The organism is Novosphingobium sp. BL-S-32, assembly GCF_056857055.1.
On record NZ_CM166476.1, the window covers coordinates 1,696,789 to 1,752,385 of the forward strand.

55 protein-coding genes and 1 tRNA gene (2 of these 56 running past the window's edge) are annotated in these 55,597 nt (G+C 64.9%); 32 read left to right on the forward strand and 24 right to left on the reverse strand.

Features of this window, described 5'->3' with window-relative positions; genetic code table 11:
- The 4 genes from AC1VVK_RS07830 to AC1VVK_RS07845 form a co-directional block, all read left to right on the forward strand.
- Nucleotides 1-1,682, forward strand: the 3' portion of a protein-coding gene (locus tag AC1VVK_RS07830) for a flavin-containing monooxygenase (protein WP_482905018.1). The gene continues 154 nt to the left of window position 1, outside the view; the window shows 1,682 of its 1,836 coding nt (coding positions 155-1,836); the start codon falls outside the window, past its left edge; the stop codon is at nt 1,680-1,682.
- A gap of 79 nt (nt 1,683-1,761) precedes the next feature.
- The gene (locus AC1VVK_RS07835; protein ID WP_482905019.1) at nt 1,762-2,334 is read left to right on the forward strand and encodes a DoxX family protein; all 573 of its coding nucleotides are present in this window, start codon (nt 1,762-1,764) and stop codon (nt 2,332-2,334) included.
- A gap of 68 nt (nt 2,335-2,402) precedes the next feature.
- A complete protein-coding gene (locus AC1VVK_RS07840) occupies nt 2,403-2,894 on the forward strand; it encodes a nuclear transport factor 2 family protein (protein WP_482905020.1) in 492 nt (163 codons plus the stop codon).
- Between the two features lie 41 nt (nt 2,895-2,935).
- A complete protein-coding gene (locus tag AC1VVK_RS07845; RefSeq protein ID WP_482905021.1) occupies nt 2,936-3,514 on the forward strand; it encodes a DNA-3-methyladenine glycosylase I in 579 nt (192 codons plus the stop codon).
- A gap of 12 nt (nt 3,515-3,526) precedes the next feature.
- On the opposite strand, the gene AC1VVK_RS07850 is transcribed toward AC1VVK_RS07845, so the two are convergent.
- Nucleotides 3,527-5,653 carry a transglycosylase domain-containing protein gene (locus tag AC1VVK_RS07850; RefSeq protein WP_482905134.1) on the reverse strand — a complete coding sequence of 709 codons (2,127 nt, stop codon included), beginning with the start codon at nt 5,651-5,653 and terminating at the stop codon, nt 3,527-3,529.
- Between the two features lie 207 nt (nt 5,654-5,860).
- Between AC1VVK_RS07850 and AC1VVK_RS07855 the strand changes: the two genes are divergently transcribed.
- Nucleotides 5,861-6,019, forward strand: coding sequence for a hypothetical protein (locus AC1VVK_RS07855; RefSeq protein ID WP_482905022.1), 159 nt, complete (start codon nt 5,861-5,863; stop codon nt 6,017-6,019).
- Here AC1VVK_RS07855 and AC1VVK_RS07860 read toward each other — a convergent pair.
- The gene (locus AC1VVK_RS07860) at nt 6,013-6,351 is read right to left on the reverse strand and encodes a hypothetical protein (RefSeq protein WP_482905023.1); all 339 of its coding nucleotides are present in this window, start codon (nt 6,349-6,351) and stop codon (nt 6,013-6,015) included. The genes AC1VVK_RS07855 and AC1VVK_RS07860 overlap by 7 nt on opposite strands.
- A 172-nt stretch (nt 6,352-6,523) precedes the next feature.
- Here AC1VVK_RS07860 and AC1VVK_RS07865 point away from each other — a divergent pair.
- Together AC1VVK_RS07865 and AC1VVK_RS07870 are read left to right on the forward strand one after the other, a co-directional pair.
- Nucleotides 6,524-6,599, forward strand: a tRNA-Val gene (locus AC1VVK_RS07865).
- 212 nt (nt 6,600-6,811) lie between these two features.
- Complete coding sequence (locus tag AC1VVK_RS07870) at nt 6,812-7,087, forward strand: hypothetical protein (RefSeq protein ID WP_132390184.1); 276 nt, start codon at nt 6,812-6,814, stop codon at nt 7,085-7,087.
- A gap of 51 nt (nt 7,088-7,138) precedes the next feature.
- Here AC1VVK_RS07870 and AC1VVK_RS07875 read toward each other — a convergent pair whose 3' ends face one another.
- The 3 genes from AC1VVK_RS07875 to AC1VVK_RS07885 form a co-directional block, all read right to left on the reverse strand.
- On the reverse strand, nt 7,139-8,560 hold the full coding sequence (locus AC1VVK_RS07875) for an aldehyde dehydrogenase family protein (protein ID WP_132390181.1): 1,422 nt from the start codon (nt 8,558-8,560) through the stop codon (nt 7,139-7,141).
- 94 nt (nt 8,561-8,654) lie between these two features.
- Nucleotides 8,655-10,430, reverse strand: a complete 1,776-nt coding sequence (locus AC1VVK_RS07880) for a thiamine pyrophosphate-binding protein (RefSeq protein ID WP_482905024.1) — start codon at nt 10,428-10,430, stop codon at nt 8,655-8,657.
- A gap of 133 nt (nt 10,431-10,563) precedes the next feature.
- Nucleotides 10,564-11,751: a CaiB/BaiF CoA transferase family protein gene (locus tag AC1VVK_RS07885; RefSeq protein ID WP_482905025.1), complete on the reverse strand. Its 1,188-nt coding sequence runs from the start codon at nt 11,749-11,751 to the stop codon at nt 10,564-10,566.
- A 151-nt stretch (nt 11,752-11,902) separates the two neighbouring features.
- Here AC1VVK_RS07885 and AC1VVK_RS07890 point away from each other — a divergent pair, with 151 nt between their 5' ends.
- From AC1VVK_RS07890 to AC1VVK_RS07905, 4 genes are all read left to right on the forward strand, one after another.
- Complete coding sequence (locus tag AC1VVK_RS07890) at nt 11,903-13,069, forward strand: acyl-CoA dehydrogenase family protein (protein WP_132390610.1); 1,167 nt, start codon at nt 11,903-11,905, stop codon at nt 13,067-13,069.
- A 216-nt stretch (nt 13,070-13,285) separates the two neighbouring features.
- Nucleotides 13,286-14,107 (forward strand): HpcH/HpaI aldolase/citrate lyase family protein, encoded by an 822-nt coding sequence (locus AC1VVK_RS07895; protein WP_482905135.1) that lies wholly within the window; start codon nt 13,286-13,288, stop codon nt 14,105-14,107.
- A gap of 126 nt (nt 14,108-14,233) precedes the next feature.
- Entirely contained in the window at nt 14,234-15,505 is a 1,272-nt protein-coding gene (locus AC1VVK_RS07900; RefSeq protein WP_482905026.1) for an acetyl-CoA hydrolase/transferase family protein, read from the forward strand.
- Between the two features lie 208 nt (nt 15,506-15,713).
- Nucleotides 15,714-16,481, forward strand: a complete 768-nt coding sequence (locus AC1VVK_RS07905) for an enoyl-CoA hydratase/isomerase family protein (RefSeq protein WP_482905027.1) — start codon at nt 15,714-15,716, stop codon at nt 16,479-16,481.
- Nucleotides 16,482-16,663: 182 nt separating this feature from the next.
- Here AC1VVK_RS07905 and dcd read toward each other — a convergent pair whose 3' ends face one another.
- Nucleotides 16,664-17,218, reverse strand: a complete 555-nt coding sequence (dcd, locus tag AC1VVK_RS07910; protein ID WP_132390167.1) for a dCTP deaminase — start codon at nt 17,216-17,218, stop codon at nt 16,664-16,666.
- A gap of 177 nt (nt 17,219-17,395) precedes the next feature.
- Between dcd and AC1VVK_RS07915 the strand changes: the two genes are divergently transcribed.
- The 3 genes from AC1VVK_RS07915 to wecC are packed head-to-tail and all read left to right on the forward strand — an operon-like array spanning nt 17,396 to nt 20,340.
- The gene (locus AC1VVK_RS07915) at nt 17,396-17,863 is read left to right on the forward strand and encodes a hypothetical protein (protein WP_482905028.1); all 468 of its coding nucleotides are present in this window, start codon (nt 17,396-17,398) and stop codon (nt 17,861-17,863) included.
- A 43-nt stretch (nt 17,864-17,906) separates the two neighbouring features.
- On the forward strand, nt 17,907-19,061 hold the full coding sequence (gene wecB, locus AC1VVK_RS07920; protein WP_482905029.1) for a non-hydrolyzing UDP-N-acetylglucosamine 2-epimerase: 1,155 nt from the start codon (nt 17,907-17,909) through the stop codon (nt 19,059-19,061).
- Nucleotides 19,039-20,340, forward strand: coding sequence for a UDP-N-acetyl-D-mannosamine dehydrogenase (wecC, locus tag AC1VVK_RS07925; RefSeq protein WP_482905030.1), 1,302 nt, complete (start codon nt 19,039-19,041; stop codon nt 20,338-20,340). The genes wecB and wecC overlap by 23 nt, the downstream gene beginning before the upstream one ends.
- Nucleotides 20,341-20,578: 238 nt before the next feature.
- Here the strand turns inward: wecC and AC1VVK_RS07930 are convergent, their stop codons facing one another.
- The 7 genes from AC1VVK_RS07930 to AC1VVK_RS07960 all read right to left on the reverse strand — a co-directional run bounded on the left by AC1VVK_RS07930 (nt 20,579) and on the right by AC1VVK_RS07960 (nt 25,548).
- Entirely contained in the window at nt 20,579-21,211 is a 633-nt protein-coding gene (locus AC1VVK_RS07930; protein ID WP_132390155.1) for a MarC family protein, read from the reverse strand.
- Between the two features lie 5 nt (nt 21,212-21,216).
- A complete protein-coding gene (locus AC1VVK_RS07935) occupies nt 21,217-21,918 on the reverse strand; it encodes a hypothetical protein (RefSeq protein WP_482905031.1) in 702 nt (233 codons plus the stop codon).
- Nucleotides 21,915-22,811, reverse strand: a complete 897-nt coding sequence (gene folD / locus AC1VVK_RS07940; RefSeq protein ID WP_482905032.1) for a bifunctional methylenetetrahydrofolate dehydrogenase/methenyltetrahydrofolate cyclohydrolase FolD — start codon at nt 22,809-22,811, stop codon at nt 21,915-21,917. The genes AC1VVK_RS07935 and folD overlap by 4 nt, the downstream gene beginning before the upstream one ends.
- Nucleotides 22,811-23,104: a YggT family protein gene (locus AC1VVK_RS07945; protein WP_132390148.1), complete on the reverse strand. Its 294-nt coding sequence runs from the start codon at nt 23,102-23,104 to the stop codon at nt 22,811-22,813. The genes folD and AC1VVK_RS07945 overlap by 1 nt, the downstream gene beginning before the upstream one ends.
- A gap of 193 nt (nt 23,105-23,297) precedes the next feature.
- A complete protein-coding gene (locus AC1VVK_RS07950; RefSeq protein WP_132390146.1) occupies nt 23,298-23,846 on the reverse strand; it encodes a hypothetical protein in 549 nt (182 codons plus the stop codon).
- A 49-nt stretch (nt 23,847-23,895) separates the two neighbouring features.
- A complete protein-coding gene (gene argB, locus AC1VVK_RS07955; RefSeq protein WP_482905033.1) occupies nt 23,896-24,795 on the reverse strand; it encodes an acetylglutamate kinase in 900 nt (299 codons plus the stop codon).
- 75 nt (nt 24,796-24,870) lie between these two features.
- Complete coding sequence (locus tag AC1VVK_RS07960) at nt 24,871-25,548, reverse strand: queuosine precursor transporter (protein WP_482905034.1); 678 nt, start codon at nt 25,546-25,548, stop codon at nt 24,871-24,873.
- Nucleotides 25,549-25,650: 102 nt separating this feature from the next.
- On the opposite strand from AC1VVK_RS07960, the gene AC1VVK_RS07965 reads away from it, so the two are divergent.
- The gene (locus AC1VVK_RS07965) at nt 25,651-26,973 is read left to right on the forward strand and encodes a NupC/NupG family nucleoside CNT transporter (RefSeq protein ID WP_482905035.1); all 1,323 of its coding nucleotides are present in this window, start codon (nt 25,651-25,653) and stop codon (nt 26,971-26,973) included.
- Between the two features lie 163 nt (nt 26,974-27,136).
- Here the strand turns inward: AC1VVK_RS07965 and AC1VVK_RS07970 are convergent, their stop codons facing one another.
- Nucleotides 27,137-28,612 carry a carboxylesterase/lipase family protein gene (locus AC1VVK_RS07970; protein WP_482905036.1) on the reverse strand — a complete coding sequence of 492 codons (1,476 nt, stop codon included), beginning with the start codon at nt 28,610-28,612 and terminating at the stop codon, nt 27,137-27,139.
- A 233-nt stretch (nt 28,613-28,845) separates the two neighbouring features.
- Here AC1VVK_RS07970 and AC1VVK_RS07975 point away from each other — a divergent pair, with 233 nt between their 5' ends.
- From AC1VVK_RS07975 to AC1VVK_RS07990, 4 genes are all read left to right on the forward strand, one after another.
- Nucleotides 28,846-29,214 carry a DUF4870 family protein gene (locus AC1VVK_RS07975; protein ID WP_482905037.1) on the forward strand — a complete coding sequence of 123 codons (369 nt, stop codon included), beginning with the start codon at nt 28,846-28,848 and terminating at the stop codon, nt 29,212-29,214.
- Nucleotides 29,215-29,242: 28 nt separating this feature from the next.
- A complete protein-coding gene (locus tag AC1VVK_RS07980; RefSeq protein WP_482905038.1) occupies nt 29,243-29,833 on the forward strand; it encodes a hypothetical protein in 591 nt (196 codons plus the stop codon).
- A gap of 122 nt (nt 29,834-29,955) precedes the next feature.
- On the forward strand, nt 29,956-30,312 hold the full coding sequence (locus tag AC1VVK_RS07985; RefSeq protein ID WP_482905039.1) for a PilZ domain-containing protein: 357 nt from the start codon (nt 29,956-29,958) through the stop codon (nt 30,310-30,312).
- A gap of 22 nt (nt 30,313-30,334) precedes the next feature.
- Nucleotides 30,335-30,901 carry a thermonuclease family protein gene (locus tag AC1VVK_RS07990; RefSeq protein WP_482905040.1) on the forward strand — a complete coding sequence of 189 codons (567 nt, stop codon included), beginning with the start codon at nt 30,335-30,337 and terminating at the stop codon, nt 30,899-30,901.
- A gap of 348 nt (nt 30,902-31,249) precedes the next feature.
- Here AC1VVK_RS07990 and AC1VVK_RS07995 read toward each other — a convergent pair whose 3' ends face one another.
- Nucleotides 31,250-32,302 (reverse strand): ribonucleotide-diphosphate reductase subunit beta, encoded by a 1,053-nt coding sequence (locus tag AC1VVK_RS07995; RefSeq protein WP_132390125.1) that lies wholly within the window; start codon nt 32,300-32,302, stop codon nt 31,250-31,252.
- A gap of 318 nt (nt 32,303-32,620) precedes the next feature.
- On the opposite strand from AC1VVK_RS07995, the gene AC1VVK_RS08000 reads away from it, so the two are divergent.
- Nucleotides 32,621-32,863, forward strand: coding sequence for a DUF2171 domain-containing protein (locus tag AC1VVK_RS08000; RefSeq protein ID WP_243652682.1), 243 nt, complete (start codon nt 32,621-32,623; stop codon nt 32,861-32,863).
- A 56-nt stretch (nt 32,864-32,919) separates the two neighbouring features.
- Here the strand turns inward: AC1VVK_RS08000 and AC1VVK_RS08005 are convergent, their stop codons facing one another.
- A complete protein-coding gene (locus AC1VVK_RS08005; protein WP_132390121.1) occupies nt 32,920-33,309 on the reverse strand; it encodes a PepSY domain-containing protein in 390 nt (129 codons plus the stop codon).
- Nucleotides 33,310-33,683: 374 nt separating this feature from the next.
- On the opposite strand from AC1VVK_RS08005, the gene AC1VVK_RS08010 reads away from it, so the two are divergent.
- The 5 genes from AC1VVK_RS08010 to AC1VVK_RS08030 all read left to right on the forward strand — a co-directional run bounded on the left by AC1VVK_RS08010 (nt 33,684) and on the right by AC1VVK_RS08030 (nt 40,230).
- Entirely contained in the window at nt 33,684-33,911 is a 228-nt protein-coding gene (locus tag AC1VVK_RS08010) for a DUF2171 domain-containing protein (RefSeq protein WP_132390119.1), read from the forward strand.
- Nucleotides 33,912-34,101: 190 nt separating this feature from the next.
- The gene (locus AC1VVK_RS08015) at nt 34,102-36,528 is read left to right on the forward strand and encodes a PQQ-dependent dehydrogenase, methanol/ethanol family (RefSeq protein WP_482905041.1); all 2,427 of its coding nucleotides are present in this window, start codon (nt 34,102-34,104) and stop codon (nt 36,526-36,528) included.
- A gap of 331 nt (nt 36,529-36,859) precedes the next feature.
- A complete protein-coding gene (locus tag AC1VVK_RS08020; RefSeq protein ID WP_482905042.1) occupies nt 36,860-37,246 on the forward strand; it encodes a hypothetical protein in 387 nt (128 codons plus the stop codon).
- A 73-nt stretch (nt 37,247-37,319) separates the two neighbouring features.
- Complete coding sequence (locus AC1VVK_RS08025) at nt 37,320-38,627, forward strand: MFS transporter (RefSeq protein ID WP_482905043.1); 1,308 nt, start codon at nt 37,320-37,322, stop codon at nt 38,625-38,627.
- A 91-nt stretch (nt 38,628-38,718) separates the two neighbouring features.
- Nucleotides 38,719-40,230: an alginate export family protein gene (locus AC1VVK_RS08030; RefSeq protein WP_482905044.1), complete on the forward strand. Its 1,512-nt coding sequence runs from the start codon at nt 38,719-38,721 to the stop codon at nt 40,228-40,230.
- A 157-nt stretch (nt 40,231-40,387) separates the two neighbouring features.
- On the opposite strand, the gene AC1VVK_RS08035 is transcribed toward AC1VVK_RS08030, so the two are convergent.
- The 3 genes from AC1VVK_RS08035 to AC1VVK_RS08045 all read right to left on the reverse strand — a co-directional run bounded on the left by AC1VVK_RS08035 (nt 40,388) and on the right by AC1VVK_RS08045 (nt 44,349).
- Nucleotides 40,388-40,825 (reverse strand): hypothetical protein, encoded by a 438-nt coding sequence (locus AC1VVK_RS08035; RefSeq protein WP_482905045.1) that lies wholly within the window; start codon nt 40,823-40,825, stop codon nt 40,388-40,390.
- 125 nt (nt 40,826-40,950) lie between these two features.
- Nucleotides 40,951-42,081, reverse strand: coding sequence for a glycerophosphodiester phosphodiesterase (locus AC1VVK_RS08040; protein ID WP_482905046.1), 1,131 nt, complete (start codon nt 42,079-42,081; stop codon nt 40,951-40,953).
- A gap of 357 nt (nt 42,082-42,438) precedes the next feature.
- Nucleotides 42,439-44,349, reverse strand: coding sequence for a ribonucleoside-diphosphate reductase subunit alpha (locus AC1VVK_RS08045; RefSeq protein ID WP_243652706.1), 1,911 nt, complete (start codon nt 44,347-44,349; stop codon nt 42,439-42,441).
- 941 nt (nt 44,350-45,290) lie between these two features.
- Here AC1VVK_RS08045 and AC1VVK_RS08050 point away from each other — a divergent pair.
- A complete protein-coding gene (locus AC1VVK_RS08050; RefSeq protein WP_482905047.1) occupies nt 45,291-45,536 on the forward strand; it encodes a GlsB/YeaQ/YmgE family stress response membrane protein in 246 nt (81 codons plus the stop codon).
- 164 nt (nt 45,537-45,700) lie between these two features.
- On the opposite strand, the gene nadB is transcribed toward AC1VVK_RS08050, so the two are convergent.
- Together nadB and AC1VVK_RS08060 are read right to left on the reverse strand one after the other, a co-directional pair.
- Nucleotides 45,701-47,302 carry an L-aspartate oxidase gene (nadB, locus tag AC1VVK_RS08055; protein ID WP_482905048.1) on the reverse strand — a complete coding sequence of 534 codons (1,602 nt, stop codon included), beginning with the start codon at nt 47,300-47,302 and terminating at the stop codon, nt 45,701-45,703.
- A 98-nt stretch (nt 47,303-47,400) separates the two neighbouring features.
- Nucleotides 47,401-48,351 (reverse strand): ABC transporter ATP-binding protein, encoded by a 951-nt coding sequence (locus AC1VVK_RS08060; protein WP_482905136.1) that lies wholly within the window; start codon nt 48,349-48,351, stop codon nt 47,401-47,403.
- A 169-nt stretch (nt 48,352-48,520) separates the two neighbouring features.
- Between AC1VVK_RS08060 and AC1VVK_RS08065 the strand changes: the two genes are divergently transcribed.
- Nucleotides 48,521-49,786 carry a cytochrome P450 gene (locus tag AC1VVK_RS08065; RefSeq protein WP_482905049.1) on the forward strand — a complete coding sequence of 422 codons (1,266 nt, stop codon included), beginning with the start codon at nt 48,521-48,523 and terminating at the stop codon, nt 49,784-49,786.
- Nucleotides 49,787-50,081: 295 nt separating this feature from the next.
- On the opposite strand, the gene AC1VVK_RS08070 is transcribed toward AC1VVK_RS08065, so the two are convergent.
- Nucleotides 50,082-50,495, reverse strand: coding sequence for a winged helix-turn-helix transcriptional regulator (locus AC1VVK_RS08070; protein WP_482905050.1), 414 nt, complete (start codon nt 50,493-50,495; stop codon nt 50,082-50,084).
- A 111-nt stretch (nt 50,496-50,606) separates the two neighbouring features.
- On the opposite strand from AC1VVK_RS08070, the gene AC1VVK_RS08075 reads away from it, so the two are divergent.
- The 4 genes from AC1VVK_RS08075 to AC1VVK_RS08090 all read left to right on the forward strand — a co-directional run bounded on the left by AC1VVK_RS08075 (nt 50,607) and on the right by AC1VVK_RS08090 (nt 53,557).
- Entirely contained in the window at nt 50,607-51,176 is a 570-nt protein-coding gene (locus tag AC1VVK_RS08075; RefSeq protein WP_482905051.1) for an FMN-dependent NADH-azoreductase, read from the forward strand.
- A 98-nt stretch (nt 51,177-51,274) separates the two neighbouring features.
- Nucleotides 51,275-51,487, forward strand: coding sequence for a zinc-finger domain-containing protein (locus AC1VVK_RS08080; protein WP_132390095.1), 213 nt, complete (start codon nt 51,275-51,277; stop codon nt 51,485-51,487).
- 117 nt (nt 51,488-51,604) lie between these two features.
- Nucleotides 51,605-53,023, forward strand: coding sequence for a metalloprotease TldD (gene tldD, locus AC1VVK_RS08085; RefSeq protein WP_482905052.1), 1,419 nt, complete (start codon nt 51,605-51,607; stop codon nt 53,021-53,023).
- Between the two features lie 93 nt (nt 53,024-53,116).
- Nucleotides 53,117-53,557 carry a hypothetical protein gene (locus AC1VVK_RS08090; protein ID WP_482905053.1) on the forward strand — a complete coding sequence of 147 codons (441 nt, stop codon included), beginning with the start codon at nt 53,117-53,119 and terminating at the stop codon, nt 53,555-53,557.
- 78 nt (nt 53,558-53,635) lie between these two features.
- On the opposite strand, the gene AC1VVK_RS08095 is transcribed toward AC1VVK_RS08090, so the two are convergent.
- Nucleotides 53,636-54,061 carry a GNAT family acetyltransferase gene (locus AC1VVK_RS08095; protein WP_482905054.1) on the reverse strand — a complete coding sequence of 142 codons (426 nt, stop codon included), beginning with the start codon at nt 54,059-54,061 and terminating at the stop codon, nt 53,636-53,638.
- 147 nt (nt 54,062-54,208) lie between these two features.
- Between AC1VVK_RS08095 and AC1VVK_RS08100 the strand changes: the two genes are divergently transcribed.
- Nucleotides 54,209-54,700, forward strand: coding sequence for a methylated-DNA--[protein]-cysteine S-methyltransferase (locus tag AC1VVK_RS08100; protein ID WP_482905055.1), 492 nt, complete (start codon nt 54,209-54,211; stop codon nt 54,698-54,700).
- A gap of 27 nt (nt 54,701-54,727) precedes the next feature.
- Here the strand turns inward: AC1VVK_RS08100 and AC1VVK_RS08105 are convergent, their stop codons facing one another.
- Nucleotides 54,728-55,597 carry the 3' portion of a DUF1254 domain-containing protein gene (locus AC1VVK_RS08105; protein WP_482905056.1) on the reverse strand. The gene runs 636 nt beyond the window's last position, so the window shows 870 of its 1,506 coding nt (coding positions 637-1,506); its start codon lies off the right edge, out of view; its stop codon occupies nt 54,728-54,730.

Sequence of the window (55,597 nt, forward strand, 5' to 3'; positions counted from 1 at the left end):
ACGCCCACGATCCGTTCACCCCGGTCGCCGAGCGTGAACCGCTGGTGGAGGATATCGACGTCGCCATCCTCGGCGCCGGGTTTTCGGGCATTCTGGCCGGTTATCACCTGCACAAGCAGGGTGTTTCCAACGTGCGCAACATCGATCACGCCGGCGGCTTCGGCGGCGTGTGGTACTGGAACCGCTATCCCGGCGTGCAGTGCGACAACGATGCCTACTGCTATCTGCCGCTGCTGGAAGAAACGGGCTTCATGCCCAGCAAGAAGTTCTCGGACGGCTGGGAAATCCAGCAGTACTGCCAGGATATGGCCGAGCGCTTCGACCTTGCCGACAAGGCGCTGTTCCACACGCTGGTCAGCGGCATCCGCTGGGACGAAAGCATCAAGCGCTGGCATGTAACCACCAATCGCGGCGACGACATCCGCGCGCGCTTCGTGGTGATGGCGGGCGGCGTGATGAACATGCCCAAGCTGCCCGGCATTCCCGGCATTCACGACTTCAAGGGCAAGATGTTCCACACCAGCCGGTGGGAGCATGACTATACCGGCGGTTCGTGGACCGCGCCGGAGCTGGAAAAGCTGCGCGACAAGCGCGTCGCCATCGTCGGCACCGGGGCAACCTCGGTCCAGGCGGTGCCTCATCTCGCCAAGTATGCGAAGCACCTCTACGTGCTGCAGCGCACGCCTTCGAACATCGACGAGCGGCCCAATCCGCCGACGAATCCCGAGTGGGCGGCCTCGCTCCAGCCCGGTTGGCAGCAGGAGCGCATGGCGAACTTCCACCGCGCCGCGCAGCAGTTCTTCATCCCCGGCGAGCCCGACCTGATCTGCGATATCTGGACCGAGATCAGCCGCAACCTTGCCATCGAACTGGGTGAGGAAGGCTGGCCCGCGCTCGATCCGCTGGAATTCATGGACCGCCGCGAAGTGGTGGACTTCCAAGTGATGGAACGCCTGCGCCGCCGCGTGGACTCAATCGTCGAGGACAAGGACACGGCGGAGAAGCTGAAGCCCTACTTCCGCTTCATGTGCAAGCGGCCGCTGTCCAACAACGACTACTACCCCGCGTTCAACCAGCCCAACGTCACCCTGATCGACGTCTCCGGCACGCAGGGCGTGGAGCGGATGACCGAGAAGGGCTTCATCGCCGATGGCGTGGAGCACGAAGTCGACCTGATGATCTTCGCCTCCGGCTTCGAAGTGACCAGCGACCTGAAGCGCCGCTGGGGCATCGATACGGTGGAAGGTCGCGGCGGCAAGTCGATCTACGACCACTGGACCAACGGCGCGAGCACGTTCCACGGCGTCATCACCGACGAGTTCCCGGCGATGTTCTACATGGGCTACATCCAGGGCGCGACGAACTCGTCGACCACCGAGCAGTTCGGGCGGCAGGCGGAGCACATCGCCTTCATGATCGGCGAGACCAAGCGCCGGGGCGCCGGCACCGTCGCCGCCACGAAGGAAGGCGTCGAAGGCTACTGCGCGCACTGCAAGGAAAACGAAGTCGACATGTCCGGCTTCCAGAACGATTGCACGCCCAGCTACTTCAACAACGAGGGCGACAAGGAACTGAAGTGGGCCCTGTTCCGCGGCTATCTGCCCGGCTGGGACGCCTTCCGCGATATGCTGGGCGACTGGCGCAAGAGCGAGAAGCTCGAGGGCGTTCAGTTCGAAGACTAAGCGCACAAATCTCAGGGCGGGAACAAACCGCGTTCCCGCCCGCTACTCCCGCAGAAGAAGACTTCTCGGGAGAGCAGAGATGTCCAAGATCGCCGCCATCATCGGGCGCTTCCTGATCGCCCTCATCTTCATCGTGTCCGGCGCGTCCAAGCTGATGGACGTTTCCGCCACCGAGACCGCGATCGTCGCGGTCGGCCTGCCCGGCGGGCTGGCCATTCCCACCGGACTGTTCGAGCTGATCACCGGGCTCTGCCTTGCCGCGGGCTTCATGGTGCGGCTGGTCTCGGTGCTGCTGATCGGGTTCGTGTCCCTGACGATCCTGTTCTTCCACCACCAGTTCACCGATCCGCTGCAACAGATCATGGCGCTGAAGAACATCGCCATCATCGGCGGGCTGTGCCTGGCCTTCGCGCATAGCCAGATGTGGAGCCACTACTACGCCATCGCCCGCGAGCGACGCGGCGAACTGGCCGCGCGCGACGCCGATGCCCGCGTGCGCGACGCCGAACTGCGCGCTGCCCGCGCCGAGGCCCGCGCCGACGTGCTTGCCGAAGGCCATGTGACCACCGACCCGGTCCCCGCCACCGCGCTTTCGGACTACGATCGCGGCGCCATCCCGGTAACCCGTCGTCGCCGTTGGTTCGATTGGTAAAATCGCTTGACGCGCCCCTTCCGCCGAGGAACTTTCAACCTAACGACAATCGGCGGGAGAGGCCGGGAATGACCCACGAAGACGTGCTGGCGCGCGAAGGGATTCGCGATGTGATCGCCCGCTATAACATCGCCGGAGACCGGCTGCGGATCGACGATTTCACGGCCTGTTTCACCCACGACGCCATATTGGAAAGCGACCGCGTTCCCGCCAATCGCGCCTTCCGCTTCGTCGGCCGGGAAGCGATCCGCGAATGGCAGACCCAGTGGCTGGAACGCGCCGCATCCGGCACGCCGGTCCACGAAGCCGACTTCGTCCGCCACCACCTCACCACCCAGCAGATCGATCTGGTAACGCGCGACGACGCCACCGCCCGCACCTACTGGCAGGCCTGGACCCGTATCGGCCCCGACCACGCCGGCTATTATCTGGACGAGTTGCGCCGCGTGAACGGCCACTGGCTGATCGCGCACCGCCGCGTGCGGATGGACTGGGAATCGGAAGTAAGCCTGTTCAAACCCGCCATCGAGCGGAGCACCGGACTGCGCGGCGCGGTATAGGCCTGCCTGTACCGCCCCATCCAGACCGAGATTCGAGCACGATGACCCAGCCTTCAAACCAGACCCGCACCCGTTGCACATGGGCCAACGGCGATCCGCTGATGGAGGCCTACCACGACGCGGAATGGGGCGTGCCCGTGCACGATTCGCGAGAGCTTTGGGAAATGCTGGTGCTGGAGAGCTTCCAGGCCGGCCTGTCGTGGCGCACCATTCTCCACCGCCGCGAGGGATTCCGCCGGGCCTTCGAAGGCTTCGACCCCGCCGTGATCGCAGGGTACGGGCCGGACAAGGTCGAGCAGCTGATGCAGGACGAAGGCATTATCCGCGCCCGCGCCAAGATCGAAGCGACCATCGGCAATGCCCGCGCCTATCTCCGCATGAAGGCCGAGGGCCGCGATTTCTCGGAATTCGTCTGGTCGTTCGTCGGCGGATCGACCGTCATCAACGACGGCCTTGTGCTGCCGGCGCAGACGGAAGTGTCTCAGGCACTTTCGAAAGCCCTCAAGGCAGAGGGCTTCAAGTTCGTCGGGCCGACGATCGTCTACGCCTTCATGCAGGCCGTCGGCATGGTCGACGATCACCATCCCGACTGTTTTCGCCGGGCTGACGCCTCAGCCTGAGGCCCCCCGCGTTCAGTTCCCCTTGGGCGGCGTAGCCCCCGCCGCCGGTGCCGGAGCCGGTTGGCTGCCCAGCCGCTGGCCGTTGATCTCCAGCCCCTTCTGGTCAAGCTTCACTTCCAGCGGCACGCCGTTGATCTGCCCATTGAGCGTCGCCGCGTCGTTGCCGACATGGACATCGCCGATGTTGACGTCCGGTGAGGGAAGCGCGGTCGGCAGTACCGCCGGAATGTCGCCCACATCCGGCACGTCGAGCGGCTGGATCGGCCCGCTCGGGTTCGGGCTGGGCTTCGAGCTGGGCGCCGGAATGCCGCCCTCGCGCAGTGCCTCGCGCATGAAACCGCGCCAGATCTTGGCCGGGATCGAGCCGCCCGAAACGCCCTTGAGCGGGGAGTTGTCGTCATTGCCGACCCAGACGCCGACGACATAGTCGCCCGCATAACCGACGAAGAGCGCATCGCGGTTTTCCTGGCTGGTGCCGGTCTTGCCGAAGTTGGCCGCGCGCAGCTTGGCGCCGCGCCCGGTGCCGTGGTTGACCACCGCGCGCAGCAGCGTCTCGATGCCCTCGTGCTCGCTGCTCGACATCGAATGGCGGCCATCGAACAGCCAGTCGAACCAGCCCTCCTCCGGCACCGGGAAGGCGCGCGGCTCCACCGGGAAGCGGTTGGCGGCGACACCGGCGTAAGCGGCGGTCAGCTCCATCAGCGTCATCGTCGACGTGCCGAGCGCCAGACTGGGATCGCCCTGCGGCATCGGCGAAGTCACGCCGAGCCGGTGCGCCGTATCGATCACCGCCGTATCGCCCACTTTCTGAAACAGGCGCACGGCCGCCACATTGCTGGACCGGGCGAAGGCGTCCTCCAGCGTGATCGTCTGCGAATAGTTCCCGCCGGCGTTCTGCGGACGGTAATAGCCGGTCTCGATCGGGGTGTTCTCGATCGTGTCCTCGGGCTTCCAGCCCTTGCCCAGCGCGGCGAGGTAGACGAACAGCTTGAACGTCGAACCGGGCTGGCGGCGCGCCTGCGTCACGCGGTTGAACGGCGACTTGGCATAGTCGGTCCCGCCCACCATCGCGACGACTTCGCCGTTCTTGCGCATCGCCACCAGCGCCACTTGCGCCGAGCCAAGGCCCGAACTCTCGATGGCGCGGCGGGCCGCTGCCTGAAGCCGCGAATCGAGCGTGGTGCGGTAGGTCTGCGGCGCGTAGCTCGCCTCGTCGATCATGCGCGCCTGCGGCAGCGCCCAATCGGCGAAATAGGTGCCGGTGGGCAGTTCGTTCTGCACCCGCACGTCAAGCCGGGGCGGACGGATCGCCTTGGCCTGCGCGGGCGTGAGGAAACCGGCCTCGACCATGGCCTGCAACACCACGCGCATGCGGTCCTGCGCGCCTTCGTAATTGCTGGTGGGGGCGAGGCGCGAGGGCGCCTTCATCAGCCCGGCCAGCATCGCCGCCTGCGCGGGGGTCAGGTTCTCCGGCTTGCGGTGGAAATAGTGCATCGCGGCGGCACGAAGGCCGTAAGTATTGTCGCCGAAATAGGCGTTCGAAAGGTAGCGTTCGAGGATCTGGTCCTTGCTCAGCCATGCCTCCAGCCAGAACGCGATCAGCATCTCGCGCGCCTTGCGCGTCAGGCTGCGTTCCGGGCTCAGGAAAGTGAACTTGGCAAGCTGCTGGGTGATCGTGCTGCCGCCCTGCGTGTTGCCGCCGGTCACATTGCTCCACATGGCGCGGGCGATGCCGCGCGGGTCGATTCCCCAGTGCGTGTAGAAGCGGCGGTCCTCGATGGCGATGAAGGCCTGCGGGACGTGGATCGGCAGGTTCTTGATCTCCACCGGCGCGGCGACGATCGCGCCGTTGCGCGCAATCGGGGTGCCGTCGGCGGCGAGCAGCGTAATCTGCGGCGGCGAGATCGGCTGGAGCGACTTGGATAGCGGCGCGGTCACCGCCAGCCAGCCGATCAGCAGGAAGAACGCCAGCAGCAGCGCGGCGATCCCGCGCGTGATCCACCACAGGCGCGAACGGCGCCGGGGCGGCACCCGCGAATCCTGCGGCGCGCCAAGGGGCGCTCCCGCAGCGGGAACGGGCTGAAAAGGCAGGGCTTCCGGGGCCGCGGCGGCGGAAGGCAAAGGCTGAAGGTTATCCATCGTCGGGGCGTCGCTATACTTCCTGCGGGCTTCCACGCAAAGCGCCCGCAGCACGACTGGCCGCAAGCGCTGACTTTCGTGCCCTTCAGCGCATGCCCAGGCGGCGATGAAGCTGAAATATAATAATTAGTTAACCGGATTGCCGGACATCAACGAAAAGCATATCCACCTGCGTCGCCTAGTGCGCACAACAGGGGATGAGGAAACATGGATCCGCTCAACAAGGGCGGCGCGAGCTGCGCCGAAGACAGCCGTCAAAAGGGCGACCGCGACCTGTTCGTGCTGATCGGGGGCAGTGCATTCCTGTGGGCGATCGTCATCGCCGCCGTCCTTGCCTCCTGTGATGTGTCATCCTGGCTCTACTGAGTGAAAAACACCGCCGCGATGGCTCCAGTTGCTATACGATAAGGCCTGATTACCACCACTACGACGGTTAATTTTCTGTTATCGCAGAGGGCGATAGCGTTACGGAATGCGTCAATCAGCGGTGGGGAAATCAAATGTTGAAGGGTTTTGTCGGGCAGGTTCTCTGCAACGTCGATCGTCACAAGCGTGCCCGAAGCGCCTATTGGAACGGCGTGGAATTCGAAAGCCATTGTGATCGTTGCGGGCACAAGATCCGCCGCGTGCGGCGCAAAGTCTGGCGCCGCGTACGGTCCTGACAACAGACCACGGCAAAGCCCTGCCCCGGTGCGCATCAGTGCCTCTCGCCCGCCAAAGGCGATTCCCGGAGTGAGAATTAGCCAAAATTAGCCAAAGCTCCGGTATCGATCTGTTTCACACAGGCCTGCTTTGTCCTAACCAACGTCGGTGTTGACGCAGCCGGAAAATCGCTTATTGGGCGGGCTCTGCGGCGCTTTCGGCGCCTGCGGGCGATTAGCTCAGTTGGTAGAGCATCTCGTTTACACCGAGAGGGTCGGCGGTTCGAGCCCGTCATCGCCCACCATTCCCAAACCCACGAAATCCGGCTACTTCGCCGCCTTCCGTTGGACCGGAATGTCGTGGTTGGCCTCGGCGATGGTCAGCAAATGGTCAGCTGACGGTTCCGCCATTCCCCCCATTACGAATGTGAAATCCGGTCGACGAAAGCCGCATCACGATTGCATTCCGAGGCGCGTTGGTGTCCGCTGGCAATCTCCACTGGGCATGGATGGTGCGATGACATTTCTCGAACGGACCGCGCGGGCTTTGGCGGCATCTCTGGATGGCCGCGAATGGGAGGCGTTGGACGCCTCGCGTCAAAGGCAGTTCAACACGGCCGCACGCGCCGTGCTTGAAACGCTGCATGAACCCGACGAATTCATGATGGAAGCGGGTGCCGAGATCGTCCGCCATGTCGGGCCGGACGAATCGGACGCGGCCTATCGCAACGATGCGGCCAATATCTGGCGCCTCATGGCTTCCGCCACGCTGGCGCAGAACGGGCACGCCTAAAGAAAAAGGGCGCCGCGATGCCGCAGCGCCCTTTCCTGTGTTGCAGTTGGCTCAGGCGGCGTTCCAGCCGACCACCGACTTCACTTCGAGATATTCGGCGAAGCCATGTTCGCCCCACTCGCGGCCGTTGCCGGAGCGCTTGTAGCCGCCGAACGGTGCATGGAAGTCGAAACCGCCGTTGACCCAGATCGCGCCGGTACGCATCCGGCGGGAAACGGCGCGGGCGGTGTCGAGGTCTTCGCCCGAGACATAGCCGCCAAGGCCGAAGTTGGAATCGTTGGCGATCGCGACGGCGTGATCCACATCGTCGTAGCCGATGATGACGAGGACGGGTCCGAAGATTTCCTCGCGCGCGATCACCATGTCGTTGGTGCCCACGAAGACAGTGGGCTTGACGTAGTAGCCCTTGTCCAGCCCTTCGGGCTTGCCCGGGCCGCCGGCGATGAGCTTGGCGCCTTCCTCGATGCCCTTCTCGATATAGCCCTGGATGATCTCGTACTGGCTCTTCGAGACGACCGGGCCCATCGCGAAGTTGCCCTTGGGATCGCCCACGGTGACGCCGTTCGCAGCCTCAGTGGCGGCGGCGATGGCATCGTCCATGCGCGCATTCGGCACTAGCAGGCGCGAACCGGCCGAGCAGGTCTGGCCCGAATTGCCCATCATGCCCCCGGTGGCGGCAGCGACGTTGGCGGCGAGCGAGGCGTCATCCAGCACGATCCATGCCGACTTGCCGCCGAGTTCGAGACCCACGCGCTTAACCGTATCGGCGGCGTCCTTCTGGATCTGCACGCCCACCGGCTCGGAGCCGGTGAAGGAGATCATGTCCACGTCCTCATGCGTCGAGAGCGCGGTGCCGATCTCGCTGCCCTTGCCCTGCACCATGTTGAACACGCCCGCCGGAACGCCCGCGTCGTGCAGGATTTCGGCCAGGATCTGGGCTGAATACGGCGCGAGTTGCGGCGGCTTGAGGATCATCGTGCAACCGGCGGCGAGGGCCGGGAAGATCTTCACGCACGTCTGGTTCATCGGCCAGTTCCACGGCGTGATCATGCCGCAGACGCCGATCGGTTCCTTGCGGATCAGGGTGACGCCGCGCTGTTCCTCGAACTTGAACTCCTTCAGCACCTCGATCGCAGTGGAGAGGTGGCCCTTGCCAAGCAGCGTGTGGAACCCGCAGGCGAGCGACATCGGCGCGCCCATTTCCTCGCTGACGGCCTCGCCCAGTTCGGCTTCGCGCTTCAAGTATTCGGCCAGGATCGCTTCGAGCAGGTCAAGGCGTTCCTTGGCGCTGGTCTCACCAAAAGTGGCGAAGGCGCGGCGGGCGGCGGCGACGGCCTTGTCGACATCGGCGGCGGTGCCGAGCGAGATCGTGCCGGAAACTTCCTCGGTCGCCGGATTGACGACTTGTGCGGTGCGCGGCGCGATGGGGTCGACCCACTGCCCGTCGATGTAGAACTGGGTGTAATTGCGCATCGTTCTCTCCCGTTCCTAAAGCAAAACCGCCCCACACTCGGATCGAGAGGGAGCGATTTCGCTTCAGGTCTGCATTGGTTTTCCGGTGTCCGGCTTACTGGGTGCCCTCAGCGTACCAGGTGCGGAATTCCGAGTAGTTCGGCATTTCTTCCGAGTTCGCGGCCGGGTCGATCGGCACGTGGATCACGGTGCAGCCGCCACGCTCGTAAGCGCGCTTGATGGCCGGGCCGATATCCGCCGCCTTCTCGACATATTCGCCCGCCGCGCCGAAGCCTTCGGCGATCTTGTCGAAGCGGACCTTGTCGGACCAGTGCACGCCGGTTTCCTTGGTGCCCTTGCCGAAGGTGCGCTTGTAGACGCCCACTTCGAGACCCCACTGGAAGTCGACGCCAACCACGATCACCAGCGGCAGGTTCTTGCGCACGGCGACTTCGAGTTCGCCGACGTGGAACAGGAACGAGGAGTCCGAGGTGAGCAGCATGCCCGGACGGACCTTGCCGGTTTCGGCCTGGTCGGCGAGCATGGCGCCGGTGGCATAGGGCAGGCCGGTGCCGATGTGGCCGTAGTTCTGGTTCCAGATCACGTCATGCGGCTTGGCCTGCGAGTAGGTCCACTGGAAGATCACGGTGGCGCCGCCGTCGCGGATCAGGATGCCGTCCTTCGGGAAGGCCTTGGTCGCTTCGGTGACGAACTGGCTGGTGTGCATCTTCGCGGTCGAACCGTCGGGCTTGGACGCGGCGTCCTCGGCCAGTTCGACAAGCTGCTGGGCGTCACGCTCGATGTACTCGGCCAGCGAGGGAGCGGCCTTGCGCGGCGTGTCCTTCAGCGCGCGGACGAGCTGCGGCACGACGGCGCGAACGTCACCCACCAGCGGCACGTCGATCGGACGGTTGACGCCAACGGCGGTCGGGTCCTGCTGAACGTAGATCCACTTGCGGTTGGCTTCGTTGTCCACCCAGTGGCGCCAGCGGCCATAGTGGCTCGGCTCGCCCAGTTCGGTGGCCAGCGCCACGCAGCAGTCGCTTTCGACAACGGCGTCGATCGAGGCTTCCGAGAAGCCGTAGGGGAACGTGCGATCCTCAAGGCCCTCGATGAACGAGGTGCCGCCCGAGGTCTGGATCACCGGGCACTGCATCAGTTCGGCGAGTTCGCGAACCGCCGCGCCCGACTTCGAGGTGTGGACGCCGTGGCCGACCAGCAGCACCGGGTTCTTGGCGTTGCGGATGATCTCGGCGGCTTCGGCAATGCGGTCACCGTCGGCGCCCTGGTTGGTCAGGCGGTAGCGGTGCGGCGGCAGAACCGGCGGCAGATCAAGCTCTTCGAGAATGATGTGCGCGGGATACTCGATATAAGCCGGTCCCGGCGTGCCCGACATGGCGACGCGGATCGCCTCGCGGACGATTTCGTCGGTCTGGTCGGCATATTCGATCGAGCTGGAGAACTTGACCGAATCCTCGATCATCGGCTCCTGGCGGACGAACTGGATGCGGCCGCGGCGCACGCGGCGCTCGGTGATGCGGGCGCGCTGGCCGCCCATGAAGATCACCGGATCGTTCTCGACCTTGGCGCACTGGATCGCGGGCATCATGTTCGCCATGCCCGGCCCGAGCGTGCCGATGCAGAGTGCCGGCTTGCCGGTGATGCGGGCAGCGGCGGCAGCCATGTGGCCGGCCGAAGCCTCGTGGTGCGGCGAAACGACGGTCCAGCCGCGCGTCTCTGCCTCAAGGAAGAGGTGGACGAAGTTGGGATCGGGAATGCCGAACAGGGTCTTGATGCCCTCGGCCTCGAACAGGTCGAGAATGCGCTTGTAAACCGGGGTGCCCTTGCGCGCCGTAGCGGGCGCTTCGGCTTGCGGCTGGTCGTCGTACATGGTGGTGCCTTTCTTCTCGATCCCAATTTTCGGTGCCGGCAGTTCTCAGGGAACCTGCCTTTCGCAGCGCCCGGCTTGAACAAGTGGTTAGCGCAAGCCTCGGGACGCTGTCAGGTGAAATCAACAGTACTGTTTACTTCGAATCGACTGCTATCGCCCCGGCGACGCTTTCGAGTTCGGACAGGACGCTTTCGTTGTCCTGCCCGAGCATTGGCGCGGGGCCGCGGACCTTACCGGGCGTGGCGGAAAACCATGTCGGCACGCCGGGGAAGCGCACCGGTCCCTGCTCGGTCTCGACCTCTTCGAAGAAGCCGATGGCGTTCAGATGCTCGTTATCGAACAGATCATCGGTGGAGCGCAGGCGCGCGCAGGGAATGTGGAGCGCCTGCAAGGTATCCAGCCATTCCTGCGTGGTGCGGGTGAGGAACGTCTCGCCCAGCAAGCCGTAGACGCGGCCGATCTGGCGCGCGCGCTTTTCCAGCGTGGAGAACTCATCAGTCGCCCATTCCGGCTGCACCGATTCGATGAACGCGTTCCAGTGCTTGTCGTTGTAGACCAGCGCGGCGACATAGCCGTCCTTGGTCTTGTAGGGCCGCCGGTTGGGCTCGACCGCGCGGTGGTAGTGCGCCGGCGTGGTCGGCGGCGTGAACATCGCGCCGTTGGCGTGTTCCACCAGCATGAACGAGGTCATCGCCTCGAACATGGTGACTTCGACTTCCTGCCCCTCGCCGGTACGCTCACGGTGATAGAGCGCCATCATCGTTGCGTAGAGCGCGTGGAGGCCTGCCACCTTGTCCGCCATGATCGTGGCGACATAGCCGGGCTCGCCGTTCATCAGGCCCTGCACATGCGGGATGCCGCATTCGGCCTGGATGGTATCGTCGTAGGCGGGCTTGTCGCCCTCCGGCCCGCGACGCGAATAGCCGTAGCAATTGGTGTAGACGATGTCGGGCCGGATCGCGCGTACCGCCTCGTAATCGAAGCCGAGCTTACGGATCGCGCTGCCGCGCATCGAGTGGATGAAGACATCCGCCGTGGCGATCAGGCGGCGCAGCGATTCGCGATCCTGCTCCTGCCGCAGATCGAGCATCATCCCGCGCTTGCCGCGATTCACATTGACGTAGATGCCGCCCATGCCGGGCACCGGGCCCTTGGTGATCCAGCGGGTGTTGTCGCCTTCGGGCGGCTCCACCTTGATCACTTCTGCGCCCATATCCGCCATGATTTGCGTGGCATAGGGCCCGAAGACCACGCTGGTGAGGTCCACCACGCGCAGGCCCGCCAATGGCCCCGTTCCCTTGTTTTCCTTGCTCGCGGTCAAGGCCCTCTCCTTCTTGTCATGCCATGGGTAACGCACCGCCGGAGCGAAAACCATTCGTATTTGCGTTTGACGGGCGCATATCGGCACGATGATGGTTGTGAGCGATGGGCCGCGCTGCTACTTCGATCAGCGGGAAGACAAGAGGATTGCCATGGATTTCGCCTTTACCGACGACCAGCAGAACATCCGCGAGGCGGTTCTCAAGCACTGTTCGCAGTTCTCTGACGAGTACTGGCTGGAAAAGGATCGCAGCGGCGAATTCCCGTTCGAGTTCCACAAGTCGATGGCCGATGCCGGATGGCTGGGCGTCGCCATGCCTGAAAGCGTCGGCGGCGCGGGCCTCGGCATTACCGAAGCGGCCGTGATGATGCAGGCGGTGGCCGAAAGCGGCGGCGGCATGACCGCCGCCTCGGCGATCCACGGCCCCGTCTTCGGGCTCGAACCCGTCATCCTCTTCGGTACCGAGGAACAGCAGCAGCGCATGATCCCGCCGATCCTTTCGGGCGAGGAGAAGATGTGCTTCGCCGTGACCGAGCCAAACACCGGGCTCGACACCACCAGCCTCAAGACCCGCGCCGAGCGCGTGCCCGGCGGCTACCGCGTCACTGGCGAGAAGATCTGGATCACCAACGCCCACGTCGCCGACCGCATGCTGCTGATCGCGCGCACCACGCCGCTGGAAGAGGTCAAGAAGAAGACCGACGGCCTGACGCTGTTCTATTGCAAGCTTGACCGCGAGAAGATCGAGACGCGCCTCATCCCCAAGATGGGCCGCCACGCGGTGGGCTCGAACATGATGTTCATCACCGACTTCTTCATTCCCGAGGAAGATCGCATCGGCGAGGAGGGACAGGGCTTCCGCATCCTGCTGAAGGGCCTCAATCCCGAGCGCGTGCTGCTGGGCGCCGAAGCCACCGGCCTGGGTCGCGTCGCCATCGAGCGCGCGTCGCGCTACGCCCGTGAGCGTGTGGTGTTCGGACGGCCGATCGGCCAGAATCAGGGGATCCAGCACCCGCTCGCCAAGGCATGGATGCAAGTGGAAGCGGCCAGCCTGATGGTGTTCAAGGCCGCGACCCTGTTCGACAAGGGTCTCGACTGCGGCGTCGAGGCGAACAGCGCCAAGTACCTCGCCGCCGAGGCCGGCTACGAGGCCTGCCAGACCGCGATGATGAGCATGGGCGGCATGGGCTATGCGCAGGAATACCATGTCGAGCGCTATTTCCGCGAAGTGATGATCCCGCGCATCGCCCCGGTCAGCCCGCACCAGATCATGAACTTCATCGCCGAGAGGGTTTTGGAACTGCCCAAGTCCTATTGAGGAAACGGGCTATTCAATCCTTCGTGAACCCTGCGTAATCACATCACGTCGTCCCCGCGCAGGCGGGGACCCCGCTTCCTCGCGGCGGGTAAGAAGGCAGCGGGGCCCCCGCCTGCGCGGGGGCGACGAGGGAAAAGGATCCAAGACTTGCCGTTCCAGCACGAACCGATCGCCGCCCGCTCCTGGCTCTTCGCGCCGGGCGACAGCGAAAAGAAGATGACCAAGGCGATGGAGGGCGAGGCCGATATCGTCCTCGTCGACCTCGAAGACGCCGTCGCGCCAGATTCCAAGGCCGCTGCGCGCCCGATGGTGCATGACTTCATCAAGGCCAACCCCGAGCAGCGCGGCCGCCTGTGGGTGCGGATCAACCCGCTCGACGGGCCGCATACGCTGGACGATCTCGTGGCGGTGATGCCCGCGCGTCCCGGTGGGATCATGCTGCCCAAGGTCTATGGCCGGCAGGATGTGGAGACGCTGGACCGCTATCTCGAAGCGCTGGAAGTGGCCAACGGCATCGAACAGGGATCTACCCCGGTGATCGTGCTGATCACCGAAACGGCCGAGGCGATGTTCCACACCGGCAACTACAAGGGCGCGCCGCGCGTGGTGGCGCTGACCTGGGGCGCGGAAGACTTGGCCGATTCCATCGGCGCATCGTCCAACCGCAATGCGGACGGATCGTACTCCTTCACGTACGAACTGGCGCGCAGCCTGACCGTGCTGGGCGCGGCGACCGCTGGCGTCACCGCGATCGAGACGATCAGCGCCGACTTCAAGGATCTGGAAGCCCTCAAGGCCCGTGCCGAGAAGGTCCGCCGCGACGGCTATCGCGGGATGATGGCGATCCACCCGGCTCAGGTGCCGGTGATCAACGAGGCGTTCACGCCGACCGAGGCGGAGATCGCCGAAGCGCAGGAAATCGTCGACATCTTCGCCGCCAATCCCGGCGTGGGCGCCATCGGCTGGAAGGGCGGCATGCTTGACCGCCCCTACCTCGCCCGCGCCGAACGGCTGCTGCGGCAGGCAGGGAAGCTGTGAGCACACAATGAATCTCATACGCCCAACTCCGCTCGCCCTGAGCCTGTCGAAGGGCGCTGGCGCTGCGCTGCGAACCATCCTTCGACAAGCTCAGGATGAGCGGAGTGGGGTTGGAGAGGTAGTGTCATGACCCTCAAACTCACCCCCGAAACGCTTGACCTTTCGCGGTTCCTGAAACCGGGCGACCGCATTGTGTTCGGCCAGGCCTGCGGCGAGCCGACCACGCTGGTCGAAGCGCTGATCGAACAGGGAGAGGCCGTCGGCGACCTCCACGCCTTCATCGCCACCAGCTTCTCCGGCCTGTTCACGCCCGAAAGCGCGCGCGCATTCCGCCTCTCCAGCATGGGCGCGATCGGCGCACTGCGGAGCATGACCAAGGCGAATGCGCTGGACGTGATCCCCGTCCACGTCAGCCAGGTCGCCTGCCTGATCGAGGCCGGGATCATGCCTTGCGACGTGGCGATGATTCAGGTCAGCCCGGCGGATGCACAAGGCAACCACAGCTGCGGCCTGATCTCCGACTACGTGCGCGCGGCCGTGGACAAGGCCCGTCTCGTGATCGCCGAAGTCAACGAGCAGGTGCCCTACGTTCCGGGCGAGACGATCCCCGGCGACCTGATCGACGTCGCCGTCCACGTCAGCCGCGCGCCCGTGGAAATGGCCCCCGCGAAGATCGGCCCCACCGACGAAGCCATCGCCCGCCACTGTGCCGAATTCATCGGCGACGGCGCGGTGCTGCAGACCGGCGTCGGCGCAGTGCCCGACGCGATCCTGCGCCTGCTGCACGACCGCCGCGACCTTGGCGTCCATTCGGGCATGCTGGGCGACGGACTGGTCGACCTTGCCGAAGCCGGCGTGCTGACCAATGCCCGCAAGGAAATCGACAAGGGCGTCTCGATCAACGGCGCCCTGATCGGCACGCGGCGCCTCTACGACTGGGCCGCGAACAATCCCGCGATCCGCATGACGCCCACCAGCTACACCCACGATGCGGGGACGCTGTCGCGGCTCTCGCGCCTCGTCACCATCAATTCGGCGCTGGAAGTGGACCTCACCGGACAGGTCAATGCCGAGCAATCGGGCGCGAGCTATCTCGGCGGCACTGGCGGGCAAGTCGATTTCGTGCGCGCCGGCGCGCGCTCGCCGGGCGGCGCCTCGCTGATGGTATTGGCCTCGACCGCCAAGGGCGGCACGGTCAGCAAGATCGTCACCGCCCTCTCCGGCCCCGTCACCTCTGCGCGGACCGAAGTGGACGTGATCGTCACCGAATACGGCGCGGCGCAGCTCAAGGGCCAGACGCTGGCCGAACGCGCGAAGCGGCTCGTCGCCATCGCCCATCCTGACTTCCGCGAGGCGCTCGACCGCGAGGCATTCGAGATCGCGCGGCGAGGCTTCTGACGGTGGGCCCGCTCCTCCACAACGATTTCGCGCGGAGGCGCGGAGACGCGGAGAAGCTGACCCGCGCCGAAGACTCATTTACTGAAACGCCAGCGTACAAAGCAAGGTTCGGAAGCAAGAAAGTGCCTACGGCACCCCACGTTTTCTCCGCGTCTCCGCGCCTCCGCGCGAAACCCCTTGTCTTCCAATCCCAAGAAAGCCTGAAGCGATGACCCAAGCCGTTATTTACGACGCACATGAAGACGGCATCGCGGTCATCACCATCAACCGCCCCGAACAGCGCAATTGCCTCAGCCGCGAAGTGCGCGAAGGACTGCGCGAGGCGTGGGCGACGTTCGAAGCCGACGCCACTGCCCGCATCGCCATTCTCACCGGCAGCGGCGACAAGGCCTTCTGCGCCGGCGGCGATCTCAAGGAAATGGTCGAAACCGGCATGGCGGTGCCGCCGCGCGATCTCTACGCGCTGCCTTACGACACCATCGAACTGACCAAGCCGACCATCGCCGCCGTCAACGGCCACGCTTTCGCGGGCGGCTGGATGATCGCGCAGGCCTGCGACCTCTGCGTCGCCAGCACCGATGCGAAGTTCGCGATTACCGAGGTAAAGGTCGGACGCGGCAGCCCCTGGGCCTCGCCGTTGATCCACATGATCCCGCAGCGGATCATGATGGAGATCATGCTGACCGGAAAGCCGATCACCGCGAGCCGCGCTTACGAGATCGGCCTCGTCAACCGTTTGGCCGAGCCCGGCGCGGTGCTGGACGCGGCCATCGAACTGGCGCTGGAAGTGCTGGAAGGCGCGCCGCTGTCGGTAAAGGCCGCGCGCGAGACGGTGATGCTGTCCACCGAAATGGGCCGCTCCGCCGCGCTACAAGCCGCCCGTGCCGCGCACGAACACACCTACAACAGCGAGGACGCTCAGGAAGGCCCGCGTGCTTTCGCGGAAAAGCGCAAGCCGGTGTGGTCGGGTAAGTAATCGGCCGAAGAAGCGCTCTAACCCCGGCTCGCCCAAAATCACTCCGTCGCCCCCGCGAAGGCGGGGGCCCCGCTCACTTTCTCGCCACGTCCGCAAAGAACAAGCGGGATCCCCGCCTTCGCGGGGATGACGAGGTTTTTGTGCGGTGGACGTTTTTAAACCTACGTCTCAGCCGTGAGGCCTCAAAGCTTGGGCAGCGTCACCCCGCGCTGGCCCATATACTTGCCCGCACGGTCCGCATAGCTGGTCTCGCAAGGCTCATTGCCCTTGAGGAAGAGGAACTGGCACGCGCCTTCGTTGGCGTAGATCTTGGCTGGCAGCGGCGTGGTGTTGGAGAACTCCAGCGTCACATGCCCTTCCCAGCCCGGTTCGAGCGGAGTGACGTTCACGATAATGCCGCAGCGCGCATACGTGCTCTTGCCAAGGCAGATCACCAGCACATCACGCGGCACCCGGAAATATTCGACCGTGCGCGCCAGCGCGAAGGAATTGGGCGGAATCACGCAGACATCGGTGTGCCGGTCGACGAAGGAATTGCTGTCGAAATCCTTCGGATCGACCACCGCCGAATCGACATTGGTGAAGATCTTGAACTCCGGCGCGACGCGGGCGTCGTAGCCGTAGGATGACAGGCCGTAGGAGATGCACCCGTCGCGCCGCTGGGCCTCGACGAAGGGCTCGATCATTCCGTGTTCGAGCGCCTGCTCGCGGATCCACTTGTCGCTCAGGATAGACATGCCGCAGTCATTCCCGATGGCGCGGGGTGGGGCAATAGCCACGGCGGGTTTGTCCACGGAGCCCTCCATCCGCGCCAATAAAGCACCGTCGCCAGCTTGCGCGGATTTAACTTCGTGCCCGCCTCATGACCGGACATTATCCAGCCTTTCCAGCGATTCAGCCAAGGTGCGTCCGCAATGATTCTCGAATCGTTATGCCTGTTCGCCCTGCTGACTCTGGCCACCGCACCGCGAACCAGTCTGCGCGGACGGATCTGGCATGACGGACTGGTGATCCCCCTCGCCCGGCGCCTGTCGCGGATAACGCGCGGGCACGTGCTGCTGGTGCTGACGCTTGCCGGATTCGTCGGCCTGGTGTCCTGGCTGCTCGGCGGCGAGGGTCTGCACCTCTCGTCGATGGCGCTGCCCGAATTGACCTCCTGGGCGATGACGTTCGAGATATCGACCCTGATCGATACGATAACCGCCGTTGCGCTCGTGGCGGCAAGCGTGCGGATCAAGGCCCTCGGCACGATCCTTTCCGCCCTCCTGCGCGCGCCCCGGCGCCACCCCCGCAAACGCATGGCCGGAACGCGCGGGCGTGCGCGTACCCGGCCATCGTCCTCCAACGACGATGACCCGCATCCCGCCCTGCTGGCCGCATGAGCCGCTTTATCCAAGCTTAATACTAACCTGATAGGCCCGCGGCATGACCAAGTCTGCCCCTGTTTCTCCGGCCCGCATCCTCCTCGTTTTCGGCACCCGGCCCGAGGCGATCAAGCTCTTCCCGCTGGTCCATGCGCTGAAGGCCGATCCGCGTTTCGAATGCGTGGTCTGCGTCTCCGCGCAGCACCGCCAGATGCTCGATCAGGTGCTGGAGATTGCCGGAATCGTGCCGGATCACGATTTGGACGTGATGCGGCCCGACCAGACGCTGGATGCGCTGACCGCCAACCTGCTGACCGGGCTCGGCAAAGTCATGGACGAAGTCAGGCCCGACCGGGTGATCGTGCAGGGAGACACCGCCACGGCCATGGCCGGCGCGCTTGCCGCCTATTACCGCAAACTGCCGGTCGATCATGTCGAGGCGGGGCTGCGTTCGGGCAATATCCATCACCCCTGGCCCGAGGAAGTGAACCGCAAGATCATCGGCGGCATGGCCAGCCTCCACTTCGCGCCGACCGGCACCAGCGAGGCCGCACTGCTGCGTGAGAACATCGCCCCGGACCGGGTCCACGTCACCGGCAACACCGTGATCGACGCGCTCCACTGGGTTACCGCCGAAATCGAGCGCCAGCCCGCGCTCGCCTCCGACCTTGCGGAGCTTGAAGCGCGCTTCGCGGGCAAGCGGATCATCGGCGTCACCAGCCACCGGCGCGAGAACTTCGGCGAAGGCATGGAGCAGATCGCCACCGCCATCCGCGAGATTGCCGCGCGGCCCGACGTGGCGGTGATCTTCCCCGTCCACCTCAACCCCAACGTGCGCAAGGTGATGAACGAGCGCCTCTCCGGGCTGGACAACGTCGCCCTGATCGAGCCGCTCGACTATCCGCACTTCGCCCGCCTTATCTCCATCGCCGAGATCATGCTGACCGATTCGGGCGGCGTGCAGGAGGAAGCCCCCGCACTGGGCAAGCCGGTGCTGGTCATGCGCGAGACCACCGAAAGGCCCGAGGGCGTGGCGGCCGGAACCGCAAAATTGGTCGGAACTTCGGCCGAGACGATCGTTACCGAAATCTCAACACTGCTCGACGATAGAGAAGCTTACGAATCCATGGCGCGTGCCCACAACCCGTTCGGGGATGGGCAGACATCGCGCCGAATCGTGGAGCTGCTTGCGAATGAAATCGGAAACCAAGCCTGACGTCTGCGTTGTCGGCCTCGGCTACATCGGCCTTCCCACCGCCGCCGTGATCGCCCGCGCCGGGTGCAAGGTACTCGGCCTCGACGTCTCGCAGGCGGTGGTCGACACCATCAACCGGGGCGAGATTCATATCGAGGAAGTCGATCTCGACGGCCTCGTGCAGGGCGTGGTTGCGCGCGGCTTGCTTTCGGCCTCGACGCAGATCGCGCCGGCCGATGTCTTCGTGATCGCGGTACCGACACCGTTCGACAAGGACCATGCGCCGGACATTTCCTACGTCCTCGCCGCCGGCCGCTCGGTTGCGCCGGTGCTGAAGGCGGGCGATGTTGTGATCCTCGAATCGACCTCGCCGGTCGGCACCACCGAGCAACTGCGCGACCTGATCGCCGAACTGCGGCCGGACCTGAAGATTCCCGGCCTCACGCGGGATACCCCCGATGTATCGATTGCGTACTGCCCCGAACGCGTGCTGCCCGGCCGCATCCTTGAGGAACTGACCAACAACGACCGTTCGATCGGCGGCATCACCCCGCGCTGCGCGCGCAAGGCGCTGGCCTTCTACAAGCGCTTCGTGCGCGGCGAATGCGTGACCACCGACGCGCGCTCGGCCGAGATGACCAAGCTGGTCGAGAACGCCTATCGCGACGTCAACATCGCCTTCGCCAACGAACTGTCGATGGTGGCGGACCGCATGGGGCTGGACGTGTGGGAGGTGATCCGCCTCGCCAACCGCCACCCGCGCGTGAACATCCTGACGCCCGGCCCCGGCGTCGGCGGGCACTGCATCGCGGTCGACCCGTGGTTCATCGTCCACGGCGCGCCGGAGGAAACTCCGCTGATCCGCACCGCGCGCGGCGTCAACGATCACAAGATGCACCACGTGATCGCCAAGGCCGAAGCGCTGGTTGAGGCCAATCCGGAGGCGAAAGTCGCCTGCCTCGGCCTCGCCTTCAAGGCCAACATCGACGACTTCCGCGAGAGCCCGGCCCGCTTCGTCACCAGCCGCCTCGCCCGCAAGTTCGGCAGCCGTATCCATGTGGTGGAGCCCTATGCGGCGCAGCTTCCGATCGAGTTCACCGATACCGGCGCGGTGCAGATCGACATCGACGATGCGCTGGAGACTTGCGAGATCCTGATCGTCCTCGTCGACCACGACGTGTTCCGCGTGGTGCCGCTGGCCGAGCGTGCGGACAAGCTGGTCTATGACACGCGTGGAATCTGGCCGGATCAGCCGCGCGTGGTCCGCGAAGAAGCCGCGAAGCTGGCTTTAGCTGGGTAACCCGCGGCCCCAGCTTCGGCCCCGGCCCGCCGCCAACTACCCCAAATCACTTCGTCGCCCCCGCGGAGGCGGGGGCCCCGCTTTTTTGGTTCACACAGAGAGGCCGAGCGGTTCTGCACCCTCTGCGTCTCCGCGTCTCTGCGTGCTTTAAAAGAACAAGCGGGATCCCCGCCTGCGCGGGGATGACGGGTTATGGTTGGGGAGGTTGATTGCCAGCGGAGGATACCTCCACCCAAAATCAGAGCAGAACGGCCTTCACACCGTCGATCACATACTGCGCCGCCAATGCCGCCAGCAGCACGCCCAGCAGACGCGTAATCACCGCCTCCACCTTGTCGCCCAGCACCCGCATCAACGGTCCGGCAGCGGCCAGCGCGGCAAAGCTCAGCACCATCACCGAGACCATCGCCGCAAGGATCGCCAGCTTCTGCTCCACGCCCTGCGCGCGCGAGGTCAGCAGCATGATCGTGGCGATCGAGCCCGGTCCCGCCAGCATCGGCATCGCCATCGGAAACACCGAAACGTCATCCACCTGAGGCGTTTCCGCGTTGTGGGCGATGATCTTCTCGGCCCGCTCCTCGCGGCGCTGGGTGCGCTTTTCGAAAACCATGTCGATGGCGATCATGAACAGCATGATGCCGCCGGCGATGCGGAAGGCGTTGAGTTCGATATGCAGCGCGCCCAGCAACTGGGCGCCGAACAGCGCGAAAACCACAAGGATAGCGGTGGCAATGAGGCAGGCGCGGCCCGCCATGGAGATCGCCTGCGAGCGGTTCGCCTCCGCCGAAAGGCCGGCATAGATCGGCGCGCAGCCGGGCGGGTCGATCACGACGAAGAGCGTGACGAACGCGCTGAGGAAGAGTTCGTACATGCGGGTTACGGGGCCTTGGGCGCGGCGACGTCGCTGCGCATCACTTCGGTCATGGTGCCGTTCTTCATCAGCGAGACGACGAGCGCGCGGGACTGGTCGGCAGCGACGCGGTAGGACCATGTCAGCGTACCGTCGTCCGAACGGCCTTCACCGGTCATGCCGGGCGGACCCTTGGCGGGTTCGGGACGCTGCACATCGGGGCGCGGGCCTCCGCTCGGGCAATCCGCCACGGACGCCGAGAGCATGTCGCTATTCGGCAAAGGCTGCGCCAGCGTGTCGCCCTGATCGAGCACCCAGCGGTAATCGGTCTTCTTCCAGCGCTTCTGCCAGATCGTCGTGAAGTAGCCGACCGACCCGTCCGGCCGCTGCCAGGCCCCCTTGGTGACGCCCAAGGTGCCGTCGCAGCTCATCCAGACTTGCGCGGGCTGCCACTGCACGGCGGCGGGTGGGTCCTTGCGGCCACTGAGCCATTGCTGCGCGCGGACCGGTTCCGGCACGAACATCACCGCGTCTTCGGCGGCGGTTTCGCGAAAGGCGGTCCACTGCCCCTTCTCGCGCGCCATGCGGGCGAAGGCGATCTCCGCCGCGATCAGCGCGCTGGGGTTGGCGGTGCCCACGCCGGGCGCTCGATCTGGGCGACGGGCCAGCGCCGGTGTTGTCACCAGTGCCAGCGCCGCCACTCCGGCGAGAGCCCGGCCGAGGCTCAAAGGGCGCCCTCGTCGAATTCCAGACCGGCGTTGCGGTGGGCGGCGACGATGGTGTTGCGCAAGAGGACGGCGATGGTCATCGGGCCGACTCCGCCCGGAACCGGCGTGATCGCACCGGCAACTTCGGCAGCGGAGGCGAAATCGACGTCGCCCACGAGTTTCGTCTTGCCTTCCTCGGCACCCGGGACGCGGTTGATGCCCACGTCGATCACGGTAGCGCCGGGCTTGAGCCAGTCGCCCTTGACCATTTCCGGACGGCCGACGGCAGCCACCACGATGTCGGCACGGCGGACGACCTCGGGCAGATCCTTGGTGCGGCTGTGCGCGACCGTGACCGTGCAGCTTTCGGCGATCAGCAACTGCGCCATCGGCTTACCGACGATGTTCGAACGGCCGATCACCACGGCATCAAGGCCGGAAAGCGAGCCCAGCTTGTCCTTCAGCAGCATCACGCAGCCCAGCGGCGTGCAGGGCACGAAGCCCGGCAGGCCCGTGGCGAGGCGCCCGACATTGACGACATGGAAACCGTCCACGTCCTTGTCGGGGTTGATCGTGGCGATGACCTTCTGCTCGTTCATGTGCGCAGGCAGCGGCAGTTGGACAAGGATGCCGTCGACGCGCGGATCTTCGTTCAGTTCGCGCACCAGCGCCAGCAGGTCTTCCTCGCTGGTTTCGGCGGGCAGCTTGTGCTCGAAGCTCGCCATGCCGGCGGCCAGCGTCTGCTTGCCCTTGTTGCGTACATAGACCTGGCTGGCGGGATCCTCACCCACCAGCACCACGGCAAGGCCGGGCTTGCGGCCGGTGCGGGCCTCGAAGCCCACGGATGCGGTGCCGACACGTGCGCGCAGGCCTTCGGCAAACGCCTTGCCGTCGATGATATTCGCCTGCGTCATCAGTAGTAAGCCCTTGCCAGATTGCCGAGAATGATTTGCAGGATCTTCAGGCCGATGATGAGCGCCATCGGCGAGAAGTCGATCGCGCCGGTGTTCGGCATGATCCGCCGGATCGGCCGGAGCATCGGTTCCAGGATCGCGTTGAGCGCGGTCCAGATCGCCGAAACGAACTGGTTGTGCCGGTTGACCACGTTGAACGCGAGCAGCAGGCCGAGGACGAACTGCACGATCACCACGAAGACGATGATGCTGATCAGGTAGTCGATGATCTGGTAGAGGGTGAGGAACAGCAACGCCGGCTCCTTGAATGCTTGGGGGTCCATGCCTGTCCTGCCCGCGAAATGCGGACTTTCCAGCATATTCTCAGGCGCTGATAGCCGAGTAGGCCGCGCCGGGGCAAGGGCGCGTCCACCACGGTGGGACGCGGATCGACCAATACCGGTTTCGCGCCGGGCCGCGATGGGCCCGGCAGCGCGTTCTTGCAGGTCAGGGTAGCGTCGAAGTGCGCTCGATCCGCCAGTTGAGCTGTTCCTCGCTCGCCCCCGGCACGTCGTTGACGCGGCGCAGGACGATGGTGCCCCGGCGCGAGGGACGTCCGTCGGCAAAGTCGATCACCAGCGGTGCTTCGTAATAGAGCGAACCGGCGGCGCCTTCGACGTCGCCTTTGCCCACAGCGATCTTCGGGCTGGCATCGCCGCCGAATTCCTTGGCGAGCTTCTCTGGCGTCATCTGCGCGTCCAGGCTCCAGGCGCGGGCGGCAGAAGCCCAGTCACCGGCGCGCAGGGCATTGGTGTAGAAGCGCAGCAGACGCTCGGGATCGCGGCGCTCGTTCAGCGCATCCGCGTCGAGCTTGATCGCGGGGCTGCCCGCGGCCGCAGCCGTAGCATCGTCACCGGGTGTGTCCTCGACGACGGCGGCCTCGCTTGTATCCAGACTTGCCCCCCCGCTCGGTTCGGCGGCCGGCTGCTGGTTGCAGGCTGCAAGCAGGAGCATGAAGGCCGGAACGGCACTGGTGAGAACGAATCTGGTACGCATCTTGATAGAATGGGCCTTTCTGCCGGAGGTTCCCCTGCTGCGGGAAGAGCTAGCCGGCCCGGATCAACGTACCGGCGCCTTCCTGCGTGAATATTTCCAGCAACATGGCATGCGAAACCCGCCCGTCAAGCACGACGGCCGCCTCGCACCCGGCCTCGACCGCGTGGACGCAGGTCTCCAGCTTGGGGATCATGCCGCCGGAGATCGTGCCGTCTTCCTGAAGCACCTTGATATCGGCGGGCCGAAGGTCGGTCAGCAGTTCGCCCTGCTTGTCGAGCACGCCGTGCACGTCGGTCAGCAGGAACAGCCGCGCGGCGCCGAGGGCGGCGGCAATGGCGCCGGCCATGGTGTCGGCATTGATATTGTAGGTCTGGCCGTCTTCGCCCGGAGCGATCGGGGCGATCACCGGGATCATGCCGGCAGCCGAGATCGTCTCGATCACGCCGATGTCGATCCGTGCAGGCTCACCCACGAAGCCGAGATCGACGAGGCGCTCGATATTGCTGTCCGGATCCTTGGCGGTGCGCTGGACCTTGGACGCGGTAACAAGGCCGCCGTCCTTGCCGGAAATGCCCATGGCCTTCCCACCGGCTTCGGCGATCCAGCCGACGATTTCCTTGTTGATCACGCCCGAGAGCACCATTTCGGCGACCTTGGCGGTCTCCTTGTCGGTGACCCGAAGCCCGTCCACGAAGCGCGATTCGACACCCATGGTCTTGAGCATGGCACCGATCTGCGGGCCGCCGCCGTGGACGACCACGGGGTTGATGCCCACCGCCTTGAGCAGGACCACGTCTTCCGCGAAATCTCGCGCCAGTTCGGGATCGCCCATGGCATGGCCGCCGTATTTCACGACGAACGTGCGACCGGCATAACGCTGCATGTAGGGCAGCGCATCGACGAGCGTCTCGGCCTTCGAGAGCATGGCGGGATCGTGCGGATTCGGCATGGAGGCGCTTTAGACCCCTTGCACAGAATTAAAACCCGTTTCCGGCCCCGAAAGACCGATTATTTCACCGCAATCTTAGACACCATCCAGCTTGCGGCCAAGCTTCACGAAGAGCCAGATGAACGGCGGCACCATGATCGTGGACAGCAGGACCTTGGAGATGATCTGCCCTTCCATGATCGACCACAGCGGCAGCACGCCCGCGAACGAGATCGTGATGAAGATCAGCGTATCGACCACTTGCGACAGCAGGCTGGCAATCCACGCGCGCAGCATCAGCATGCTTCCCTCGCGCCCGGCGGCAAGGCGCGCGAACACGGTGACGTTAAGGGTCTGCGACACGCCGTAGGAAACCAGCCCCGCGAACTGCATGCGCGCGCCCTGCCCCAGCAGGCGGGCATAGGCGTCCTGATCCTGCCAGAACGGGGCGGGCGGAACAACGTGGATCACCAGGGTCAGCAGGCTCATCGACACGATCAGCGGGATAAAACCGAAGCGCACCAGTCGGTTGGCGACAACCGTGCCGTGCAGTTCGGCCACCGCGCTGGACAGCACCACCAGCAACAGGAAGGCGAAGATCCCCGATTCCACCGCCAGATTGCCGACCACCGGCCAGTTGCCCAGCGAGGCGATCTTGATCCCCAGAACCCCCGCAAGCACGACCAGCCCGCCATAGAGCGGCATGTACACGAACATCGAACGGGGGATCGTCACAGCGCGGGATTGCGCGCTTACTGGGGCTTGCGGTTCCATGACGATGCTCTAACGGGCGCGAAACAATTGCACTAGCCGTCACGAAAGTGCGCCTTTAGGTTTGCGCACAGATTCAGCACATTTTTCGGAGAAATGGGGACGATGCACGTCGCCTACAGCCTGCTTGGCATCGTTCTCATCATGGCCGCCGCCTTTCTTCTTTCCACCAACCGCCAGGCAATCCGTCTGCGCGTGGTGGGTGCGGCGTTCGCCTTGCAGGCGGGGCTCGCCGCGTTCGTGCTCTACATCCCGTTCGGCAAGGACATGCTGGGCGGCGCGGCCTCCGGCGTCCAGAGCCTGCTGGGCTTCGCGCATGCGGGCGTCGATTTCCTGTTCGGCCCGCTCGCCAGCCCGGAGATCGGCGGCCACAGCTTCGCGATCTCGGCACTGCCGGTGATCATCTTCTTCGCCTCGCTGATCTCGATCCTCTACTACCTGAAGATCATGCCGCTGGTGGTCCGCTGGATCGGCGGCGCGCTGGAGAAGGTGACGGGGATCAGCAAGGTGGAAAGCCTCTGCGCGGCCTCCAACATCTTCGTGGGCCAGAGCGAGGCGCCGCTGGTGATCCGCCCCTACCTTGCCTCGCTCAATCCTTCGCAGCTGTTCTGCGTGATGAGCGTGGGCCTTGCCGGCGTGGCGGGCACGATCCTGGCGGCCTATGCCTCGATGGGCATCCGCATCGACTTCCTCGTCGCCGCCGCGTTCATGTCGGCGCCGGGCGGCATTTTCATGGCCAAGATGATCATGCCCGATCCGCGCCCGGTCGGGGACGAGGCGGACGTGCATGAAAGCACCCTGCCGCCTGCCGGTGCTGCCGCCGCCGCGCTCAACCGCGCCGATGTGACTCACCTGCCCGGCGTCCACATCGACGAGCCCGAAGCCGTCGAACATGACGAGGAAAAGCCCGCCAACATCATCATGGCCGCCTCGCAAGGCGCGCAGACCGGCGTGAAGCTGGCGGTTGCCGTGGGCGCCATGGTCTTGGCTTTCGTCGCGCTGATCGCGCTGGCCAACGGCATTGTCGGCTGGGTCGGCGGCATGTTCGGCTTCGCCGACGTGACGTTCCAGGGCCTGCTCGGCTATGTCTTCGCGCCGATCTTCTACCTGCTCGCCACGCCCGACTGGCATGAGGCATTGCAGGCGGGCAGCCTGTTCGGCAGCAAGATCGTGCTCAACGAGTTCGTCGCCTTCATCGACCTTGGCCACATGACCGCGCTTTCGCCGCGCACGGTTGCCGTGGTGACGTTCGCGCTCTGCGGCTTTGCGAACTTCTCGTCGATCGCGATCCAGATGGCGGTGACCGGTGGCCTTGCGCCCAACCAGCGGCCGATCATCGCCCGCCTTGGCGTGCGGGCGCTCTGCGCGGGCAGCCTTTCGAACCTGATGAGCGCGGCGCTGGCCGGGCTGTTCCTTGGACTGAACTGAGAGGTATCGTTTCGGGGGCTGGCGCGATGCGGAGCCCACTCACTCCGTCGCCCCCGCGAAGGCGGGGGCCCCGCTTCCTTTTCGCCATGCTCGCCGGAACAAGCGGGATCCCCGCCTTCGCGGGGATGACGAGGCTCTGTGGGGAAAGTGCAGCCCTGCCGCCCTACTTCCCCCGCCCCGGCTCCACATCCCGCCCGGCCCAGACCGCATAGCGTTCCGCCTCCGGGTTCGCCTCGAAACGGTCGGCAAGGTCATAGATCCGCACCTTGCGCGCCGTCTCCTCATAGCGCGGCCACATGTCGCCCGGATCGCCGTGCCGCACGAAATGCGCCACATGCGAACGCATCCGCCGCCCCAGCTCGGCCCGGCGGCCACTGTCCGGACCGCCCCGAACCAGCGCCATCTTGAGCCCGCTGAAAGGCCAGAACACTGTGAGATCGAGCCCGTGCGTGGGGCCGACCAGCGGATGGGAGTAATCGAACCGGTAGAACCACGTCGGGCTGTGCCGGGCATGCCGCTCGGCGAAGTGGCGGGTGGGCATCATGAACGTCAGGTCGGACCCCAGCGCAATCCGCCCCTTGCGGTTGCGCGGATAGGCGGCGAGAATTCGGGCTGCCTGTTCCGCCCCGAACTGATCGTGCAACAAGGCTTCGAGATCCGGCCATTTGGTGGGCAGGATGTCCCCCGGCATCACGTCGAACAGCCGCACTTCATCGCGCGTGGCGCCGGCCAGCAGCGGAACCGGCGCGGCCGGGGTCGCAAGCGCGGCTTCGAACGAGGCAGGCAAGACATCCCCGTCATACCAGGGCGCGGCGGGAATGGCGTTCTTCAACTGCTTGCCGACGGCCGTCTGCCCTTCCATCAGCTCGGCAATATCCATCGACTTGAGGCGCTGCAGGCTCGACTGGTCCAACCCCAGAACTTCGGCAAAGCGGCGAGCGTCCCGGATCGACCGCTCGCGGTCGTGGATCAGGCTCACCGCGCCGGACTGCATCACGGCACTGTGAAACAGCCCGCGCGCCAGCGGCGAAAGCAGGAGCAGCGAGACGGACATCGACCCCGCAGACTGGCCGCAGATCGTCACCTTGCCCGGATCGCCGCCGAAATCGGCGATATTGTCACGCACCCATTCCAGCGCCGCGATCTGGTCGCGCAGACCGAGATTGGACGGGATCGCCGGGATTCCCAGCGCGTCGCCGAAGTTCACGAAGCCCAGCACGCCGATCCGGTAATTGATGGTGACGACCACGATGTCGCCCTCGCGCGCCAACCGGGAGGCGTCATAGGAATTGGCCCCGCCCGCAAGGAAAGCGCCGCCGTGGATCCAGACCATGACCGGTTTCGGGCCCCCTACACCGCCTTCTGGTGCCCCGCCCTCGGGACAATAGACATTGAGGTAGAGGCAATCCTCGCCATAGACCTCGCTCTCCAGCACATCGCGGCGGACTTTGCCGCCGAACTGCTGCGGGCATTGCCGCCCGAAGCGATCGGCCGCACGCACGCCCTGCCATGGCGGAACCGGGCCCGGCGCCTCGAAGCGGCCGGCCTTCGCATAGGGAATGCCCAGAAAGCGCGTCAGCCCCGGCTCCCAAACGCCGGACACTGTTCCGCTGCGCGTCTCGATCACGATCTCGGTCACGGCCTCTCTCCCCCTCGTTTCCGGCCGCGCTTCCGTGCCCTGACGCGGCGGCCGTGCGACGCCTGTGGTAACCCGGACCTGCCGCAAGACCAGCACCGAAATGCCGGTGCCCTTAGTGATCGCTCCGGTAACAGGCCCTATATCCCTTTGAGAAACATCACTTGCGCCGGGTTGGCAATAGGGGCAGCATTCCGCCTTGGGCCATCATGCCCGGACCATACAGGGAGAGCATCATGGACGATCTCGACCGCAGCACCTCGGGTTCCGGTTTCGAATTCAACCACCCGACCATCATCGCCCTGCTCTATCTGGCCTCTTGCGTGACCGGGGTTACCGCCATCGTCGGCATCGTGCTCGCCTATGTCTGGCGGGGCGAGGCGACGGGGAATGGAGACTGGCAGGCTTCGCATTATCAGTACCTCATCAACACGTTCTGGATCGGCCTGATCGGCTCGATCATCGGCGGCCTGCTGCTGATCGTGGTGATCGGCCTGCTGGTGCTGGCGGCCGTGGGCGTGCTGGTGATCGTGCGCTGCGTGATGAGCCTGCTGAACGCGCAGAAGCATCTGCCCATGCCCAATCCCGGCACCTGGACGGTCTGAGCGAAAGCCGCCACCGGGAGCGCTAGCGATGGGCCACGGCGCCGCATCAAGCGAGGTCTTCCTGCACGTTCGCGTGCTGGTGGGCGTCGTCCTCGGTCTGGCGCTTACCCGACTGCTGTCCGGCATTTCGGGCATCGTCCAGCACCCCCGGCGGCGTCCGCTCTATCCCGCGCACCTGGCATGGGTGGCGGTGATTCTGGTGATGACCGTCCACTTCTGGTGGTGGGAGTTCGCGCTGGACCGCATCACCGTCTGGCGCTTCGAGCTTTTCACGTTCGTCCTCGGCTACGCCTTCCTGCATTACCTGCTGGCCAGCCTGCTGTTTCCTGAATGGATGGACGATTACGCCGGCTACGAGGATTACTTCCTGTCCCGGCGCGTCTGGTTCTTCGGCCTGCTGGTGGCCGTCTGCGCGGCCGACTGGATCGACACTTCGATCAAGGGAGCGGCCTATCTCAAGGCGTTGGGCCCCGAATACCCGATCCGGCTGACCGTCTGCGCCGCCTTGTTCCTGTTGGCTGCGTGGACGTCCAACCGGCGCTTCCACATCGTGCTGCCGCTGGCGTTCCTTGCCTATCTGCTGAGCTGGATCGGCCGAATCTATGAGATTCTGGGCTGATAAATTCAATCTTATTGCCGCATCGAGCAAGTCGCGGTAACCAATTGGTAATCATAGAGGATAACGCTCGATTCGGAGCAATAAAGTTCGAGTCAGGATCGGAAGACCGGGGGGCGCCGCCTGTGAGAGTGTTGAGATACAGCGCCCATCAGCGCTTCGCCGTACGCCGAAAGGCAACAATCCATCACGAAGGCCGCCGCATCGGCAGCGGCCTGCTTGTCGAACTTTCGCAGGAGGGCTGCCGCATCGGCTGCCTGTCCGACGCGGGCCAGAGCAATGTCGTCGCGCTCGAAATCGCGGATCAAGTGATCATCAAGGTCGATGGGGCACCGCCGATCGAGGGGCGCGTGCGCTGGACCGAGGGCGGCATACTGGGTGTCCGGCTGACACACGCCTTCCACCGCGCCGAACTGGACAGCCTGATCCGCACTTGCCGGGGCGAATTTGACGAAACCGAAGCGCGCGAATACGGGACCTGACCCAGCCCTCATTGCGTGAATCATGTTTTTTCGTCGCCGTTCCAATGTGATCCCTATCGCCGGGGCCCGCGATCCGCAGCAGGGCTATACGCGCCCGAAGGCGCCTCCAAGGTCGCGCCGTCTGCGTCTGTCGCCGATCTGGATCGTGGCCCCGCTCGCCATTGCGGCGGGGGTGTACTTTTGGCCCGGCGCACCGTCCGTCCGGCTCCCCTTCGCCGCCACCGTCCATGATACCGACGCCGCCCACTTCGCGCATTGCCACGGCCGCGCGCGCCGTACCTGCGTCGTCGATGGCGACACCATCTGGTACGAAGGCAAGAAGATCCGCATCGCCGACATCAATGCGCCCGAAACGAGCGAGCCGTCCTGCCCGCAGGAAGCCGCACTCGGCGCGCGGGCCACGGCGCGGATGACCGAGCTGCTCAATCAGGGTCCCTTCTCGCTCGAACCCTGGAACGATGGTCGCGATACCGACCGCTACGGCCGCCAACTGCGCGTCATTACGCGCGGCGGCCACAGCCTTGGTCTGGTGCTGGTGGACGAGGGATTGGCCGAGCGCTGGATCGGCTATCGCCGCAACTGGTGCTGAGGAATCGGAAAAGCAAAACCCCGCATGCCGGTGATGCGGGGTTTCCGAAGCGGTAACGCCCCGGCGTACCGAGCCAACCGCAAAGAGGCCCGGGCTGTACGGCCAAATCCGTCAGCTACGATGTCGCGAAGCCTGCCCCAAAAACGCGTCATCCCCGCGAAGGCGGGGATCCCGCTTCTCTTGCGTAGAGCCGAGAGGTCCACAAGAAGCGGGGCCCCCGCCTGCCCTCCGGGCAGTTCATCCTGAGCGGCCGGCCTGCCGGCCAGCCGAAGGGCGGGGGCGACGAAGCCGTGGAATGGGCAACGCGTCATCCCTATCGGGCGTCTGCATCGCCAAAAACGGCGCGCCTTACTCGGCCGCCTGCGTGCCGCCGAACATGTCCGGTTCCGAGTGTTCCTCGACCACATCGACATCGTTGGCCTTCACCTTGCGACGCGAATCGAAGTTCGACCACACGGTGTTCCAATCGCCGCGGGTGGCGCCCTTCGAGTATTCCGTCGCGCGGGTCTCGAAGAAGTTGGCGTGCTCCACACCGTTGAGCAGCGGCTGAAGCCAGGGCAGCGGGTGCTCGTCGATCAGGTAGATCGGCTTCAGGCCCAGCTGGCCAAGGCGCCAATCGGCGATGTAGCGGATGTACTTCTTGATGTCCTTCGGCGTCATGCCCGGAACCGGGCCGAGTTCGAAGGCGAGGTCGATGAAGTTGTCTTCCAGACGGATCGTGGTCTGGCACTGATCGGCAATGTCGTCCTTCACTGCCTTGGTCAGGCAATTCCGCTCCGCGCAGAAGGCGTGGAACAGCTTGATGATGCCTTCGCAGTGCAGTGATTCGTCGCGCACCGACCACGAGACGATCTGGCCCATGCCCTTCATCTTGTTGAAGCGCGGGAAGTTCATCAGCATCGCGAAGCTGGCGAAGAGCTGCACGCCCTCGGTAAAGCCGCCGAACATGGCGAGAGTGCGGGCGATATCCTCGTCGTTGTCGACGCCGAACTTCTGCAGGTAGTCGTGCTTGGCCTTCAGTTCCTCGTACTCAAGGAACATGCCGTATTCGCTCTCGGGCATGCCGATGGTGTCGAGCAGGTGCGAATAGGCGGCGATGTGCACCGTCTCCATGTTGGAGAAGGCGGTGAGCATCATCTTGATCTCGGTGGGCTTGAAGACGCGCGCGTACTTCTCGTGGTAGCAATCCTGCACTTCCACGTCGGCCTGCGTGAAGAAGCGGAAGATCTGGGTGAGCAGGTTGCGCTCATGCTCCGAGATGTTCTGCGCCCAGTCGCGGCAATCCTCGCCCAGCGGCACTTCCTCGGGCAGCCAGTGGATCTGCTGCTGCGTCTTCCAGAAGTCATAGGCCCATGGATATTCGAAGGGCTTGTAGGTCTTGCGGGCTTCGAGAAGGGACATGGGCGGACAACTCCGGTGCGCGATTCACATGGCGGCCCGGAACGATTCGCCAAGCGCCGATGACGGCGCGGCGCGGGTTCCGGGACGAAAACACTTCGCTTGCAGCACGATGGCCGAAGCAAGATCGCCAGATAACCAAAAAACACCTGACCTGTGGAGGCGCTCCGGCGAGTTACCAACAGCCGTGTGCGCACATATTGCGCCTCCGCCAATATGGGGACGCTAGCACTGGTAGACCAGAGGTGATTGCGCGACTCGCCGGATCGCGCGAGATTGCGGGCCTTGCAAGCCGGTATGACGGCCTTTGGAGGACATTTTATGAGCGATGACGGACAAACCTCCTGGCCCACCGAATCCGGTTTCGTGCGCAAGGGCATGACCGTGATCGATGCCGAAGGTGCCGTGCTCGGCGTGGTCGATAGGGTGGACGGTCAGGAAGTCCTGCTGGCCGAAGCCGGGCACCCCTTCATCACGGTGAGCGAGATCGACGGCATCGATGGTGAGCGGATCTTGCTCGCGCCGCGCGGGGACGCCACGTTCGGGCTGGGCGCGGAACCCTGAGATGAAAAGAGCGCCGGAATGGCTTCCGGCGCTCTTTCAAGCAGACCTGTGACCGATCATTTCCAGAACCAGCGCGGCGCCAGTTCCCGCCTGTTCCGGAAACGCCACATCTGCACGTAGAGCCAGATCCCCGAGAACGAGAAGAACATCAGCGCCAGCCCCGAAAGCACCGAGATCAGCGTGCCGATCGGGCCGAACGTCTCGCCCGAATGCAGGTGGTGGAACAGCCCCACCATCGAGCGCAGGCCGCCTTCCGGGCGCGGCGGCATGCAGCGCCAGCCTTCGGGGCAGACGAATCCCGGCGGCGGCGTGGCAGCCGCTTTCGCCTCGGCCGCCGTCTGTCCGGTGGGCCAGAGCGCCGCGACCTGACTCAGGACGCCGGTGACCGCGATCCAGAGAATGAAGATGCCGAAAAAGATCGAAAGCCAGCGATGCCATTTGCGCATGGTCGAATATGTCCCCGTCTCTGTGGATTGGTCGCACCGGAAAGAAGCGCGGATAAAAAGCGCGGGCGCCGCGCCTTCTCAAGCCGCAAATTGTCGCAGGGCCGACTGTTTGGAAATTCGCTGAAGGCGAATTTCGCGGCACCGGCCCACTCCCCCACCCGACCTCCCATCAGGATACACTCGTGGGTGGTCGGGTGGGGAGTGGGCCGGTGCCGCGCCGAAAATGCCCAATGGGCATTTTCCAAAAGAGACTCTAGCAGGCCCAATTTGCTTGGACTCCACGAACCGTGGCCCCGCTCGGACCAGTGACGGAACGAAGGCTCAAGCCCACCCGTTCTTCCTGCATCACACGCAAAAATTCGGGAGAACGTCTCATGTTCGAGAAGCTACGCATTCGTGAGCATATGGAAGTCGCCGATGCCGGCGGCCAACATGTCGGCACTATCGACGAGGTGAAGGATGACCAGATCAAGCTGACCCGATCCGATAGTTCCGACGGTGCCCACCACTTCATCGCCTTCGATAATGTCGACCGGATCGAGGACAATCGCGTCTATCTGAAGGAAGGCACCCCCATCCCCATGGGCACTGGCACCCGCTGAATCCCCTGGGTGTCTGATGCCCGAGGGCCCCGGTTTTCCATGCGAAACATTCGCGCGGAGGGTCGGGGCCTTTCGCGTGGGCGATGAAGGCCCCCAAGATATGATACACTCAGTATAGCAACTCTTCCCAAGGCGGCGCGCGGCTGATAGCCCTTGTCCGGAAAAGACAAGACAATCCGGGGAAGAAGCCTTGAACGCACGTCCCGTTACCGCCGCGCTGCGCCTTGCCCTTGCGGTGCTGGCGCCTCTGGCGCTGTCAGCCTGCCACAAGCCCGCGCAGACCATCGAACAGGGGATGATCGCCGATCCCGACGAATGGCCGAGCTGGGGCCGCACGCCGGGCGAGACGCACTATTCGCCGCTGGACGAGATCAACACCGACACGGTCGGCAATCTCAAGCTGGCGTGGCACGTCGACCTGGAGCCGGGCTATACCGCCAGCACTCCGCTGATGGCGGAGGGCAAGGTCTTCCTCACCAGCGGCCACTCGCATATCCGCGCGCTCGACGCGGTGACCGGCAAGCAATTGTGGGAATACGACGGCGGCACGCGGGAGCGCGCGAAGTCGGCCTTGCAGATGAACTGGGGCAACAAGGGCATCGCCTACGATGCCGGACACGTCTTCCTGGTCACCACCGATGGCTACGTGATCTCGCTCGACGCCAAGACCGGCAAGGAAGCGTGGAAGACCTACGACTATCCCGATCAGGCCCCGCGCAATTCGAACGGCGCGCCGCGCGTGTTCGGCGGCAAGGTCATAGTCGGCTTCGGCGGCGCGGACATCAGCCCCGCGCGCGGCTTCGTTTCGGCCTATGACGAGAAGAGCGGCAAGCTCGCCTGGCGCTTCTACACCACGCCGGGGGACGAGGTTTCGCCGGTCAATCAGAAGGCCGAAGCGGTCATGCGCAAGACATGGCCGAGCGGTTGGAAGAACCCGGACGGCACCCGGCGCGGCGGCGGCGGCACCGCGTGGAACGCCTTCAGCTACGATCCTGAGCTGAACATGATCTACCTCGGCATCGGCAACGGCTTCCCGTACAACCAGAACTTGCGCAGCCCCGGCGGCGGCGACAACCTGTTCCTCGCCTCGATCGTCGCGGTCGATGCGAATACCGGCGAATACAAGTGGCACTATCAGGTCTGCCCCGGCGAGCAGTGGGACTGCACCGCCACTACCGACATGTCGCTGGCGACGCTGAAGATCGACGGCAAGGACCGCAAGGTGCTGATGCAGGCACCGAAGAACGGCTTCTTCTACGTGATCGACCGCAAGACCGGCGAATTCATCTCCGCCGAGAAGATCGCCAAGGTCAGCTGGGCGGACCATATCGACAAGAAGACCGGCCGCCCGGTGGAAAACCCCGGCATTCGCTATGCCGGCAAGCCCGGCATGTTCGAGATGTGGCCGGGGCCGACCGGCGCGCATTCGTGGATGCCGCAGGCCTACAGCCCGCAGACCGGGCTGGTCTATATCCCGGTGCTGGAGATGGGCGCGCTGATCGGTGACGGTCAGAACGGCGGCGGCGAGATCAGCAAGGGCATGGGCGTCACGCTGATCCCCGAAGTCGAACTGCCCGGCGGCCACAAGAGCTTCCTGCGCGCCTGGAACCCGGTGACGCAGACGCTGGCCTGGGAAGTCGAACTGCCCGGCACATGGCCCGGCGGCGTGATGGCCAGCGGCGGCGGGCTGGTGTTCGAAGGGCAAGTGGACGGCAAGTTCGTCGCCCGCGATGCGAAGACCGGCAAAGAACTCTGGTCCTTCAAGACCGAGAGCCCGATCGTCGGCGCGCCGATCACCTATCGCATGAACGGCAAGCAGTACGTCACTGTCATCACCGGCGCGGGCGGTCAGGGTGCGGGCATGCAGTCGCTCGGCAACGCGGCCTATCGCACCGACTATCGCTTGCCGCGCCGGGTGCTGACGTTCGCGCTCAATGGCACGGACACGATCCCGCCCTACACCTATGTCGAGCCGACTCCGCCGCAGGATCCCACTTTCAAGCCTGACCTCGCCAAAGCGCAGGCAGGGGCGATGCTGTTCGGGACCCGGGCCTGCATCGTTTGCCACGGCTGGAACGCCGTGGGCGGCGGCGCCGCACCCGATCTGCGCTACTCGCCGATCATCACCGACGCGGCGACGTTCCGGCAGGTCGTGAAAGAAGGCGGGCTGAAGATGAACGGCATGCCGCCCTTCGCGGACATTTCGGACAGCGATCTGGAAACGATCCGCTTCTACCTGCGGGCCCGCGCTCAGGCGGCTCCTGCCGAGAAGCAGGCGCTGCTGGACAAGGCCAAGGCGGCCGCCGCCAGCACCGCCAAGCCGCAGGACTTCGTCGGCAAATGGGCCATCGTGATCCAGACCCCGGTCGGCCCGCAAAAGGCCGTGATGGACCTGACGGTGAACGGCAACGTGGTGACCGGCAAGGTCAGAGCCGAGCAAGGCACCGTCAACGTCGCGGGCGGAATCAAGGACGGCCGCGCGAGGTTCGACGGCAAGGCCTCGATGCCGATGCCGATCACGGTCAGCTACGACGTGACCGTGAAGGACGGCCGGATGACCGGGGAGAACGCCAATGGGCCTTTCGGCACTTTCCCGCTGACCGGCTCGCGTCCCTGAAGACCGAATGAAAAGGGCGCCGGCAGCACAGGCTGTCGGCGCCCTTTTTGCTGCCCGCCCGCCGCTTCGGCCAAATACTCCGGCGCGATCCGGCTCCGCAGAATGGCGGAGCGATCGCCTGAATCATCCCCCCACCCAAAGAACTTCGTCGCCCCCGCGAAGGCGGGGGGCCCGCATTTCTGGATCCACGCAGAGACGGCGGCGCAGCACGATCTTTCTGCGTCTCCGCGTCGCTGTGTGCTAAAAAGGGACAAAAGCGGCAGGATCGGTGGGCTCCAGCCCATCCGGAACCGGGCCACATGGGAACGGATGCGAATAAAGGACAGCCCGCATGGACGAGCAGTCGGCGCACGCAGAGCGAATCGAACGCTCTTTTCCCGGTGTGCTTGACCGCAGCACCAAAGCTTATCGCCTCAACCGCGTGCTCCGCTCGCCGGTGGCCCCCGCGGCCCGAGCCGGCTTCCACGCCGACGAGCAGGCCGTCCTCACCGCCTCAAAACTTACCACGGAAGAACAGTATCTTGTCTGCCGCCGTAATCGGCAGGGGTCGATTCCGTGCGGCGCAATCTCCTTCGTGCCGGAGAAACTGGCGGCAGTTTCGGGGCTATCCAATCTGCGCATTTGTGCCTCAATGCGTAGAGAGACGCTTGAGGACTCCATGAAGACCCGCGACCAGCGGCGCACATATTCGGTGGCGGCACCGGCCCGTGACGGCTGAACCGCCCTGAGACAACAAATACGACCGCGCCTGAAGAGCAAGACAAGCGGCAGCGGAACTACAGGAGAAGTGCATGGAAGACCCCCGCGCCATAATTGCGCGCGAACCGATGCATTACCGGCAAGTCATTGCCGTCGGCATCGCAACCGCGCTCAACGCCCTCGACGGCTTCGATGTTCTGTCGATCAGCTTTGCCGCGCCCGGCATTTCCAAGGATTGGGGTATCGATCGTGCCGCACTGGGCCTGGTGCTGTCGATGGAACTGTTCGGCATGGGCATCGGCGCATTCGTGCTGGGCAGCCTTGCCGACCGCGTCGGCCGCCGCCCCATGCTGCTCGCCTGCCTCGTCATCATGAGCATCGGCATGTTCATGGCGTCCACCGCCGATAGCGTGCCGGTCCTTTCGGTCTATCGCCTGTTCACCGGCCTTGGCATCGGCGGCATGCTCGCCGCGACCAATGCGGTCGTCGCCGAATGCTCCAACGCACGCCGCCGCAACCTCACCGTCGCGATCATGGCGGGCGGCTATCCGATGGGCGCCATCGTCGGCGGCTCGGTCGCCGCCGGGCTGCTCGCCGCGACCGGCCGCTGGCAATCGGTCTTCGAATTCGGCGCGATCGTGACCGCCTGCTTCATCCCGCTGGTGCTCTGGCTGGTGCCCGAGACGATGGCCTTCCTGCTGCTCAAGCGCCCCGCCGGCGCGCTCAAGAAGATCAACCGCACGCTGGTCCTTCAGAACCGCCAGCCGCTGGACACGTTGCCGCCCGCCGATCCGGTCAAGGAACGCACCAGCGTCGCCGCGCTCTTCGCGCCGGGCCTTGCCAGCGTGACGATCATGCTGACCGCCGTCTGCTTCTTCCACATGATGACCTTCTACTTCCTGGTGAAGTGGATCCCGAAGATCGTCGTCGACCTCGGCTTCGCGCCGGCATCGGCGGGCGGCGTGCTGGTCTGGGCCAATGTGGGCGGCGCCATCGGCTCGGTCACGGTCAGCCTGCTCAGCCAGAAGATCGGCATTCGCCCGCTGGTGGTCTGCTCCATGGTCCTCGGCGCGATTGCCGTCGCCATGTTCGGACAGGGCTTCACGACGCTTGGCGGCCTTTCGCTGATCGCCTGCATCGCCTGCTTCTTCACCAACGCGGCCATCGCTGGTTTCTATGCGGTGATCGCCCAGAGCTACCCCGCTGCCTTGCGCGGCGGCGGTACCGGACTGGTGATCGGCGTAGGCCGTGCGGGCGCCGCGTTCGGCCCGATTGCGGCAGGCCTGCTGTTCAACGCAGGCTGGGGCCTCGCGCCCGTCGCCATGACGCTGGCCTGCGGTACGCTGGTTGCCGGTGTCATTCTTTCGATGGTCCGTTACCGCGAGAATGCAGTCGCCTGACGGCCCGAAACCAAAAGAATGGGAACGGTCGGCCCCCTGCCGGCCGTCACCCATCTAAATTAGAAGCATGCTCCAGAGAGGATTTTTCACCATGCGCCCCCGCGCCCTGACCCTGCTTGCCTGCGGCACTGCCGCTGCGGCGACTTTCGCTTTCGATCCCGCACTGGCGCAGTCGGTTCCGCCCGACACCGCCAAGACCGACGAGAGCGGCACCCTTTCCACCCAGGCCCCTCCGGGCATCCGCCCCGCCAAGTCGCAGTCGCGTCCGGCCGAGGCCGTCCCCGGCGGCCGCCCCGGTCCTGCGGGCCTGCCGCAGAACATCCGCTGGACCGAGGACTGGTCAAAGCGGCCCGACGCCAACGCGCCGCTGCTGGAAAAGATCAAGCACATCCCGATCGCCAATGACGACGTCTATCTGACGCTCGGCGGCGAAGCCCGGGTCTATTACACCGACTGGAATCACTCGTCGCTTGGCCTCAAGCCGAACGACAACAACGATCCGGTCCAGTCGCGCCTGCGCCTGCTGGCGGACCTGCATGTCGGCCCGAACCTGCGCGCCTACCTCGAACTGGGCGACAACCGCGAATTCGGCGAGCAGTTCCCCACCGTGCCCAACCGCGACAAGGTGGATATCTACCAGGCCTTCGTCGATGTGACGGTGCCGCTGGGCAAGGCCGGCAAGATCACCTTCCGCCCCGGCCGCTTCGAAATGCCGCTGGGCAATGGCAAGCTGGTGGGCGTGCGCGAAGGCCTGAACATGCGCTTCACCTATCAGGGCATACGCGCCACCTACATCCTGCCGGGCAAGGTCTCGGTCGACATGTTCGCGGTGAAGCCGATCCAGATCGATCCGGGCACCTTCGACGACGGCCCGAACCACGCGATCGACTTCCACGGCGTCTACATCAGCGCCCCGAATCGCATCGCCGGCTTCGGCACCGACATCTACTGGTACGAGATGGACCGCGAGCGGGCGACACTGGCCGCCGGCGTCGGCCGGGACGACCGCAACAACTGGGGTGGCCGCCTCTGGAAGCGCGGCCCGCACTGGGACCTCGATCTTGAGAGCACCTACCAGAGCGGCACTTTCATCGGCAAGGACATCAAGGCCTTCGGCACGATGTTCGAAGGCGGCTACACTTTCGGCGAGACGGCGATGAAGCCGCGCGTCGGCCTGCGCGCCAACTACTTCAGCGGCGACAAGGACCTGACCGACAACAAGGTGGGCACGTTCGTCCCCGCCGCCGCTCGCCTGCCGCTGATCAGCGAGGCTGCGTTCTTCACCTTCTCCAACCTGATGGACCTCTACCCCTCGGTCACCATCAAGCCGACCCCGGCGATCACCGTGATGGCGGGCCCGGACTTCCTGTGGCGCGCGCGCGAGGGAGACGGCATTTACATCGGCCCCTCGGGCGCCAGCTTCGCGCCTTACGCGGGCAGCCGCACGATCGGTACCGACCTCAACCTCGAAGCCTCGTGGCAGGTCACCGACCGGATGGCGTTCCGTCTTTGGGAAACCTACTTCGCCGCCAGCAACTCGTTCCAGCAGAACGGCGGCAAGAACGGCAACTACTTCGGCCTGATGGCGAACTACAAGTTCTGAGCAGGACGCCGGATCTCAAGAAGGAGGCAGGGGAGCGAAGGCTTCCCTGCCTTTTTTGGATTCCCATGACCGCCGAGCGCGACTTCGCCGCCATTGTCCCTATCGAATAGACCGTAATGATGGACCGAAAAGCTGCCATGCATTCAGTCGCCACGCTTTAGGTCTGGTGGAAAGACACCCCGAAATCGTCTTCGTCGTCGATCACAAAAATTGAGAATGTACGTGCGGGGAAAGCACGCCGAAGCTTTGCGTCCCACATGTCCGCCATGATGGCGGCGAATGATGTAAGGCGAGCCGCCTTGAGCGGGTCCTGATCGTCTTCGTCGGGAAACACGTCTTCAAGGAACGAAATATTCATCCATGTTTCGATCTCTTCTCGCGTACGCTCCCCTCTTTCCCAGCCGCGTAGGCGTTCAATATCGATTGGCGCACGTAGCACGTAACCTTCAAAAGCCTCGAACTTTGGCCAGATCAGCGCGCAATACCCCAGCGCATGATCACTCTGGCCAACGCCATTTATCCAGGCGTCGGCAGATATACCTGCGCCGCCGTTCCACTGCGCCAACTCAGGTATCAAGTCTGCCGAGATTTCCATTCTGCAACCATATCATCGTAGGGGATGATCGCTAGGCTCTTGGAGAGCATAGCGGCTTTCCCAACTTCGCAGCCTGAGCAGCGTGCCGGACCCGGAAAGCCATTCGGTATGGCACTGCCTTCGTATCAGCCCCGCCCGTCCACGGCCTGACGGCCGATCGCCGGATCGTCGGTGAAGAACGAGTCGATCCCCAGCGCCAGATAGCGACGGATTTCAGCGATAGAGCCCGCCGGATTGCGCGCGGTCGGCCCGGCAGCATTCCGCAGGTCGGTGGGCAGGAAATAATTCTCCGGACGGAACGTCCAGGTCGAAACCAGCAGCCCGGCGGCATGAGCGCGCTCAACAAGCCCGGTCCCCTGCGGCAGCAGCTTCCCGTCCTTGTCCCGCCCCAGCAGCGCGATGTTGTAGGGCGAAACCCAGTCGGCATAAGTCGCCATCTCGGCCAGACCGGCATCGCTGTGCATCTCGTCGAACGTGGGGCCCGAGCCCTTCGCCACGCCATCGGCCGGACGCGTCGTGCCCGGCATCGTCAATTGCAGAAGCTGGACATTGCCCAGCCCGTCCAGCCGCGGCCGCAGCCACTTGAGATTGGCGATCTCGAAGCTCTGCACGATCACCGGCGCGGACTGGAGATAGGCGCCGGCATGAATCCGATCGAGAAAGCGCTGCTCCAGCGGCAGCCCGATCCCGGCGAAATAGGTCGAGTGCTTGAGTTCCGGTATCACCCCGATCACCCGCCCGCGCGCGGCGGACTCGGCGGCGACGAAATCGGCGATCTCCTCGAACGTCACGACCTGAAACTTGCCGTCGAAGGACCGGCTTTCCGGCCGCAGCGGGCCCAGCCGCTCCTTCGCGCGCAGGGTCTTGATCTCCGCCAGCGTGAAATCCTCGGTGAACCAGCCGGTCACCTGCTCGCCATCGACGGTCTTGGTCGCCTTGCGCGCGGCGAACTCGGGCCGCACGGATACGTCGGTGGTCTCGGCGATGTTGTTCTCATGCCGGGCGATCAGCACACCGTCCCTGGTGCTGACCAGATCGGGCTCGATGAAGTCCGCCCCGTCGGCAATCGCCTTGGCATAAGAACCCAGCGTATGCTCGGGCCGCCATGCCGAAGCGCCGCGATGGCCGATCACCAGCGGCTTGGCCGGACGCCCTTTCCCGGCCGCCGCCAGAACGTCCGGCGCGAAACCCGCGGCCAGCCCGACGCCCAATCCGGTACCGACCAGCGAACGGCGAGACATGCGGCGGTCGATCATCGGCGAGTGTCCTTGGCTAGCGTTTCCCGAGGCGGGGCTAGGCCTTGGGAATGACAGATTTAGGTCAGAAGGGGTTGGAAGGAGAAGAAAAAGGAAGTCCTGGGGGATGATCCCCCAGACCCGCATCATGTCCACGTCGCGCGCGCAGAACTGTCGCCCGCCCCCCTGCGGCCGAAGGCCATTCATGTCTCCCGACACCGCCATGGGCGAGCAACGCTGTTGGTCCGCGTGACCTAGACGGTAATGGGGGTGCAGGGGTGCCATGCTCCCCTGCTCACTTTTCTGTTCTTCCCAAAAGAAAACGGCTCTCCAGCATAAGGCCGGAGAGCCGTCTCTCGGTGATCCTGTCAGCTTACCTTACTGGCAAGCAAGGCACTCGTCGTAGTCGGTCGTCTCGCCGATCTCGAACTTGGGTGCTTCGGGCGTATTGTCCGCCTCGACGCCGCCCGAGCCTGCAAAGCCCGCGCGCTGCACCGACTTCGAGCGCAGGTAGTAGAGCGACTTGATGCCCTTCTCCCAGGCCTGGAAGTGCAGCATCATCAGGTCCCACTTGTCCACGTCCGCCGGGATGAACAGGTTCAGCGACTGTGCCTGATCGATGTAGGGCGTACGGTCGGCCGCGAATTCGAGCAGCCAGCGCTGGTCGATTTCGAAGCTGGTCTTGTAGATCGCCTTTTCCTCGGGGCTGAGGAAGTCGAGCTGCTGGACCGACCCGCCGTGTTCGAGGATCGAGTTCCACACATTGGTGGAGTCCTTCGACTTCGAGGCCAGCAGCTTCTGCAGATAGGGGTTCTTCACCACGAAGCTGCCCGAGAGCGTCTTATGGGTGTAGATGTTCGCCGGGATCGGCTCGATGCAGGCCGAAGTGCCGCCGCAGATGATCGAGATCGACGCGGTGGGCGCGATCGCCATCTTGCAGCTGAAGCGCTGCATCACGCCCATGTCGGCCGCGTCCGGGCAGGCGCCGCGTTCTTGCGCCAGCAGCAGCGAGGCTTCGTCCGCCTTGGCGGCGATGTGCTGGAACATCTGCATGTTCAGCGCCTTGGCCATCGCGCTTTCGAAGGCGATGCCGCGCTTCTGGAGGTACGAGTGGAAGCCCATCACGCCCATGCCGACCGAACGCTCACGCGCGGCGGAGTAGCGGGCACGGGCCATCTCGTCCGGCGCGCGGTCGATGTAGTCCTGCAGCACGTTGTCGAGGAAGCGCAGTACGTCTTCGACGAAGCGCTTCTCGCCCTTCCACTCTTCCCAGGTTTCGAGGTTGAGCGAGGAGAGGCAGCACACGGCCGTACGGTCGTTGCCAAGGTGATCGCGGCCGGTGGGCAGCGTGATTTCCGAGCAGAGGTTCGAGGTCGAAACCTTGAGGCCGAGATCGCGGTGATGCTTGGGCATCGTGCGGTTCACGGTGTCGGAGAACACCAGATAGGGCTCACCGGTGGCGAGGCGGACCTCCACCAGCTTCTGGAACAGCGAGCGGGCGTGGACAGTGCCGCGCACCGAACCGTCCTTGGGGCTGCGCAGATCGAAGTCCGTGCCGTCGCGGACGGCTTCCATGAACTCGTCGGTCAGCAGCACGCCGTGGTGCAGGTTCAGCGCCTTGCGGTTGAAGTCGCCCGAAGTCTTGCGGATTTCGAGGAACTCCTCGATCTCCGGGTGCGAAACGTCGAGATAGCAGGCGGCCGAACCGCGACGCAGCGAACCCTGCGAGATCGCGAGGGTCAGCGAATCCATCACGCGTACGAAGGGAATGATGCCGCTGGTCTTGCCGTTGAGGCCGACCGGCTCACCGATGCCGCGCACGTTGCCCCAGTAAGTGCCGATGCCGCCACCGCGCGAGGCGAGCCAGACGTTCTCGGTCCAGGTGGCCAGAATGCCTTCGAGGCTATCGTCCACCGAGTTCAGGTAGCACGAGATCGGCAACCCGCGGCCGGTGCCGCCGTTCGAGAGAACGGGGGTGGCGGGCATGAACCACAGCTTCGAGATGTAGTCGTAGATGCGCTGGGCGTGGTCCTGATCGTCCGAATAGGCATCGGCCACACGGGCGAACAGGTCCTGATACTTCTCACCCGGCAGCAGGTAGCGATCGTCCAGCGTTTCCTTGCCGAAGTCGGTCAGCAGCGCATCGCGCGCATCGTCGGTGACGATGGTGAAGCGGCGCGCGTTGATCGTCTTCGAATCGCTGACGCGCGGTGCGGCGACGGCCGTGGTGGCCGCTGCGAGGAGAGCGTCGGCCACCAGTGCTGCCGAAGCGGTATCGGTCTTATCCATGGCGATTGCCGGGCTCACGCCCGCCTCCTTTTCGTGTTTCGTGACCCTGTTCGCTTTTGGCGTCTTCGGGGCAGTCCTATTGGCAGCAGCCTTGTTGGCGGCAGTCTGGGCGGGTGCCTTTCCGGCACTGCCGCCCGTCATATCGAAACTGGTCAATTCAAAGCCGGGCATTTCCACCTGGCCGTCTTGCATCACATCGGAGCTGTTCACTTCAGCGTCGCTTCCGTTCCTGAAATCCACGTTTGCCCCCCGGTTGCTTCAAAATCGGCGTCATCGAAGCGCCATATGGCGCGTTCACAAATTCACATCGGAGCCGACCGCATCATCCGCGCGAGTCGCCGGGACGAGGGATCGAACCGGCTAGCACGGGCAGCACAAAAAGAGAACAAAATTCCCTGACCGACCCCGGCGCGAATAGTCCTGAAAACGTTGCACCGGGCCTGGAATCATTCCAACCGACCCCCCGCCGGTCCAGGAACGATATACCTAGGTCTAGATGCCCCGCGACCGACGCGCCACAACCCATAGTGCCCTTTCTGGTTTCCAACGCAAGTGGGGGTTCGGTGCCCAAGGTCAATTGCGGAGCGGGGGTTTACATCGCGCTAGCCATCGCGACGCGTGGGAACTCCTTCATCGGCCATTCCCGCAAGGGTCAATCGGGCCCGTGGACACAAAAATTTTTCCACATAAAACGGCGACGAAGCGAATCGCATTTGCGACGAAATGAAGGCCCGCAAAACGGCTTTTCCAGACTGTCTAGGGACTTGGCGCGGGTTTTCCCCGTCTACTCGGTCCGCTCTGACTCGCAGGCTTCCCGCCGTCCCTCTCGCTGCGCTTCGACGGTGCCGGATCGCACTTTGCCGAATGACGGCTTGCAACCGCTCTGCCATCGGACATTCCTACGCTTTGGAAATCGCGATTCTTCGAGGACATTCAATTTCATGATCAACCTGATCGGCGCCATCATCAGCGGCTTCGTCATCGGCGTGCTGGCGCGCTGGCTCTACCCCGGCTTTGTGGACATGAGCTGGGTCGCGACGATTCTGCTCGGTATCGGCGGTTCTTTCGCCGCCGGGCTCATCACCACGCGCGGCGAACCCGGCTTCCAGCGCGCCGGCTGTCTGGCCTCGGTACTGGGCGCGATGGCGCTGATCTACATCGGCCGCGCGCTGCATATCGGGATGTGAGGAGGGCGCCCCTAGCCCCGACCTGTCCAAATGGAAATCCGTCGCCCCCGCGAAGGCGGGGGCCCCGCTTCCTTTTCGCCACGCCGCCAGAACAAGCGAGATCCCCGCCTTCGCGGGGATGACGGGGTCAGTATGGCGGAAGGTTTGCTTTCAGGCGCACGGCCTCACGGCACCAGCACGGTGTCATGCGGCGCCTCTTTCGTCACCGGATAATCCAGCGTGAAGTGCAGCCCCCGGCTCTCGTGCCGATGCAGCGCCGAACGCACGATCAGTTCCGCCGTCTGAAGCAGGTTGCGCAGCTCGATCAGGTCGGTCGCGACGCGGAAGTGGCGGTAGTATTCCTCCACCTCGCCATTGAGCATCTGGATGCGGTGCATGGCGCGTTCCAGCCGCTTGGTGGTGCGCACGATGCCCACGTAGTTCCACATGAAGCGGCGGATCTCGGTCCAGTTCTGCTTGATGACGACTTCCTCGTCCGAGTCGGTCACGCGGCTTTCGTCCCATGGCCGAACCGGCGGCGGCGCGTCGAACGCATCCCAGTGGTCAAGAATATGCGCCGCGCAGGATTCGCCGAAAACGAAGCATTCGAGCAGCGAGTTCGAGGCAAGGCGATTGGCCCCGTGGAGGCCGCTCTCGGTGCATTCGCCCGCCGCATAGAGGCCGGGCAGATCGGTCTTGCCGTCCAGATCGATGAGAATGCCGCCGCAGGTATAGTGCTGCGCGGGCACCACCGGGATCGGCTCCCTGGTCATGTCGATGCCAAGGCCCAGCAGCTTCTCGTAGATGTTCGGGAAGTGCTCCTTCACGAACGCCTCGGGCTGGTGGCTGATGTCGAGATGGACGTAATCGAGGCCGAAGCGCTTGATCTCCGAATCGATGGCGCGGGCAACGATGTCGCGCGGGGCCAGTTCCAGCCGCTCCGGATCGTAGTATTCCATGAAGCGCTTGCCGGTGCGCGGGTTGATCAGCCGTCCGCCCTCACCCCGCACAGCCTCGGTGATGAGGAAGTTCTTGACGTCCAGGTTGTAGAGGCAGGTCGGGTGGAACTGCATCATCTCCATGTTGGAGACGCGCGCGCCCGCCCGCCAGGCCATCGCGATGCCGTCCCCCGTGGCGCCGCTGGGCGCGGTCGAGAACTGGTAGACGCGGCCCGCGCCGCCGGTGGCGAGGATCGTGGCACGCGCGGTATGCGCCTCCACCCGGCCGGTCTTCTCATCGAGCGCGTAGACGCCCCAGACCCGGCCCGATCCCGAATAGCGCAGCTCGTGCCGCCCGGTGATGAGGTCGATGCACGACTGGCCGGGCAACAGGGTGATGTTGGGGTTGTCTTCCGCCGCCTTCAGCAACGCGCTCTGCACCGCCCAGCCGGTGGCATCGGCGACATGGACGATACGGCGGTGCGAGTGGCCACCCTCGCGCGTCAGATGAAGCGCATTGCCCTCCATGTTGAACGGCACGCCCAGTTCGATCAGCCGCTCGATCGCGTGGGGCGCGCGCTCGATCACGAATTCCACGGTCTCGCTGCGGTTGAGCCCGGCGCCCGCGATCATGGTGTCGCGCACATGCTCCTCGAACGTGTCGCCAGCGTCGAGAACCGCGGCAATGCCGCCCTGCGCCCACGCGGTCGACCCGCCGGTGAGGCTGCCCTTGGCAAGGACGAGAACCTTCAGCTTTTCGGCCAGCGCCAGCGCGGCGGTCAGGCCGGCGGCGCCGGAACCGACGACGATGACGTCATAAGCAGGAGCGGCGACAGAATCCGTGGTCATGCCGGCTCCATGCCGAGACTATGCAGTATGCGCAATAATTAGCTTTGCATTCGTGCTTGCCCGGCAATCATGTTGCAGTGCAGCACGGTATGGCGGGATCAGGCCGCCTGCGTGGAACTCGTCAGGCTGACGAAGACATCCTCAAGGTCCGCCTCGCGCGTGGTCACGTCAACGATGGTGAAGCCCTGCGCCTGCACGGCCGAAAGGATCTCACCGGCATTGGCGCGGTCCTTGTCATACGTGATCTGGAGCACGCGCTCGCCCGCCTTCTCGCACTTCACGAAGCCGGGATGGCTGGGCAATTCGGTCATGTCGCGGTCGAGCGTGAGCACGATGATCTTCTCGCGCGCCATGCCGACCAGTTCGCGCGTCGGCTTGTTGGCGATCAGTTCGCCGTGGTTGATGATGGCGATCCGGTCGCACAGTTCCTCGGCCTCTTCGAGGTAGTGCGTGGTCAGCACGATCGTCGCGCCTTCACGGTTGAGTTCGGTGACGAGTTCCCAGAGCTGGCGGCGAAGCTCCACGTCCACGCCCGCGGTCGGCTCGTCCAGCACCAACACCGGCGGCTGATGGACCAGCGCCTTGGCGATCAGCAGGCGGCGCTTCATGCCGCCCGACAGGGTGCGGGCATAGGCATCGCGCTTGTCCATCAGGTGGACGGCGCGCAGCAGGTCCTCGCTGCGGCGCAGGGCCTTGGCGACGCCGTAGAGCCCGGCCTGATTCTCCAGCACCTCGAACGGGGTGAAGAAGGGATCGAAGACGATCTCCTGCGGCACGATGCCGATCGAGCGCTTGGCATTGCGCTGGTGCTTGTCGATGTCGAAGCCCCAGATATCGATGGTGCCCGAAGTCTTGCGGACCAGCCCGGCCATGATGTTGATCAGCGTGGACTTGCCCGCGCCATTGGGGCCCAGCAGGCCGAAGATGCCGCCCTCAGGCACATCGAACGACACGCCTTTCAGCGCCAGCTTGCCCTCTCCGCTGCCGGCGGGGGCGTAACGCTTCTTGAGATCGCGGATGGAGATGGCGGCGCTGCTGCTGCTGGTCATGCGCAGCATGTGGGACAGGATCGCCTGCCAGTAAAGGGCGCGCAGACGCCCTGCGAGAGCAATTGCGCGACAATTGCCCGATTGACCTGCACGCCCCGGGCAAATACGATCCAATGTATATCACAAATGCAGACGACTCCGATCTGCACCGCGACAGGAGAGCGAAGCCATGGCCACGGCAACTCTGGACACCGAACCCGACTATTTCACCGACCACGCGGTGCTGCTGGACCCTTACGACTATTTCGAACGCCTGCGCGCCCACGGCCCGGTCTGCCGCATGCCGGGCCGCGACATCCTGCTTGTCACCGGCTTTGCCGAGGCGCTCGAAGTGCTGCTGGACGCGCGCGATTTCTCCTCGTGGCTCAATCCCGATCCGCTGACGCCGCTGCCCTTCCCGGTCGAGAGCGACGATATCGCGGCCCAGCTGGCCAGCCATCCCAGCACCGAGATGGAATTGCTGGTGTCCTACGACGGTGACCGCCATGCCGCCGCGCGGGCCCTGCTCAACCCGCTGTTCGTGCCGTCGCGCCTCAAGGCGAACGCCGCCTTCATGCGCAGCTATGCGCAGGACATGGTGCAGGAGATCCTGGCTCGCGGAAGCTGCGAACTGGTGGGCGAAGTGGCAACACCCTTCGTCACCATGGTCATTGCCGACCTGCTGGGCGTGCCCGCCGAAGACCGCGAGGCGTTCCGCGCCCTGATCGACGCCGCACCGCCTCCGGGCAACATGGATGCCGGCAATGACGGCCAGTCGATCCATCCCCTGCTGGCGATGGCGGGCTACTTCGCCCGCTATGTGGCCGAGCGCCGGTCCCAGCCGCGCGACGACGTGATGACCGAGATGGCGCTGGCCACCTACCCCGACGGCTCGACGCCGGAGGCCATGGAAGTGGTCAAGTCCGCGATGTTCCTGTTCGCGGCCGGGCAGGACACCAGCGCGAAACTGATCGGCAATGCGCTGCGGCGGCTTGCCGAAGACCAGCCGCTCCAGCAGCTCCTGCGCGAGGATCCCGCGAAGATCGGGCCGTTTCTGGAAGAAGTGCTGCGCCTCGAAGGTTCGACCAAGGCGACCTTCCGCATCGCCGCCCGCCGCACCAAGATCGGCGACGTGGAAGTGGCGCCCGGCCAGCGCATCGTCGTGTCGCTATCGGCCGCCAACCGCGATCCGCGCCGCTGGGAAGATCCCACCGCTTTCGTGATCGGCCGCCCGCGCATCAAGGAACACCTCGCCTTCGGACGCGGCGCGCATACTTGCGCCGGGGCGCAGCTTGCCCGCGCGGAAGTGGCGGTCCTGCTCGAATGCCTGCTCGCCGCGACGCAGGCGATCACGCTGGATGCAGCCCACCACGGCCCCGCCGACGCGCGCCGGGTGGAATACGAGCCCAGCTACATCATTCGCGGGCTCGCCGATCTACATCTGAAATTGGCGTAAGGGGGATGGGGCCGGGTGTCGTTTCACCCGGCCCCATCCCGGCCAGACGACGTCGCCCCCGCGAAGGCGGGGGCCCCGCTGCCTTGCGTCCAGCCCGAAGATAAGCGGGGTCCCCGCCTTCGCGGGGACGACGAGGGTTGGTGATGCGAACGTGGAGGATGTGAAGGAAGGGCTGTCGCAGCTTCGGAAGCCTGCCCTTTCGTCATTGCGAGCGTACCGAAGCAATCCAGGGCGGTTTATGCGGCTCTGGATTGCTTCGGTACGCTCGCAATGACGAAGATGAAGAGGCGCCCCTTCATGCCCCGTCGGTTCGGCTATCGTAGAACGCGCGACTCGCCTCGATCGACGGGCGATTGGAGACTGCCCAGGCCCCCAGCGCCTTGACTGGATCCGCCAGCGAGCGGCCGAGATCGCTCAGCGCATATTCGACGCGCACCGGAACGCTGGCGTGGACGGTCCGCACCACCAGCCCGTCACGCTCCAGCGCCCGCAGGGTGCGAGAGAGCATCTGCTGCGAAATGCCCTCGATCCCGCGCTTCAGTTCGTTGAAATGGCGATTGCCCTCCAGCAGCGTCATCACCACGAGCATCGACCACTTGTCGCCGACACGCGCGAGAATGTCGCCGACCATGCGGCAACTGCGGGCGGAATGGACGGCTTCGACGACAGGCTCGATTGCCTCGGCGGGCTCAAGGGTAGTCAGCTTCACGTTACCTGGTCCTGAAAAAATGCGCTCTTGGCGGGCGTCGCAGTGCAACATAACTAGGGACCAGTCACTTTTCCAGACCCCGTCATTTTTCCGGACTGAGGTACCTCCCCCATGAAGCTTCTCCATCTCGATTCCAGCATCCTTGGCGAAAATTCGGTCAGCCGCGCCGTCTCCGCCGCCATCGTCGCCACGCTCACGCAGGCCGATTCCTCGCTGGAGGTCAGCTATCACGACCTCGCCGCAGAGGCGCTGCCGCACCTGACGCTCGACGTGCTCGGCAACCCCGATGGCACCCCCGAACTGGCCGAATTCCTGGCCGCCGACGTGATCGTAATCGGCGCCGGCATGTACAACTTCACCATCCCCAGCCAGCTCAAGGCGTGGTTCGACCGCGTGCTCGTGGCCGGCAAGACCTTCCAGTACACCGCCGAGGGTCCGCAGGGTCTGGCCGGCGACAAGAAGGTCTTCGTGGCCCTGTCGCGCGGCGGTTTCTACGGTGAAGGCCAGCCCGGCGCCGCTGTCGAGCATGCCGAAAGCTACCTGCGCGCCGTGCTCGGTTTCGTGGGCATCACCAACCCCGTGTTCGTGCTGGCCGAAGGCATCGCCGTTGACGCCGAAACCCGCGAAAAGGCGGTCGCGGCCGCCCTCGCCGAAGCCGGTGCGCTGGCCGTTCCGGCCTGATAGCTGAACTTCATGCCACCGGGCGCGCGGTTTCCCGCATGCCCGGTGCGCATTTGACCGCTGGAAATTCTTCCAGAGGCTTGGTAATCGGCCGATCCATGAGCACGCAGCCCGAAACCGTCATCACCGATTCCCACCGCGTTTCCTGCGACGGGGCCACCGACATCCGCTCGAACGGGACCTACAAGGCCTCCGCGCTGGGCCATCCGCGCGTCTGGCTGGAGATCGACGAGAAGGGCTATGTCGAATGCGGCTATTGCGATCGCCGCTTCGTCCTGAAGGACGGCCCTGCCGACCAGCAGGCCGCCTGATCGTTTCGTTTTACCGGGTCGGACAATGGGTCCGCCCGGTACCTTTCCCCGTTTCCTGACCCGACCTCTTTCGTCTCTTTCATTGCCTCCTGCCGGGCGCACCCTATATCCCGGTGCATGACCGGCCTCGATCCACGTTCGCTCCTCTACCGCCAGCTTTCGCCCGAAGAGGCACAGGCACTCGCCCGCGAGACCCTGCAACGCTGCGAGGACGGCGAACTCTACATGCAATTCATGGCGACCGAGGCCTTCGGCTTCGACGACGGACGCCTCAAGACCGCCGACTATTCGCGCGATGCCGGCTTCGGCCTGCGCGGGGTGACGGGCGAGATGACCGGCTTCGCCCATGCCAATGAGATTTCCGCCGCCGCCATCCGCCGCGCCGGCGAGACGCTGCAATTGCTCGATCCTGCCACCGGCCAGCGCCCCGGCCCGCCGCCGCGCAGCAACCGCCACCTCTATACCGATGCCTCGCCGCTTGACCTCGTGCCGTTCGAGGACAAGGTGCGCCTGCTCGAACAGATCGACGCCGCCGCCCGCGCGCGCGACCCGCGCGTCTCGCAAGTCAGCGCCAGCCTGACCGGCCAGTGGTCGGTGATCGAGATCGTGCGGCCCGACGGCTTCATCGCCACTGACGTACGCCCGCTGGTGCGCCTCTCGGTCTCGATCGTCGCGGAAAGCAACGGTCGGCGCGAGACCGGCTCGTTCGGCATGGGTGGCCGCCACCTGTACGACACGCTGTTCGATCCGGCGAACTGGAACCGCGCCATCGACATCGCGCTGGGGCAGGCGCTGGTGAACCTGGAAAGCATCGATGCCCCGGCGGGCGAGATGACCGTTCTGCTCGCGCCCGGCTGGCCCGGCGTGATCCTGCACGAAGCGGTCGGCCACGGCCTTGAGGGCGATTTCAACCGCAAGGGCACCTCCGCCTTCTCCGGCCGCATCGGCGAACGCGTGGCGGCGCCGGGCGTGACGGTGATCGACGATGGCTCCATCGCAGACCGGCGCGGCTCGCTCTCGATCGATGATGAGGGCACGCCTACGCAGGAAACCGTGCTGATCGAGGACGGCATCCTCAAGGGCTACATGCAGGACCGCATGAACGCGCGGCTCATGGGCACCATCTCCACCGGCAACGGCCGGCGCGAGAACTATGCCTATGCCCCGCAAGTCCGCATGACCAACACCTTCATGAAATCCGGCAACGACGATCCCGCCGAACTGCTGGCGCGGATGAAGAACGGCATCTTCGTGAAATCGATGGGCGGCGGCCAGGTCGATATCGTCTCGGGCAAGTTCGTGTTCTCGTGCAACGAGGCCTACAAGGTGGAGGACGGCAAGCTGGGCGCCGCGATCAAGGGCGCCACGCTGATCGGAGACGGCCCCACCGTGCTCACCCGCGTCACCGGCATCGGCAACGACCTTGAACTCGATCGCGGCGTGGGCATCTGCGGCAAGGGCGGCCAGAGCGTTCCGGCGGGCGTGGGCCAGCCGACGCTGCTGGTGGAAGGCATCACCGTGGGCGGCACGGCCTGACGGCGAACCGCCCCTTACGTACGACGGTCATTGAGGGTTAAGCCTGTCCGTGGCATTGTTTTCACAAGGGCGGGCTATGTGGAAGGTAAGACCATGACATTGAAACATGTCGTTGCAGCCGCGTTGATGACGGCCAGCCTCGTTGCCGCACCTGCCGCCGTTTCGGCCCGGCCGAAGCTGACCGGCGAAGAACAGCTCGCCAAGACCCTCACCGGGCGCGAGGCGGGCAAGCCGGTGACCTGCATTCCGCTGAACCAGTCGAACGACTCTCAGGTGATCGACAAGACCGCGATCGTCTACCGCATCGGCGGCACGCTCTATGTCAATCGGCCGACCAATGCCGACAAGCTCGATTCGGACAATATCCTCGTCACCAGGCTGTCTTCCAGCCAGCTCTGCCGGCTCGACACGATTCAGCTTCGCGACCGCACGAGCGGCATGTGGAACGGTTTCGTGGGGCTGCAGGACTTCGTACCCTATACCCGCGTCAAGCAGCCGGCCCCGGCTCCCGCCCCAGCCCCCGCCGCGAACTGAGCGATTACCAGCGTCCCCTGAGGAAGGCGGCCGGGACTTCGATCTTCGGTCGCCTTCTGCGTTGTGGGCTGGTTGGCTTCACGCGCCGTCCAGACGGCGCCCCAGCGTGACCACGTCCTGCGTGGCATAGCCGATAGCATCGTAGAAGCCGAGCGCCGCCCGGTTGTCGCCCCTGACCATGAGTTGAACCTTCGGGCATCCCCGCGCGATGAGCCATGCCTCGCAAGCCGTCATCAGTGCGCGCGCCACGCCCTGCCCGCGCCATTCCTCGCGCACACCGAGATAGTAGACCCAACCGCGATGCCCGTCGAAACCGACCATGGCAGTGCCCGCCAGTTCGCCCTCGCCGTCGCGCGCCAGCAGGATCGCGCTCGTTTCCCCCCGGCAGGCCAGATTGAAGTCCGCATCCGGATCGTTCCACGGCCGGGTCAGCCCGACGGCGTGCCAAAGCGCGACGACAGCCTCGCGATCGGCGGCACCGGCCTCGACGATGCTTCCGCTCACCCCCGCACTCCCCGTTGTTCGATAGTCATGACCCCAAGCGTGCCGCCAAAATCCCGGAAAGCAAGGAAATCCCGCGCCGTCCGCGAAGAAGCCCTTCCCCTTCGCCGATGCCTGCCTATCTTCGCCATACCCGATGGAGACCCCGCAATGCCGCTGTACCGTACCCCGATGCCCTCGCCGGTCGGCGAACTCACGCTGGTTGCCAGCGATGGGGGGCTCGTGGCGGTACTCTGGGAAAACGACGATCCCCGCCGTGTCCCGCTGGATGGCCTCGTCGACGGCGCCGGACACCCCGTCCTGACGCAGACCGAAAGCCAGCTCGGCGACTATTTCGCGGGGCGCCGCACGGTGTTCGACCTGCCGCTGGACTTTCGCGGCACCGATTTCCAGAAAAGCGTGTGGCACGCGCTGCTGACGATCCCCTTCGGCGAAACCCGCAGCTACCGCGAGATTGCCGAGGCCATCGGCCGCCCCACCGCCAGCCGCGCGGTGGGCGCCGCGAACGGGCGCAATCCGGTATCGATCATCGCCCCCTGCCACCGCGTCATCGGCAGCAGCGGCAAGCTCACCGGCTTTGCCGGCGGACTGGAAGCCAAGGCCTTCCTGCTGGATCTGGAGGGCCCGGCCCTCCTGCTCTGAAAAAGCGAAGAGCCGGGCGTAAACGCGTCAACGGATGCGCTTGACCTGCGGCAGAAGATAGCTGCCGTCGAGTATGGCCTGGGTCGGCACATAGGCGCGCAGCAGCAAGGCGAACTGGTCATCGGGGGCGGGAAGCCAATTCGCCTTGCCCTCGGCATCGGCGGGCTCCTCGTGAGAGAGCACCAGCGTCAACGACCCATCGGCGCCGAACGCCAATTCGTTTGCGTCGAGATTGACCGTACCGATGTTGTGCCGGCCATTGGGGCTGGTGGGCATCATGAAATAGTCGCGATCGTACATGGTCAGGGACCAGAAGCCGCCTTTGGCCGTGTCGATCGGCGGCAATTGCCCTTTCTCGAAGCGCACCGTGTAGCGGTAGCGCCCCTGCAGCAATGCCCCATCGGCATCCGTCCCGCGGATCAGGTAGATCGCTTCGCGGTAGTGATTGACATAGATGTAGATCACCGCCGCCAGCGCCCGCCCGTACCAGTCGGTGCCCCAGTCGCCGCCATTTTCCTGCCGCTGCCAGCCATTGCCGGCATCGGTGCCCACCTGATCGTAGCGCGCGCCTTCGTAAAGCTCGGCATCGGCGGCCAGCGCGGCCCGGTCCAGCAGCGCTTTCCAGCGCGGATCGCTCTTGCGCAGGCCCAGCAGGGTCCGTGCCTGATCCGCCATGGCCGCATCGTTCACGCCCACCTTCGGATTGGCGTCCAGGGCCTTTTCCAGATCGTCCCAGAATCTCTCGCCGTGAACCGGCCGGATGCGCAGCAGATCCGGATCGGCGGCCAGCATCTCGGCAGTCAGCCCGGCGGGATAGACCTTGTTGCGCGCGCTTGCCTCGCAATCGAACTGGCGCCGCCCCGGCGCATCCGCGCTCAACGGATAGGCCCCCATCTG

Coding starts and splice junctions, on each gene's coding strand:
- AC1VVK_RS07835 (WP_482905019.1), top strand. CDS start 1,762: ATGTCCAAGATCGCCGCCATCATCGGGCGCTTCCTGATCGCCCTCATC.
- AC1VVK_RS07840 (WP_482905020.1), top strand. CDS start 2,403: ATGACCCACGAAGACGTGCTGGCGCGCGAAGGGATTCGCGATGTGATC.
- AC1VVK_RS07845 (WP_482905021.1), top strand. CDS start 2,936: ATGACCCAGCCTTCAAACCAGACCCGCACCCGTTGCACATGGGCCAAC.
- AC1VVK_RS07850 (WP_482905134.1), bottom strand. CDS start 5,653: ATGGATAACCTTCAGCCTTTGCCTTCCGCCGCCGCGGCCCCGGAAGCC.
- AC1VVK_RS07855 (WP_482905022.1), top strand. CDS start 5,861: ATGGATCCGCTCAACAAGGGCGGCGCGAGCTGCGCCGAAGACAGCCGT.
- AC1VVK_RS07860 (WP_482905023.1), bottom strand. CDS start 6,351: ATGCGCACCGGGGCAGGGCTTTGCCGTGGTCTGTTGTCAGGACCGTAC.
- AC1VVK_RS07870 (WP_132390184.1), top strand. CDS start 6,812: ATGACATTTCTCGAACGGACCGCGCGGGCTTTGGCGGCATCTCTGGAT.
- AC1VVK_RS07875 (WP_132390181.1), bottom strand. CDS start 8,560: ATGCGCAATTACACCCAGTTCTACATCGACGGGCAGTGGGTCGACCCC.
- AC1VVK_RS07880 (WP_482905024.1), bottom strand. CDS start 10,430: ATGTACGACGACCAGCCGCAAGCCGAAGCGCCCGCTACGGCGCGCAAG.
- AC1VVK_RS07890 (WP_132390610.1), top strand. CDS start 11,903: ATGGATTTCGCCTTTACCGACGACCAGCAGAACATCCGCGAGGCGGTT.
- AC1VVK_RS07895 (WP_482905135.1), top strand. CDS start 13,286: ATGACCAAGGCGATGGAGGGCGAGGCCGATATCGTCCTCGTCGACCTC.
- AC1VVK_RS07900 (WP_482905026.1), top strand. CDS start 14,234: ATGACCCTCAAACTCACCCCCGAAACGCTTGACCTTTCGCGGTTCCTG.
- AC1VVK_RS07905 (WP_482905027.1), top strand. CDS start 15,714: ATGACCCAAGCCGTTATTTACGACGCACATGAAGACGGCATCGCGGTC.
- dcd (WP_132390167.1), bottom strand. CDS start 17,218: ATGTCTATCCTGAGCGACAAGTGGATCCGCGAGCAGGCGCTCGAACAC.
- AC1VVK_RS07915 (WP_482905028.1), top strand. CDS start 17,396: ATGATTCTCGAATCGTTATGCCTGTTCGCCCTGCTGACTCTGGCCACC.
- wecB (WP_482905029.1), top strand. CDS start 17,907: ATGACCAAGTCTGCCCCTGTTTCTCCGGCCCGCATCCTCCTCGTTTTC.
- wecC (WP_482905030.1), top strand. CDS start 19,039: ATGAAATCGGAAACCAAGCCTGACGTCTGCGTTGTCGGCCTCGGCTAC.
- AC1VVK_RS07930 (WP_132390155.1), bottom strand. CDS start 21,211: ATGTACGAACTCTTCCTCAGCGCGTTCGTCACGCTCTTCGTCGTGATC.
- folD (WP_482905032.1), bottom strand. CDS start 22,811: ATGACGCAGGCGAATATCATCGACGGCAAGGCGTTTGCCGAAGGCCTG.
- AC1VVK_RS07950 (WP_132390146.1), bottom strand. CDS start 23,846: ATGCGTACCAGATTCGTTCTCACCAGTGCCGTTCCGGCCTTCATGCTC.
- argB (WP_482905033.1), bottom strand. CDS start 24,795: ATGCCGAATCCGCACGATCCCGCCATGCTCTCGAAGGCCGAGACGCTC.
- AC1VVK_RS07960 (WP_482905034.1), bottom strand. CDS start 25,548: ATGGAACCGCAAGCCCCAGTAAGCGCGCAATCCCGCGCTGTGACGATC.
- AC1VVK_RS07965 (WP_482905035.1), top strand. CDS start 25,651: ATGCACGTCGCCTACAGCCTGCTTGGCATCGTTCTCATCATGGCCGCC.
- AC1VVK_RS07975 (WP_482905037.1), top strand. CDS start 28,846: ATGGACGATCTCGACCGCAGCACCTCGGGTTCCGGTTTCGAATTCAAC.
- AC1VVK_RS07980 (WP_482905038.1), top strand. CDS start 29,243: ATGGGCCACGGCGCCGCATCAAGCGAGGTCTTCCTGCACGTTCGCGTG.
- AC1VVK_RS07990 (WP_482905040.1), top strand. CDS start 30,335: ATGTTTTTTCGTCGCCGTTCCAATGTGATCCCTATCGCCGGGGCCCGC.
- AC1VVK_RS07995 (WP_132390125.1), bottom strand. CDS start 32,302: ATGTCCCTTCTCGAAGCCCGCAAGACCTACAAGCCCTTCGAATATCCA.
- AC1VVK_RS08000 (WP_243652682.1), top strand. CDS start 32,621: ATGAGCGATGACGGACAAACCTCCTGGCCCACCGAATCCGGTTTCGTG.
- AC1VVK_RS08005 (WP_132390121.1), bottom strand. CDS start 33,309: ATGCGCAAATGGCATCGCTGGCTTTCGATCTTTTTCGGCATCTTCATT.
- AC1VVK_RS08010 (WP_132390119.1), top strand. CDS start 33,684: ATGTTCGAGAAGCTACGCATTCGTGAGCATATGGAAGTCGCCGATGCC.
- AC1VVK_RS08020 (WP_482905042.1), top strand. CDS start 36,860: ATGGACGAGCAGTCGGCGCACGCAGAGCGAATCGAACGCTCTTTTCCC.
- AC1VVK_RS08025 (WP_482905043.1), top strand. CDS start 37,320: ATGGAAGACCCCCGCGCCATAATTGCGCGCGAACCGATGCATTACCGG.
- AC1VVK_RS08030 (WP_482905044.1), top strand. CDS start 38,719: ATGCGCCCCCGCGCCCTGACCCTGCTTGCCTGCGGCACTGCCGCTGCG.
- AC1VVK_RS08035 (WP_482905045.1), bottom strand. CDS start 40,825: ATGGAAATCTCGGCAGACTTGATACCTGAGTTGGCGCAGTGGAACGGC.
- AC1VVK_RS08040 (WP_482905046.1), bottom strand. CDS start 42,081: ATGATCGACCGCCGCATGTCTCGCCGTTCGCTGGTCGGTACCGGATTG.
- AC1VVK_RS08045 (WP_243652706.1), bottom strand. CDS start 44,349: ATGGATAAGACCGATACCGCTTCGGCAGCACTGGTGGCCGACGCTCTC.
- AC1VVK_RS08050 (WP_482905047.1), top strand. CDS start 45,291: ATGATCAACCTGATCGGCGCCATCATCAGCGGCTTCGTCATCGGCGTG.
- nadB (WP_482905048.1), bottom strand. CDS start 47,302: ATGACCACGGATTCTGTCGCCGCTCCTGCTTATGACGTCATCGTCGTC.
- AC1VVK_RS08060 (WP_482905136.1), bottom strand. CDS start 48,351: ATGACCAGCAGCAGCAGCGCCGCCATCTCCATCCGCGATCTCAAGAAG.
- AC1VVK_RS08065 (WP_482905049.1), top strand. CDS start 48,521: ATGGCCACGGCAACTCTGGACACCGAACCCGACTATTTCACCGACCAC.
- AC1VVK_RS08075 (WP_482905051.1), top strand. CDS start 50,607: ATGAAGCTTCTCCATCTCGATTCCAGCATCCTTGGCGAAAATTCGGTC.
- AC1VVK_RS08080 (WP_132390095.1), top strand. CDS start 51,275: ATGAGCACGCAGCCCGAAACCGTCATCACCGATTCCCACCGCGTTTCC.
- tldD (WP_482905052.1), top strand. CDS start 51,605: ATGACCGGCCTCGATCCACGTTCGCTCCTCTACCGCCAGCTTTCGCCC.
- AC1VVK_RS08090 (WP_482905053.1), top strand. CDS start 53,117: ATGACATTGAAACATGTCGTTGCAGCCGCGTTGATGACGGCCAGCCTC.
- AC1VVK_RS08100 (WP_482905055.1), top strand. CDS start 54,209: ATGCCGCTGTACCGTACCCCGATGCCCTCGCCGGTCGGCGAACTCACG.